General features: G+C 46.3%; 62 protein-coding genes (2 of these 62 running past the window's edge). 58 read left to right on the top strand and 4 right to left on the bottom strand.

Translation table 11 applies throughout. The features are described from left to right. The 20 genes from hypE to hslO all read left to right on the top strand — a co-directional run. Nucleotides 1–902: the 3' portion of a hydrogenase expression/formation protein HypE gene (gene hypE / locus BR63_RS06545; protein WP_034423815.1), read on the top strand. It extends 109 nt beyond the left edge of the window; only the last 902 of its 1,011 coding nucleotides appear in the window; its start codon lies off the left edge, out of view; its stop codon occupies nucleotides 900–902. A gap of 715 nt (nucleotides 903–1,617) precedes the next feature. Further along, nucleotides 1,618–2,496 carry a YicC/YloC family endoribonuclease gene (locus tag BR63_RS06540; protein WP_153802135.1) on the top strand — a complete coding sequence of 293 codons (879 nt, stop codon included), beginning with the start codon at nucleotides 1,618–1,620 and terminating at the stop codon, nucleotides 2,494–2,496. Nucleotides 2,497–2,514: 18 nt separating this feature from the next. Continuing rightward, nucleotides 2,515–2,787, top strand: a complete 273-nt coding sequence (remA, locus tag BR63_RS06535) for an extracellular matrix/biofilm regulator RemA (protein ID WP_034423817.1) — start codon at nucleotides 2,515–2,517, stop codon at nucleotides 2,785–2,787. Between the two features lie 11 nt (nucleotides 2,788–2,798). After that, nucleotides 2,799–3,407: a guanylate kinase gene (gene gmk, locus BR63_RS06530; RefSeq protein WP_034423819.1), complete on the top strand. Its 609-nt coding sequence runs from the start codon at nucleotides 2,799–2,801 to the stop codon at nucleotides 3,405–3,407. Between the two features lie 3 nt (nucleotides 3,408–3,410). Then, nucleotides 3,411–3,626 carry a DNA-directed RNA polymerase subunit omega gene (gene rpoZ, locus BR63_RS06525; protein WP_034423821.1) on the top strand — a complete coding sequence of 72 codons (216 nt, stop codon included), beginning with the start codon at nucleotides 3,411–3,413 and terminating at the stop codon, nucleotides 3,624–3,626. A gap of 12 nt (nucleotides 3,627–3,638) precedes the next feature. Next, nucleotides 3,639–4,844, top strand: coding sequence for a bifunctional phosphopantothenoylcysteine decarboxylase/phosphopantothenate--cysteine ligase CoaBC (gene coaBC, locus BR63_RS06520; RefSeq protein WP_034423823.1), 1,206 nt, complete (start codon nucleotides 3,639–3,641; stop codon nucleotides 4,842–4,844). Between the two features lie 6 nt (nucleotides 4,845–4,850). Continuing rightward, nucleotides 4,851–6,041: a methionine adenosyltransferase gene (metK, locus tag BR63_RS06515; RefSeq protein WP_034423824.1), complete on the top strand. Its 1,191-nt coding sequence runs from the start codon at nucleotides 4,851–4,853 to the stop codon at nucleotides 6,039–6,041. A 160-nt stretch (nucleotides 6,042–6,201) separates the two neighbouring features. After that, a complete protein-coding gene (gene priA / locus BR63_RS06510; RefSeq protein WP_034423825.1) occupies nucleotides 6,202–8,625 on the top strand; it encodes a primosomal protein N' in 2,424 nt (807 codons plus the stop codon). Nucleotides 8,626–8,636: 11 nt separating this feature from the next. After that, nucleotides 8,637–9,095 carry a peptide deformylase gene (gene def, locus BR63_RS06505; RefSeq protein WP_034423827.1) on the top strand — a complete coding sequence of 153 codons (459 nt, stop codon included), beginning with the start codon at nucleotides 8,637–8,639 and terminating at the stop codon, nucleotides 9,093–9,095. 8 nt (nucleotides 9,096–9,103) lie between these two features. Further along, nucleotides 9,104–10,045, top strand: coding sequence for a methionyl-tRNA formyltransferase (gene fmt, locus BR63_RS06500; RefSeq protein ID WP_034423828.1), 942 nt, complete (start codon nucleotides 9,104–9,106; stop codon nucleotides 10,043–10,045). Beyond that, nucleotides 10,026–10,805 (top strand): DUF116 domain-containing protein, encoded by a 780-nt coding sequence (locus BR63_RS06495; RefSeq protein ID WP_034423830.1) that lies wholly within the window; start codon nucleotides 10,026–10,028, stop codon nucleotides 10,803–10,805. Before fmt ends, BR63_RS06495 begins: the two co-directional genes overlap by 20 nt. Nucleotides 10,806–10,808: 3 nt before the next feature. Then, nucleotides 10,809–11,510: a zinc metallopeptidase gene (locus BR63_RS06490; RefSeq protein ID WP_034423832.1), complete on the top strand. Its 702-nt coding sequence runs from the start codon at nucleotides 10,809–10,811 to the stop codon at nucleotides 11,508–11,510. Nucleotides 11,511–11,516: 6 nt separating this feature from the next. Then, entirely contained in the window at nucleotides 11,517–12,872 is a 1,356-nt protein-coding gene (gene rsmB, locus BR63_RS06485) for a 16S rRNA (cytosine(967)-C(5))-methyltransferase RsmB (protein ID WP_034423835.1), read from the top strand. 39 nt (nucleotides 12,873–12,911) lie between these two features. Next, the gene (rlmN, locus tag BR63_RS06480) at nucleotides 12,912–13,991 is read left to right on the top strand and encodes a dual-specificity RNA methyltransferase RlmN (protein WP_051965999.1); all 1,080 of its coding nucleotides are present in this window, start codon (nucleotides 12,912–12,914) and stop codon (nucleotides 13,989–13,991) included. Nucleotides 13,992–14,006: 15 nt separating this feature from the next. Further along, complete coding sequence (locus BR63_RS06475; RefSeq protein ID WP_034423837.1) at nucleotides 14,007–14,717, top strand: Stp1/IreP family PP2C-type Ser/Thr phosphatase; 711 nt, start codon at nucleotides 14,007–14,009, stop codon at nucleotides 14,715–14,717. A gap of 14 nt (nucleotides 14,718–14,731) precedes the next feature. Beyond that, nucleotides 14,732–16,606, top strand: a complete 1,875-nt coding sequence (gene pknB / locus BR63_RS06470) for a Stk1 family PASTA domain-containing Ser/Thr kinase (RefSeq protein WP_081908234.1) — start codon at nucleotides 14,732–14,734, stop codon at nucleotides 16,604–16,606. Between the two features lie 9 nt (nucleotides 16,607–16,615). Further along, the gene (rsgA, locus tag BR63_RS06465) at nucleotides 16,616–17,503 is read left to right on the top strand and encodes a ribosome small subunit-dependent GTPase A (protein WP_034423841.1); all 888 of its coding nucleotides are present in this window, start codon (nucleotides 16,616–16,618) and stop codon (nucleotides 17,501–17,503) included. Between the two features lies 1 nt (nucleotide 17,504). Beyond that, on the top strand, nucleotides 17,505–18,161 hold the full coding sequence (gene rpe, locus BR63_RS06460; RefSeq protein WP_034423843.1) for a ribulose-phosphate 3-epimerase: 657 nt from the start codon (nucleotides 17,505–17,507) through the stop codon (nucleotides 18,159–18,161). A 357-nt stretch (nucleotides 18,162–18,518) separates the two neighbouring features. Next, nucleotides 18,519–19,172: a thiamine diphosphokinase gene (locus BR63_RS06455; protein ID WP_034423845.1), complete on the top strand. Its 654-nt coding sequence runs from the start codon at nucleotides 18,519–18,521 to the stop codon at nucleotides 19,170–19,172. Nucleotides 19,173–19,200: 28 nt separating this feature from the next. Further along, entirely contained in the window at nucleotides 19,201–20,085 is an 885-nt protein-coding gene (hslO, locus tag BR63_RS06450) for an Hsp33 family molecular chaperone HslO (protein WP_034423847.1), read from the top strand. 188 nt (nucleotides 20,086–20,273) lie between these two features. On the opposite strand, the gene rpmB is transcribed toward hslO, so the two are convergent. Continuing rightward, complete coding sequence (gene rpmB / locus BR63_RS06445) at nucleotides 20,274–20,465, bottom strand: 50S ribosomal protein L28 (RefSeq protein ID WP_034423849.1); 192 nt, start codon at nucleotides 20,463–20,465, stop codon at nucleotides 20,274–20,276. Nucleotides 20,466–20,611: 146 nt separating this feature from the next. On the opposite strand from rpmB, the gene BR63_RS06440 reads away from it, so the two are divergent. From BR63_RS06440 to BR63_RS06345, 20 genes are all read left to right on the top strand, one after another. Then, a complete protein-coding gene (locus BR63_RS06440) occupies nucleotides 20,612–21,601 on the top strand; it encodes a biotin--[acetyl-CoA-carboxylase] ligase (protein ID WP_034423851.1) in 990 nt (329 codons plus the stop codon). Between the two features lie 606 nt (nucleotides 21,602–22,207). Then, nucleotides 22,208–23,488: an SLC13 family permease gene (locus BR63_RS06435; RefSeq protein WP_034423853.1), complete on the top strand. Its 1,281-nt coding sequence runs from the start codon at nucleotides 22,208–22,210 to the stop codon at nucleotides 23,486–23,488. 83 nt (nucleotides 23,489–23,571) lie between these two features. Then, complete coding sequence (locus BR63_RS06430; protein WP_051966001.1) at nucleotides 23,572–23,922, top strand: OadG family protein; 351 nt, start codon at nucleotides 23,572–23,574, stop codon at nucleotides 23,920–23,922. A gap of 233 nt (nucleotides 23,923–24,155) precedes the next feature. Continuing rightward, entirely contained in the window at nucleotides 24,156–24,530 is a 375-nt protein-coding gene (locus tag BR63_RS06425; protein ID WP_051966003.1) for a DUF3870 domain-containing protein, read from the top strand. Between the two features lie 291 nt (nucleotides 24,531–24,821). Next, the gene (locus tag BR63_RS06420; RefSeq protein ID WP_034423856.1) at nucleotides 24,822–25,151 is read left to right on the top strand and encodes a DUF3870 domain-containing protein; all 330 of its coding nucleotides are present in this window, start codon (nucleotides 24,822–24,824) and stop codon (nucleotides 25,149–25,151) included. Nucleotides 25,152–25,194: 43 nt separating this feature from the next. Next, complete coding sequence (locus tag BR63_RS06415; protein ID WP_034423858.1) at nucleotides 25,195–26,706, top strand: acetyl-CoA hydrolase/transferase family protein; 1,512 nt, start codon at nucleotides 25,195–25,197, stop codon at nucleotides 26,704–26,706. A gap of 247 nt (nucleotides 26,707–26,953) precedes the next feature. Continuing rightward, a complete protein-coding gene (locus BR63_RS06410; RefSeq protein WP_207724770.1) occupies nucleotides 26,954–27,181 on the top strand; it encodes an anion permease in 228 nt (75 codons plus the stop codon). Nucleotides 27,182–27,393: 212 nt separating this feature from the next. Continuing rightward, nucleotides 27,394–29,073 carry an acyl-CoA mutase large subunit family protein gene (locus BR63_RS06405; RefSeq protein WP_034423860.1) on the top strand — a complete coding sequence of 560 codons (1,680 nt, stop codon included), beginning with the start codon at nucleotides 27,394–27,396 and terminating at the stop codon, nucleotides 29,071–29,073. A 35-nt stretch (nucleotides 29,074–29,108) separates the two neighbouring features. After that, nucleotides 29,109–29,507 (top strand): coenzyme B12-dependent isobutyryl CoA mutase small subunit, encoded by a 399-nt coding sequence (locus BR63_RS06400; RefSeq protein WP_034423862.1) that lies wholly within the window; start codon nucleotides 29,109–29,111, stop codon nucleotides 29,505–29,507. A gap of 33 nt (nucleotides 29,508–29,540) precedes the next feature. Then, nucleotides 29,541–30,479: a methylmalonyl Co-A mutase-associated GTPase MeaB gene (gene meaB / locus BR63_RS06395; RefSeq protein ID WP_034423864.1), complete on the top strand. Its 939-nt coding sequence runs from the start codon at nucleotides 29,541–29,543 to the stop codon at nucleotides 30,477–30,479. A gap of 76 nt (nucleotides 30,480–30,555) precedes the next feature. Further along, a complete protein-coding gene (mce, locus tag BR63_RS06390) occupies nucleotides 30,556–30,960 on the top strand; it encodes a methylmalonyl-CoA epimerase (RefSeq protein ID WP_034423865.1) in 405 nt (134 codons plus the stop codon). Between the two features lie 33 nt (nucleotides 30,961–30,993). Then, on the top strand, nucleotides 30,994–32,544 hold the full coding sequence (gene mmdA, locus BR63_RS06385; protein WP_187142847.1) for a methylmalonyl-CoA decarboxylase subunit alpha: 1,551 nt from the start codon (nucleotides 30,994–30,996) through the stop codon (nucleotides 32,542–32,544). Between the two features lie 28 nt (nucleotides 32,545–32,572). Then, nucleotides 32,573–32,917, top strand: a complete 345-nt coding sequence (locus BR63_RS06380) for an OadG family protein (RefSeq protein WP_034423867.1) — start codon at nucleotides 32,573–32,575, stop codon at nucleotides 32,915–32,917. Nucleotides 32,918–32,947: 30 nt separating this feature from the next. Then, nucleotides 32,948–33,337 (top strand): biotin/lipoyl-containing protein, encoded by a 390-nt coding sequence (locus BR63_RS06375; RefSeq protein ID WP_034423870.1) that lies wholly within the window; start codon nucleotides 32,948–32,950, stop codon nucleotides 33,335–33,337. A gap of 40 nt (nucleotides 33,338–33,377) precedes the next feature. Next, a complete protein-coding gene (locus BR63_RS06370; protein ID WP_187142742.1) occupies nucleotides 33,378–34,556 on the top strand; it encodes a sodium ion-translocating decarboxylase subunit beta in 1,179 nt (392 codons plus the stop codon). A 187-nt stretch (nucleotides 34,557–34,743) separates the two neighbouring features. Continuing rightward, nucleotides 34,744–34,938: a DUF1858 domain-containing protein gene (locus tag BR63_RS06365; RefSeq protein ID WP_338056025.1), complete on the top strand. Its 195-nt coding sequence runs from the start codon at nucleotides 34,744–34,746 to the stop codon at nucleotides 34,936–34,938. 17 nt (nucleotides 34,939–34,955) lie between these two features. After that, nucleotides 34,956–37,004 carry an ATP-dependent DNA helicase RecG gene (gene recG / locus BR63_RS06360; RefSeq protein ID WP_051965830.1) on the top strand — a complete coding sequence of 683 codons (2,049 nt, stop codon included), beginning with the start codon at nucleotides 34,956–34,958 and terminating at the stop codon, nucleotides 37,002–37,004. A gap of 154 nt (nucleotides 37,005–37,158) precedes the next feature. Beyond that, nucleotides 37,159–37,302 (top strand): small, acid-soluble spore protein, alpha/beta type, encoded by a 144-nt coding sequence (locus tag BR63_RS06355; RefSeq protein ID WP_161781886.1) that lies wholly within the window; start codon nucleotides 37,159–37,161, stop codon nucleotides 37,300–37,302. A gap of 104 nt (nucleotides 37,303–37,406) precedes the next feature. Continuing rightward, entirely contained in the window at nucleotides 37,407–37,622 is a 216-nt protein-coding gene (locus tag BR63_RS06350; RefSeq protein WP_034422874.1) for an alpha/beta-type small acid-soluble spore protein, read from the top strand. A 37-nt stretch (nucleotides 37,623–37,659) separates the two neighbouring features. Continuing rightward, complete coding sequence (locus BR63_RS06345) at nucleotides 37,660–37,875, top strand: alpha/beta-type small acid-soluble spore protein (protein WP_034422872.1); 216 nt, start codon at nucleotides 37,660–37,662, stop codon at nucleotides 37,873–37,875. 125 nt (nucleotides 37,876–38,000) lie between these two features. Here BR63_RS06345 and gpr read toward each other — a convergent pair whose 3' ends face one another. Further along, a complete protein-coding gene (gpr, locus tag BR63_RS06340) occupies nucleotides 38,001–38,987 on the bottom strand; it encodes a GPR endopeptidase (protein ID WP_034422871.1) in 987 nt (328 codons plus the stop codon). A 124-nt stretch (nucleotides 38,988–39,111) separates the two neighbouring features. On the opposite strand from gpr, the gene BR63_RS06335 reads away from it, so the two are divergent. The 3 genes from BR63_RS06335 to BR63_RS06325 all read left to right on the top strand — a co-directional run bounded on the left by BR63_RS06335 (nucleotide 39,112) and on the right by BR63_RS06325 (nucleotide 40,573). Beyond that, nucleotides 39,112–39,288, top strand: a complete 177-nt coding sequence (locus BR63_RS06335; protein ID WP_153802097.1) for a hypothetical protein — start codon at nucleotides 39,112–39,114, stop codon at nucleotides 39,286–39,288. 247 nt (nucleotides 39,289–39,535) lie between these two features. Next, complete coding sequence (gene rsmD / locus BR63_RS06330; RefSeq protein WP_034422869.1) at nucleotides 39,536–40,090, top strand: 16S rRNA (guanine(966)-N(2))-methyltransferase RsmD; 555 nt, start codon at nucleotides 39,536–39,538, stop codon at nucleotides 40,088–40,090. Between the two features lie 21 nt (nucleotides 40,091–40,111). After that, nucleotides 40,112–40,573 carry a hypothetical protein gene (locus BR63_RS06325; RefSeq protein ID WP_034422868.1) on the top strand — a complete coding sequence of 154 codons (462 nt, stop codon included), beginning with the start codon at nucleotides 40,112–40,114 and terminating at the stop codon, nucleotides 40,571–40,573. 162 nt (nucleotides 40,574–40,735) lie between these two features. Here the strand turns inward: BR63_RS06325 and BR63_RS06320 are convergent, their stop codons facing one another. After that, nucleotides 40,736–41,965: a nucleoside recognition domain-containing protein gene (locus BR63_RS06320; RefSeq protein ID WP_034422866.1), complete on the bottom strand. Its 1,230-nt coding sequence runs from the start codon at nucleotides 41,963–41,965 to the stop codon at nucleotides 40,736–40,738. A gap of 128 nt (nucleotides 41,966–42,093) precedes the next feature. Between BR63_RS06320 and BR63_RS06315 the strand changes: the two genes are divergently transcribed. Continuing rightward, nucleotides 42,094–42,885 carry a patatin-like phospholipase family protein gene (locus tag BR63_RS06315; RefSeq protein ID WP_207724769.1) on the top strand — a complete coding sequence of 264 codons (792 nt, stop codon included), beginning with the start codon at nucleotides 42,094–42,096 and terminating at the stop codon, nucleotides 42,883–42,885. A 179-nt stretch (nucleotides 42,886–43,064) separates the two neighbouring features. On the opposite strand, the gene BR63_RS06310 is transcribed toward BR63_RS06315, so the two are convergent. Continuing rightward, nucleotides 43,065–44,336 carry a nucleotidyltransferase gene (locus tag BR63_RS06310; protein WP_034422862.1) on the bottom strand — a complete coding sequence of 424 codons (1,272 nt, stop codon included), beginning with the start codon at nucleotides 44,334–44,336 and terminating at the stop codon, nucleotides 43,065–43,067. Between the two features lie 174 nt (nucleotides 44,337–44,510). Between BR63_RS06310 and pta the strand changes: the two genes are divergently transcribed. The 14 genes from pta to BR63_RS06240 all read left to right on the top strand — a co-directional run. Then, on the top strand, nucleotides 44,511–45,506 hold the full coding sequence (gene pta / locus BR63_RS06305) for a phosphate acetyltransferase (protein ID WP_034422861.1): 996 nt from the start codon (nucleotides 44,511–44,513) through the stop codon (nucleotides 45,504–45,506). A 103-nt stretch (nucleotides 45,507–45,609) separates the two neighbouring features. Further along, nucleotides 45,610–46,113 carry a YceD family protein gene (locus BR63_RS06300; RefSeq protein ID WP_051965828.1) on the top strand — a complete coding sequence of 168 codons (504 nt, stop codon included), beginning with the start codon at nucleotides 45,610–45,612 and terminating at the stop codon, nucleotides 46,111–46,113. A 46-nt stretch (nucleotides 46,114–46,159) separates the two neighbouring features. Further along, complete coding sequence (gene rpmF / locus BR63_RS06295; RefSeq protein ID WP_034422860.1) at nucleotides 46,160–46,342, top strand: 50S ribosomal protein L32; 183 nt, start codon at nucleotides 46,160–46,162, stop codon at nucleotides 46,340–46,342. Between the two features lie 157 nt (nucleotides 46,343–46,499). Further along, a complete protein-coding gene (gene fapR, locus BR63_RS06290) occupies nucleotides 46,500–47,054 on the top strand; it encodes a transcription factor FapR (protein WP_034422859.1) in 555 nt (184 codons plus the stop codon). An 11-nt stretch (nucleotides 47,055–47,065) separates the two neighbouring features. Next, nucleotides 47,066–48,070: a phosphate acyltransferase PlsX gene (plsX, locus tag BR63_RS06285; RefSeq protein WP_034422857.1), complete on the top strand. Its 1,005-nt coding sequence runs from the start codon at nucleotides 47,066–47,068 to the stop codon at nucleotides 48,068–48,070. A 1-nt stretch (nucleotide 48,071) separates the two neighbouring features. Then, nucleotides 48,072–49,070 (top strand): beta-ketoacyl-ACP synthase III, encoded by a 999-nt coding sequence (locus BR63_RS06280; protein WP_034422855.1) that lies wholly within the window; start codon nucleotides 48,072–48,074, stop codon nucleotides 49,068–49,070. 14 nt (nucleotides 49,071–49,084) lie between these two features. Further along, nucleotides 49,085–50,020: an enoyl-[acyl-carrier-protein] reductase FabK gene (gene fabK, locus BR63_RS06275; RefSeq protein WP_034422852.1), complete on the top strand. Its 936-nt coding sequence runs from the start codon at nucleotides 49,085–49,087 to the stop codon at nucleotides 50,018–50,020. A 15-nt stretch (nucleotides 50,021–50,035) separates the two neighbouring features. Then, nucleotides 50,036–50,977, top strand: coding sequence for an ACP S-malonyltransferase (fabD, locus tag BR63_RS06270; RefSeq protein WP_034422850.1), 942 nt, complete (start codon nucleotides 50,036–50,038; stop codon nucleotides 50,975–50,977). After that, complete coding sequence (fabG, locus tag BR63_RS06265; RefSeq protein ID WP_034422849.1) at nucleotides 50,978–51,718, top strand: 3-oxoacyl-[acyl-carrier-protein] reductase; 741 nt, start codon at nucleotides 50,978–50,980, stop codon at nucleotides 51,716–51,718. Nucleotides 51,719–51,749: 31 nt separating this feature from the next. Next, entirely contained in the window at nucleotides 51,750–51,977 is a 228-nt protein-coding gene (gene acpP / locus BR63_RS06260; RefSeq protein WP_034422847.1) for an acyl carrier protein, read from the top strand. Nucleotides 51,978–52,066: 89 nt separating this feature from the next. After that, nucleotides 52,067–53,014: an NAD(P)H-dependent flavin oxidoreductase gene (locus tag BR63_RS06255; protein ID WP_034422845.1), complete on the top strand. Its 948-nt coding sequence runs from the start codon at nucleotides 52,067–52,069 to the stop codon at nucleotides 53,012–53,014. 35 nt (nucleotides 53,015–53,049) lie between these two features. Continuing rightward, nucleotides 53,050–54,291 (top strand): beta-ketoacyl-ACP synthase II, encoded by a 1,242-nt coding sequence (gene fabF / locus BR63_RS06250; RefSeq protein WP_034422843.1) that lies wholly within the window; start codon nucleotides 53,050–53,052, stop codon nucleotides 54,289–54,291. 266 nt (nucleotides 54,292–54,557) lie between these two features. Then, nucleotides 54,558–55,268: a ribonuclease III gene (rnc, locus tag BR63_RS06245; RefSeq protein ID WP_034422842.1), complete on the top strand. Its 711-nt coding sequence runs from the start codon at nucleotides 54,558–54,560 to the stop codon at nucleotides 55,266–55,268. Next, nucleotides 55,268–56,121, top strand: the 5' portion of a protein-coding gene (locus BR63_RS06240; protein ID WP_051965826.1) for an elongator complex protein 3. Its footprint extends 229 nt past the window's final position; only the first 854 of its 1,083 coding nucleotides appear in the window; it begins with the start codon at nucleotides 55,268–55,270; its stop codon lies off the right edge, out of view. The genes rnc and BR63_RS06240 overlap by 1 nt, the downstream gene beginning before the upstream one ends.

Below are 56,121 nucleotides of genomic sequence, written 5' to 3'. Positions count from 1 at the left end.
TTTTGGATTCGGCGTTTCTAGCGCTTGAAGGCGGCAGAATTGCAATGACAACAGACAGTTATGTTATCTCTCCCTTGTTTTTTCCTGGCGGAGATATCGGGAAGCTGGCTGCCTGCGGTACCATTAATGACCTGGCGGTTTGCGGGGCGATACCGAAATTTTTAAGCGTTGGCTTGATTATAGAGGAAGGATTTCCGGTAGAAGACTTAAAAAAAATCCTCCGTTCCCTTTCGGATACTGCAGCAAATGCCGGTGTTCTTGTCGTCACGGGAGACACCAAGGTAGTGGAACGTGGTAGTGCCGATAAAATATTCATAAATACAACTGGTATTGGAATAGTTCCTGAAGGGGTTTCCCTGGGGCCAACGGAAATCTCGGTGGGAGACTTGATAATAATAAGTGGAACGGTTGGCGACCACGGGATGGCCGTTTTATGCCAGCGGGAAGGTTTATCACTCGGCGGGCAGATTGCTAGCGATTGTGCGCCATTAAGTGATTTGGCGGAACTTTTGGTTTCCACGGGAGGAGTATCCTGTATGCGGGACCCTACTCGCGGGGGAGTTGCTTCAGTCCTCTACGAACTTGCGAGGCAATCTAAAATGACCATGGAAATTTTAAATGAAGCAGTTCCTATACACCATGCAGTGGCTGCAGGGTGCAGCATGCTGGGTTTGGATCCCATATACCTGGCAAACGAAGGCAAGTTATTAATTTTTGCCAGGCCGGAAAAGGAAAGTGAAATAATGAATGTGTTGAGGAACCACCCGCTGGGCAGAGCCGGACGCGTAATTGGCAGAGTTACTTCCAGGGATGATTCCGGTAAAGTTTTAGTGGAAACTGAATTAGGGGCTAAAAGGATATTACCGGTGCTTGAGGGAGAACACTTGCCGCGGATTTGTTAAAGAGGTCATCATATTACATCTGTAGCGGGATAATGAATGATGATTCCCTAAAAACCGGAAGTTGAGGTTAGTAGTGCATATTTAACCCATAAAGGGCATTATTTTTAAGCTGTTCAATTGGTAATTCTATTTGTTGGAACTAAAGCACCGCCATATTAAGTAGCGTGATCTATATTAAACGTATACCCGCCCTTTATTCCAGTCCCTGGTTTGGCGCCGGACGCCAGCAGTTGATGAATGAGCGCCTGTCCTATTACGGGTAAAAAGGAAAGGGGACATACCTGTTTATTTAGTTACTAGTTATTAGTTACTAGTTATTAGTTACTGTTACTAGTGATTTTTGTCGGACTTCGGAAGTCGGAAAACGGAAAGCGGTAAAAGGGACAGGAATGTCCCCATCGGTATTGGACACACCTGCTGAAGTATGGGTCATTCTCTGGAGAGGAGACAGGAATGTCCCTAGATTAATGATAATTTATGCTAGATAGCTGCAGTTATGCAGCTATTTTTTCTGCTTATCTCGCTTTTCTTTGAGATAAGGAAGGAATATACTTTAAAAAGTAGAATAGAAACTTTTATACCAATATGAAAGTAAAACTTTGGGTCGGCACAAGTGCAACTAAGGCTTCTGCCTTCACTATGTTCGGCACAAGCCAAGTTTGCTTTGTACCAAAATGGTTAATAATAGTAAGGATATAAAGCGAGGGTGAACTGATTGATTAAGAGTATGACAGGTTTCGGCCGCGGTGAACATGGGGGAAAATTAAAGCATGTGGTTGTAGAAATTAAATCAGTGAATCACCGGTATAATGAAGTGCTGGTAAAAATGCCGCGGCAGTATAATTTGTTAGAGGACGCCGTTCGAAGGTACATTTTGAGCCGGGTTTCCCGGGGACGTATTGAAGTATTTATGAAAGTAGATGAGGCCGTTACCAAACCCCGGGATGTTCAGGTTGACAAAGAATTAGCCTTAGCGTATTATAAAGCATTGAAGGAATTGGCAGGAATTACTGAAACCTTCCTGGATGTGGGTGTTATTCAACTGGCCCAGCTTCCTAACGTCTTAAAAGTTGAAGAGGAAGAAGAGGATTTGGAAATTATCTGGCAGGATATGTTGCCTGCTTTGAGTCAGGCTGCCGATGCTTTAATGAGCATGCGGGAAAAGGAAGGGGAAAAACTTCACCTTGACCTGCTCGAGCGCTTAAAGGATATCAAGGCCCTCCATGGAAAATTGTGCGAAAAAAGTCCCAAGGTTGTGATCCTGTACCGGGAAAAACTGCAGAGCCGGTTAAAGGAACTACTGGATGACGTTAAGATAGATGAGAACCGTCTAACCATGGAAGTAGCCCTTTTTGCCGATAGAAGCAGTATTAACGAAGAACTGGTAAGAATGGAAAGTCATCTTTCCCAATTTGCCGGCATTTTACAGGAAAACAACCCCGTTGGTCGAAAGCTGGATTTCCTGCTCCAGGAATTAAACAGGGAAATCAATACCATCGGCTCTAAGGCCAATGACCTGGAGATAACCCAGTATGTGGTGGAAGTTAAAAGTGAACTGGAGAAGATGCGTGAACAGGTACAAAATATTGAGTAAGAGCGGGAGGGTATCATCATGGATATTAAGTTGATTAATATTGGGTTTGGTAATATTGTTTCGGCTAACCGGATAGTTGCTATCGTTAGCCCAGAATCAGCTCCCATCAAAAGAATAATTCAAGAAGCAAGAGACAGGGGTATGCTCATCGATGCCACATACGGGCGCCGGACCAGAGCTGTTGTAATCACTGACAGTGACCACGTGGTACTCTCGGCTGTGCAGCCGGAAACGGTAGCTCACCGGCTAAATGCTAAAGATACAACTCATGGTGAGGAAGCTTCATTATAAGGGGAAAAATTATGCATGACCCTGAAAAAGGTTTATTGATTGTCATCTCTGGTCCCTCAGGAGTGGGCAAAGGTACCATTTGTCGCGAGCTTTTTAACAAATATGATGATATTATTTATTCTGTTTCTACCACCACCCGCAAACCCCGGCCAGGTGAGGTAGAAGGCAAACATTATTTTTTTACCACAGAAGAGGAATTTCAGAAACTTATTGCCCAGGATGCTTTTTTAGAATGGGCCCAAGTCTATGGTAACTATTACGGCACACCCCGCCAGTATGTGGAGGAAATTCTTCAGGCGGGCAAAGACTGTATTTTGGAGATTGATATCCAGGGGGCTCTTCAGGTTAAGCAAAAGATGCCTGAGGGAATCTTTATCTTTGTGGTGCCGCCCTCCCTGCAAGAACTCATTAGGCGCATAACTTGCCGTGGTACAGAGGATCCTTCAGAAATAGAAAAACGTATGAGTCAAGTCTCTGAGGAAATGTCCCACCTGCAGGACTACGATTATATTGTGGTAAATGATGAAGTACCCAGCGCAGTAGAACAAGTCCGCGCTATTATCGTAGCGGAAAGATGCCGCTCATCAAGAATGTGTAAACTAATTAATATGGAGGTGTAGACGATGCGCCAACCCTCGCTGGATATATTAATGGGAAAAATGGAATCCAAGTATGCTCTTGTGGTGGCTGCCGCCAAAAGGGCCAGGTTATTAACAGACGGTGCTGAAACACTAATCAATGTTACACCTAATGAAGCAAACAAGCCGGTCTCTATTGCTCTGGAGGAAATTGCTGCCGGTAAAATAAATGTGGAATCTCCCAAAGGTGGTATCAAGTAGGGAGGTTTTGTTGTGTTTCAAGATAAAGTGATTATTGTGGGTATTACGGGAGGGATCGCAGCTTATAAAGCGGCGGATTTGGTAAGCCGTCTCTGTAAAAAAGGGGCCCAGGTCTACTGTATTATGACCAGGTCGGCCCGGGAATTTATCACGCCCCTCACTTTACAAACCCTTTCCCGTAATCCAGTGTATACTGATATGTTTGCAGAACCCCGTCAGTGGAATGTGGAGCACATTTCCCTCGCTGACAGGGCAGATTTGTTTATGATTGTTCCCGCTTCCGCCAATACGATCGGGAAAATCAGCCACGGCATAGCCGATGACTTTTTGAGTACAACTGTCATGGCCACCAGGGCTCCCGTGTTAATTGCCCCGGCCATGAATGTGAATATGTATTTAAATCCTATTACCCAGGAAAATATTAAAAAATTAAAGGAATTAAACTATCATTTTGTCGAGCCGGGGTTTGGTGATTTAGCCTGCGGCTATCAGGGACAGGGACGCTTGGCTGAACTGGAGGACATCCTGGCTAAGGCCGAGGAACTCCTGGTCCGGGACAAACCTTTAAAAGGGAAGAAAGTACTAATCACGGCGGGGCCTACCCGGGAAACCCTGGATCCCGTACGTTATATTACTAACCGGAGTTCGGGCAAGATGGGCTATTCCCTGGCCAAACAGGCTTATCTTTTGGGAGCTGAAGTAACATTAATCAGCGGTCCTACTACTCTCCGGCCTTTTCCGGGGGTAAAACGGATTAATATTGAATCGGCCCGGGAGATGCATGATATTGTGCTAAAAACTTATGAAAATCAGGATATCGTCATCAAGGCGGCGGCCGTAGCCGATTACCGGCCGAAAAATTCAGCAGAACACAAAATTAAAAAGCAGCCAGGCGAAATGGTGCTGGAACTGGAACGGAATCCTGATATCCTGGCTGAGTTGGGTCAAAATAAGGGAAGTCGTATTTTAATCGGATTTGCCGCGGAAACTAATAATGTTTTAGCCTATGCGGCAGAGAAAGCCAAACGGAAAAACCTGGACTTTATAGTGGCCAACGACCTGACTCAACCTGGCGCAGGGTTTGGTGTGGACACCAATATTATTTCCCTGGTCTTCCCTGATGGGCAAATAAAGAGTTTCCCGCAAATGGATAAAGAAGAGGCAGCCCGTGAGATTCTTCTGGTAGCTGCAAAACATTTAAACAAAACCAAGGAGTGAGTAAGTTTGGTGAAAAAATTATTTACCTCTGAATCTGTTACGGAAGGCCATCCCGATAAAATTGCCGACCAGATATCAGATGCTGTGCTTGATGCCATCATTGCCGAAGACCCTATGGCCAGGGTCGCCTGTGAAACTTCTGTTACTACCGGTCTTGTCCTGGTCATGGGCGAAATAACCACCAAGTGTTATGTGGATATTCCCAAGCTGGTACGCCAGACCATCAAGGATATCGGGTATACCAGAGCTAAATATGGGTTTGATGGCGATACTTGTGCTGTCCTAACCTCTATTGATGAACAATCTCCGGACATTGCCATGGGAGTGGATAAAGCTCTGGAAGCTAAAACAGGGGAAATGAGCGATGCCCAGATCGAAGCCATCGGTGCCGGCGACCAGGGTATGATGTTTGGTTATGCTACCAACGAAACACCGGAATACATGCCCCTGACCATTTCCCTGGCCCATAAATTAACTCGCCGCCTGGCCGAGGTCAGAAAGAAAGCAATTATACCTTACCTGCGTCCTGATGGAAAGTCCCAGGTTACCGTAGAATACGCGGACGGGAAACCCGTTAGAGTTGATACCATCGTCATCTCTACCCAGCACAGCCCTAATGTGGAAACTGAGGAAATAAGGGACGATATCATGGAGGAAGTCATTCTCCCCATAGTACCAGGTGAACTCATTGACCGGAAGACCCGCTACTTTATTAACCCCACAGGAAGATTTGTGATTGGCGGGCCCCAGGGCGATGCAGGCTTAACCGGGAGAAAAATTATTGTGGATACATACGGCGGTATGGCCCGTCACGGCGGTGGAGCTTTTTCCGGGAAAGACCCCACCAAGGTGGACCGTTCTGCTGCTTATGCCGCGCGGCACGTAGCTAAAAATATTGTCGCCGCCGGTCTTGCCGATAAATGTGAAATTCAGTTGGCTTACGCCATCGGTGTGGCCCATCCTGTCAGCATTATGGTGGATACCCAGGGGACAGGCAAGGTAGATGAAGAAAAAATTGTGGCTGCCATCAAAGAAATATTTGATCTTCGTCCTGCCGGAATCATTAAGGAATTAGACCTGCGCAGGCCCATTTATAAGCAGACTGCCGCTTACGGGCACTTTGGCCGCCTTGATCTGGACCTCCCCTGGGAACGCTTAGACAAAGTGGAAGCCTTGAAGAATTACTTTAATCTTTAAAAAAAAAAAGCATGGCCAATAGCCATGCTTTTTTAGTCGAACCCATGACGATATCCACAATCAGGTTTATCTAATAACTAATAACTAGTAACTAGTAACTAATAACTAGCAACTATGTTATAATTAACTAAGAATTAATCTCAATAAAGGGAGAAAAGGTATGTTCTGCGATGTCTTAATCTTACAACCGGAAAGCAACCATGATCAGATTTACACCTACCTTCTCCCGGAAAAAGCGGAAGCTCAAGTAGGTTCTCTTGTTTCCGTACCCGTGCGCCAGCACTTGCTGCAGGGCCTTATCCTGAAGATTTACGAAGAAAAACCCCAGCTCAAGATGATAAAGCCCCTTAAAGAAGTATTGAGTGACGAACCTACCCTCAGTTCTTCTGGGCTTAAGCTGGCTTCCTGGCTTTCAGATTATTATGTATGTTCCTTAAATAAAGCGGTGCAAGTTTTTTTGCCCCCCCCTGTCCGGCAGAAAGAAAAGGAGATTTTGCTGCCCGGGCCGGCTAAACCGGAGGCGCATTTGTTTTTTAGCGAAATAGAGAAAGCTATCTTTCAAGAAGTAATGGATAATGAGGCTCGGGGAATTACCCGCCGGCAGATCGTGGAGAAGTACGGGATAGAGGCTAAAGCTGCCCTGGAAAGCCTTAAGAAAGCCGGCTGTTTGCAGGTAAACAAAGTCTTTGCTCCAAGGGTTCTTGCCAAAAAGATAAGGGCTGTCCGTTTAACTGGCCAGTGTAAGGATGGGGAGACCATCAGGAGAAAGGCGCCGCGCCAGGCTGAAATTATAGAAATGCTAAAGGCAGGCCCGAAACTTATTTCCGAACTGCAAAAGGACGGTAAAAGTGTAAGCCCTGTATTAAAAGCTTTAAAAGAAAAAGGATGGGTTGAAACATTTGAGGTAGAAGCTGGACGGGATCCCAAAAGCGTGATCCTGGAGACAAAAAGACCGCTCATGCTTAACGGGTACCAGCAGGCCGCCTGCCAGGCCATCTGTGAGTCTATCAGAAAGCAGGATGCTCAAACCTTTTATCTATTTGGGGTTACGGGCAGTGGGAAGACAGAGGTCTATCTCAAAGCAGTGGAGGAGGCCCTGAGTCTGGGCAAGCAAACCTTATATCTTGTCCCTGAAATAGCCCTGACGCCGCAGATAACCTCAATCTTGCTAGACGCCTTTGGGCCCGAGGTAGCTGTGCTACATAGTGCCTTATCGGCCGGGGAAAGATATGATGAATGGATGAGGATTCGCCGGGGAGAGGCCCGGGTGATTTTAGGTCCCCGATCTGCTGTGTTCGCGCCTTTTTCCGACTTAGGCCTGATTATTATAGATGAAGAACATGAGAATACCTACAAACAGAATGAACCAGATCCCCGCTATGATGCCAGGCAGGTTGCCTTAGAGTTGGCAAAGTATTATCAGGCTACACTGGTTTTCGGATCGGCCACGCCTTCCCTGCAGGGCTTTTATAAAGCCACCGAAGGACAATACCGGCTGCTGGAACTTCCCCAAAGAGCGGGCCAACATCCCTTACCGGATATCACAATTATTGATATGAAAAAAGAAATTAAGGAGGGAAATACGAGCCTTTTCAGCAGCGTCCTGATTGGTTCTCTGAAAAGGGTCTTGGCTTCCGGGGAACAGGCCATACTTTTTATCAATAGGCGGGGATATCATACTTTTGTTTTATGCCGGGAGTGCGGGCATCCCCTGATGTGTCCTCACTGCAGCATTACCTTAACCTATCATGCTACCGGACAAGTGTTAACCTGCCACTACTGCGGCTTTAAGCGGGCGGTGCCGCGCAGTTGTCCTGCCTGTGGCAGCGGCTTTATCCGTTTTTTTGGTACAGGAACGGAAAGGGTAGAGCGGGAGTGCAGTAAACTCTTCCCCCAGACCCGTTATGTGCGGATGGACACGGATACTACCCAAAACAAGGGGAGTCATGCTGCCATTCTCAAAGAGTTTGCCGAGGGGAAAGCCCAGATTCTTATAGGCACCCAGATGGTAGCGAAAGGTTTTGATTTTCCCGCTGTGACCCTGGTGGGAGTGATCAATGCCGATACACTCCTCAATATGCCGGATTTCCAGGCGGCAGAGAGAACTTTCCAGCTTCTGACCCAGGTAGCGGGCAGGGCCGGGCGGGGCGAGAAAAAGGGAGAAGTCCTGGTGCAAACCCATTACCCGGAACATTTCCTTTTTCCAACGATTGTGCAAAATGATTACAGGCTGTTCTTTCAACAGGAAATGCAGAATCGCCTAATTCTCCAATATCCCCCTTATCATTACCTGACACGCGTCTTAATAAGTGGATTTGTTGAGAAAAAAGTAGTAGAAAGGGTGGAATTTTTTGCGAAAATGCTTAAAATAGAGATAAATAGCTCCCGGTATAAAACTGAATTGTTAGGGCCTACGCCTGCTCCCATTGCTATCATTAGGGGGCGCTACCGCTATCATCTCCTGCTCAAAAGCGAAAACCTCACCTTTCTACAAAAGCTTGCCCGGCTAATTAAGGATAAAGCCGGGGAGTTACCCCTGGAACCCAGGACAATTATCGATATTGAACCCCAAAGTATACTGTAAGGAGTGTAAGAATGGCCGTCTATCAGATTGTAAAAAAAGGTGATCCCATTCTGAGGGAAAAAGCCAAAGAAGTGAAAGAGATCAATGACAGCATCCTAAAATTATTAGACAATATGAAAGAGACCATGTATGCCGCTAACGGTGTGGGTTTGGCTGCACCCCAGATAGGTGTTTCCAAATGTGTCATCGTTGTGGATATCGGAGATGAAGAATTATTCGAGCTGATTAACCCGCAAATTGTCTTTAGCGAGGGCCTGGAAACGGATACAGAAGGGTGTCTCAGTGTACCTGGTATAGTGGGAGAGGTAGCCAGGGCAAAAAAGATTAAAATAAAGGGTCTCAACCGTCAAGGAAAAACCGTAGAAATTGAAGCCGAAGACTTATTGGCCAGGGCCTTTCAGCATGAGATGGATCATTTGGATGGTATTCTCTTTATTGATAAAGCGCAAAATTTACGAACTGTGGAGTAGGAGGCACAATGCGCATAGTTTTCATGGGAACACCGGAGTTTGCCGTGCCTTCCCTTAAAGCCTTATATGAGGCGGGACATGAGATTATTGCGGTAATCACTCAGCCGGATCGTCCCAGAGGGAGGGGGCAAAAACTAAGTTTACCACCGGTAAAAGAGGCTGCTTTAGCCTTGGGATTAAACATTTATCAACCCCATAAAATCAGAGAACAAGGGTTTGTGGAGATACTGGAGGATCTTTCACCGGATTTAATCGTTGTGGTGGCTTTTGGACAGATTTTACCCCCAAATATTTTAAGTATGCCGCCTTACGGCTGTATTAATGTTCATGCTTCACTTTTGCCTGCTTATCGTGGTCCTGCTCCCATTCATTGGGCGATTATGAACGGTGAAAAGGTTACCGGGATTACGACTATGCTGATGGATACGGGTCTGGATACAGGAGATATGCTCTTAAAGGAAGAGGTTCCTATTTCTCCGGACATGACCACAGGGGAACTCCATGACCTTTTAGCCCAGGTTGGTGCCGGTCTTCTGGTAAAAACCATTGAACTCTGGCAGGATAAAAAGATTTCACCTATCTCGCAAAATGGGTTAGCCTTTAGCTATGCTCCTCTTTTAAAAAGGGAGCATGAATTAATACAGTGGGAAAAGACGGCTGAGACCATCTTTAACCAGATTAGGGGTCTGGAACCTTGGCCGGGGGCATATACCATGCATAAAGGCAGTATTCTGAAAATAAGGGGAGCCCAAATTTATCACCAGACGGAACAAAAAGCCCAGCCTGGTACAGTTCTTAAGATTGTGAAGGATCGGGGGTTCGTTGTGCAAACAGGGGAAGGGAGTATTTTAGTTACAAAAGTACAGCCCTTTGGCAAACAGACTATGGCTGCCACAAGTTTTTGTAATGGTTATCATCTCGAGGTAGGCTATGTTTTCGGAACATCTTAAAATTGACCAGCATATCAAGAAAAGACTATATATTGGTCTTTTGGGTCTTAGCCTTACCACTTTATTATTCATTCTATTTCTGGCCTGGTGGATTGTGTCACGCCAGGGGCTATTGCTGAACAAAGTCATTCTTACTGTGGTCGTGGCGGTTATTATCTGTTTTTTCCTGGTGCTGGGCCTGGGACTGGTTGCCCTGGTCTGGAGCATTTGGCACGCCAAAACCATTCCCTCTTTGGAAAATGTCATGTACACAGCCACCAATGTCCTATTCCCCTTTGCCCTCCAGTTTGGCAAATGGCTGGGTGTGGATGAGGATAAAATTAAAAATTCCTATATCCAGGTATCCAACCAGCTTGTCAAGACAACCGTAAAATCTCAACCGAAAAAGCGCATTCTGATCCTGGCTCCCCACTGTTTACAATGGGTGGAGTGCCCGCATAAAATTACTATTGACGTCAATAACTGCAGAGAATGTGGTAAATGCCCGGTGGAGAGTCTCTTAAAGATTGCCCGACAGTATCAGGTGAACCTGGTGGTAGCCACAGGCGGCACCTTTGCCCGCAAGTTTATTAAAGAATACAGGCCGGAAGCTGTAGTGGCCATTGCCTGTGAACGGGATTTGACCAGTGGTCTCCAGGATACAGTGGGTTTACCTGTCATGGGTGTGGTCAATCAACGTCCCGAAGGGCCTTGTTGTAATACCCTGGTTGATCTTGGTAAAGTAGAGGAAGCCATCAAGTTCTTTCAAGAAGGAGGTTAGAGTATGTTTTACGGTCCATTTTTTGATCCTACCATGATTATTTTGATCCCGGGTATCCTTTTGGCCATGTATGCCCAGTACAAAGTATCGTCCACCTTTGATTATTTCGCTCGTGTGGCCTCAGCCTGTGGTATGACGGGCGCTCAAGTGGCCAGGGAAATTTTAAGACAGCAGGGCTTGGACCATGTGGAAGTGGAGATGACCGAGGGGCATCTCAGTGACCACTATGATCCCCGAACGAAAGTAGTAAGACTGTCACCCCAGGTCTACCGTGGTACTTCCCTGGCCGCCTTAGGTGTGGCTGCCCACGAAACGGGTCATGCCATCCAGCATGATGTGGGCTATTTGCCCCTGAATATCAGGCACAGCCTGTTGCCTGTAGCCTCTTTCGGCTCTAACCTGGCCCTGCCCCTTTTCATCCTGGGACTGATCCTGGCCAGTCCTACTCTGGTTAAGTTTGGGGTGTATCTCTTTTCTGCCGTAGTTCTTTTCCAGTTAATTACTCTCCCTGTAGAATTTAATGCTTCCAGCCGGGCCCTGGCTGTCCTGGAGGGACGCGGTTTTATTTCCCGTGGGGAAGTGCCGGGGACTAAGGCTGTACTGGATGCCGCCGCCCTTACCTATGTGGCAGCAGCTTTAGTAGCCGTCTTGAATTTGGTTAGACTATTACTGTTATCGGGATTATTAGGACGAAGGGACGAATAGTAGAGGATGAAAGCTAGAGAACTAGCTTATAGGGTTCTTTTAAAAGTCGAGGAGGGTGGCTATGCCAACATCCTCCTCGATGATTATTTAAACAGGTATGAACTTTCCTCCCTGGACCGGGCTTTTGTTACCGAACTGGTGTATGGTACCATCAAATACCAGGCCAGGCTGGATTGGTTCATTGATCAACTGGTAAAAAAAGCGGGTAAACTGGAAACAGGCCCCCGCCTTTTACTGCGCTTGGCTTTTTATCAATTGAACCACATGGACAGAGTGCCGCAGGCCGCCGTCACCGATGAGGCCGTTAAACTGGCCAAAAAGTTGTTTCATACGGGGGTAGCCGGTTTAATCAATGGTGTTTTACGTAACTATCTGCGTAATCCTAAAAAGATCAAACTCCCCCGCCAAGAGGACGACCCTCTTTTATATTTGGAAGTGGTTTATTCTCATCCCCGCTGGATGGTACGGCGCTGGTTAGATCGTTACGGGCTGGAGAACACCATTAAGCTTTGTGAATTTAACAACGCTCCGGCCGATTTATGGATCAGGACAAATACTCTGCGGACAATCAGAGAGTCACTACAGGAACGTTTGATCGCGGAAGGGTGTGAGGTGGCTGTAAGCCATAAAGTTCCGGAAGGGCTTCTTTTAAAATCAGCGCCCCCCTTAAGTAAATTGTCCTCCTTTCAAGCAGGATTGTTTACAGTACAAGACGAAAGTTCTATGTTAGTGGCCCACATGTTAAAACCCCAGCCTCATCAGACGGTTTTGGACGTGTGCGCAGGCCCAGGCGGCAAGACTACCCATTTGGCTCAGCTCATGGAGGATAAAGGACTCATTGTGGCCTGTGATGTCCATGAGCACCGTCTTAATTTGATAAACGAAAATGCCAGGCGGTTAGGAATTACGATCATTAGGACACAACTGCAAGATGCCACCAAAATCGGTGAAATAGCAAAAGCCCATTATCCGCTGATTTTGGTTGACGCCCCCTGTTCCGGTCTGGGTGTCATCCGCCGGCGCCCCGATGCCCGCTGGCGGAAGAAGCCTGAGGATATTGCGACACTTGTGAGCCTGCAGAAGGCAATTTTAGAGAGTGTATTAAAGGTATTGGCACCGGGGGGACGCCTTATCTACAGCACCTGTACTATAGAACCGGAAGAAAATTTTGGCGTCATTGAAGCCATTAAAGCCTCTCATCCTGAACTCAAAAGCATCAATCTTAAACCGTACCTTCCCTATGAACCTGCCGGCAGTGAGGAAACAGCTCAATTGGAACAGGGAATGAGGCAGTTTTTACCCTTTGAGGATGGGATGGACGGTTTCTTTATCGCAGGTTTAGAAAAGCCTTTACCAAGTTGATAATATTAGTAAACCCGAGTAAAGATAATGGAGAGGGCCATGAAGGAAGCTAAAGCTGACATCCGGGGACTGACATTAGAGGAAATGAAAGAGTTATTAACTTCTTTGGGGGAAAAATCTTTTCGAGGTCAGCAAATATTTCAGTGGGTCCAGGATAAAGCAGTCCAGAACTGGACGGAAATGCGCAATATCGGTCAAGAAACAAAAACAAAGCTGGAACAATATGCTGAATTTACACCTCATAAACTGCTTACAGAACGGATAAGCCATGATGGCACACGAAAATTTCTGTGGGAGTTAAAAGATGGACGGAATATCGAAAGCGTGTTGCTACACCATACGGGCGATATCACGAAGACACGCTATACAGTTTGCCTTTCCACACAAGTGGGTTGTCCCATGGGATGCGGTTTCTGTGCCACGGGTAAACTAAAGTTTACCAGGAATCTCACGGCCGGTGAAATTGCTGGGCAGGTCCTGGATATTACTTATCACAGGCGCAAAGTCGAGAATGACTTTAAAATCAATAACGTGGTCTATATGGGGATGGGAGAACCACTCCTTAACTTAGCGGCTGTATTAAAAAGCATCCGTATTTTAAATCATGAACAAGGACAAAATATCGGCATCCGCCGCTTTACCATATCTACTTGTGGTTTGGTACCCCAGATTAGAGAATTAGCCCGGGAGAAACTGGATATTGTCCTGGCTGTCTCCCTCCATGCACCCACCAATGAGCTGCGCAATCAGATCATGCCCGTTAATCAAAAATATCCTTTAGAGGAACTAATTAAGGCCTGCCGTGAATACATAGAACTCACGGGGCGAAGAATCACCTTTGAATATGCTTTGGTAAAAGGATTTAATGACGGGCTTAAGGAAGTCCATGCTCTGGTGAAACTTCTCCGGGGCCTGGAAGCCAATGTCAATATTATTCCTGTGAATACTACAGACAATAATGTTTACCAGCGCCCGGCCTTAACGGAAGTGTACAGGTTTGTAAAAGCTCTGGAGGATAACGGTATCAAAGCTGTCATCCGTGAAGAAAAAGGTAGCGATATCCAGGCTGCGTGTGGACAATTGGCAGGGACTTATCCCGTCAATGTTGCACCTCGGTAGGTGTGAGGTGAGAGTATGCATGTGAATGCTTTAACAGATGTAGGACTTGTCCGTAAAGATAATGAGGATAACTATCTGGTCTCTGCTGACAGAGGCCTCTTTGTTGTGGCCGACGGTATGGGCGGCCATTTGGGAGGGGCTGTGGCCAGCAGTATGGCGATTAAAGTGATAGATGAAGAAATACGGGAACCCCATCTGGAGGAGAACCCCAGCCGTTTACTCCACACGGCGCTGTTAAAAGCCAATTCCTTAATTTTGCAGCAAGGTCAGAGTGAGAATCTTTGCGGAATGGGAACTACCGTCACGGCGGCTTTGTTTCAAAAAGGCTCAATTTACATCGCCCATATCGGTGATAGTCGAGCTTATTTATACCGTGACCAGGCTCTTACTCTCTTGACCCAGGACCATTCCCTGGTGAACGAACTCCTGCAAAAAGGAGGTATCACCGTGGAAGAAGCCCAGTATCATCCGCAGCGTAATATCTTAACGAGAGCTTTGGGAACCCAGGTGCTGCCCCAGATTGACTTTACCACAACACCGGCTTTACCGGGGGATATGTTGCTTTTATGCACAGACGGACTGTCCAACCACGTGACGGACCAGGAAATTAAGACGGTCCTTAGTGAGGAAAGCAATTTAAAACAAAAAGTCAAGCATTTGGTGAACCTGGCCTTGGAACGCGGTGGAAACGATAATATTACAGTTGTGCTTGTCCAGTATGAATAAAACCCTGTGGAACAATGAACTGTCAGACAGAAAGGGGTGAGATGGTGATTGGTCGGCTGTTGGGTAACCGTTATGAAATATTAGAACAAATCGGTGGCGGGGGTATGTCCCTGGTTTACCGGGCAAGAGATATTTATCTGAATAGGTTGGTAGCTGTTAAAGTTTTGCGGGAGCAATTTACCAGTGATGAAGAATTTGTGGCTCGTTTTAGGCGGGAAGCCCAGGCTGTCGCCAGTCTCTCTCATGCCAATATCGTCAGCATATATGATGTAGGGCAAGAAAAAGAAACCTATTACCTGGTGATGGAATTCATTCAGGGGCGAAATCTTAAAGAGATTATTAAAGAAGAAGGGTCTCTTTCACCTAAAGATGCTGTTGATATTGCTAAGCAGATTTGTGATGCTTTGGAACACGCCCATGACAACCAGATTATTCATCGTGATATAAAACCCCATAACATTATCATTACTGCCCAGGGAAAAGTGAAGGTCACGGATTTTGGTATTGCGCGGGCCATGACCACGGCGACGGTGACCCATACCGGCAGTATCATGGGCTCTGTTCATTACTTTTCCCCGGAACAGGCCAAGGGAGAAATTGCCGATGAAAAATCCGATATTTATTCCCTGGGAGTTGTGCTTTATGAGATGCTGACAGGTGTACTGCCTTTCGAAGGCGAGTCCCCTATCAGTATTGCCTTGAAGAAGTTGCAATCTGACCCTGTCCCTCCCCGTAAGATAAACCCGGCTATCGGTGAGGCCATAGAACAGGTGATCCTGAGAGCCATGGACAAGGAGCCCCTTCACCGTTACCCTTCCGTGAGGGAACTGCGCCAGGATCTTATATCCGCGCTTCTTTACAACCGGCTGGAGCATAAACCGGTGGACAAAACCGTAACCGAGGATACCATTACCATACCCAGGTTGAATAGGGAGCAGCCCAGGAAAGATGACCTGGCCGCCCCCTTGAAGCTGTGGACCTGGGTCATGATTGTCCTCCTTATTTTGGGTTTTGCCATTGGCATGTATTTATCGGCTACCGTCTTGGCCAGAGGCGACGTGACTGTTCCTAACATAGTGGAATTGAGTGTAGAGGAAGGGAGAGAAAAGCTGGAAAAAGCGGGTTTAAGCCTTGGTGAGGTACAATCCGTTAACCATCCCACCATTGCCAAAGGACTAATTACTTCCCAATCCCCCGGTGCCAGTGAAATTGTGAAAAAAAACCGAACCGTCGATGTGCTGGTCAGTGAAGGACCTACCATGGTCACTGTTCCCAACGTCGTGAACAGTTCTTTTGCCGTAGCTCAAGTTACCCTGGACAATCAAAAACTAGTAGTAGGGGAAGTGACCAGGGTCTATCATAAACAGATTCCCGCCGGTGAAGTGATTCACCAGGATCCTGCCAAAGATAAACAGGTAGTGGAAGGCACAGCCGTGAACCTTGTTGTCAGTAAAGGGCCGGAGCCCATCTGGATTAAGATGCCGAATCTCACTGGCCTGCCCCTTTACCAGGCCAAGGTTATCCTGGAAACTAACAAATTGATTCCTGGCTTTATCCAACCGGAAACCAACTATAAATACCCCAAAGACCAGGTTATTCGCCAGGATCCCGGGCCGGAAAGCGAAATATTGCAGGGTTCCACTGTCAACCTGGTGGTCAGTGCAGGACCGGGTCCCGCAGGAGAACAGGCCAATGTTACGGTGACGCTCCCCAGCGATGGTCTTGTGCGAATTGTTGTCAACGATGACCGGGGAGTTAATGTAGCTTATGAGAAATCCCACAGCGGGGGGGAAGTTGTAAAGCGGCGTATCAGTTATTTCGGCTCCGGCTTTATCGAAGTTTATGTGAATAACAGACTGGTGGAACGAAAACCGGTCCCGGTAAGCTAGGTGATGGTGATGACCAGAGAAGGAATTATAACTAAAGGTTACAGCGGTTTTTACTATGTGTGGGATGGGAACAGCCTCTGGGAATGTTCCTTACGGGGTAAATTCCGGGTAAAGAAGCAGACGTTTCTTCCAGGGGACCGTGTCATCATTAACGTCCTCGATGAAGACCGGAAAAAGGCAGTCATAGAACAGGTATTACCCCGGAAGACGGAACTGGTGCGTCCAACTGTTGCCAATGTGGACCAGGCTGTGATTGTTACTGCCCTGGCCAATCCGAACCCGGATTTCCGGCTTCTGGACAGACTGCTGGTGATGGTCCAGTTCAGTTTAGTTGTTCCTGTACTGTGTTTTAATAAATGTGATATGGTATCTCCCGCTGAGTCCCAAAGGGTAAAAGAAGTATATGAAAAAGCTGGGTTCCCCTCTATTTTGGCCAGTGCCAAAAAAGGCTGGGGGCTGGACCAGCTAAAAGAGGTTCTCAAAGATAAAATCTCAGTTTTTGCCGGGTCCTCGGGAGTGGGCAAGTCAAGTTTGCTCAATGCTTTAGAACCCGGTCTTTCTTTAAAAACAGGAGAAATCAGCGAAAAAATGGGACGGGGAAAACATACTACCCGGCATGTGGAATTGATTCATTTGTCTTCAGGCGGCTTCATTGCTGATACTCCCGGTTTTAGCAGTATTTACCTGCCTAAAGAATTAAAGCGGGAAGAGTTGATCAAATATTATCCCGATTTTCTTGAGTATCAACAACTGTGCCGTTTTACGACCTGTTTGCACCGTGATGAACCCCAATGTGCCGTCAAAGAAGCAGTAGCCTTGGGGAATCTGGATAAAATGAGATACGAGAGGTATATAGGTATTTTAGAAGAGGTTATTGAACAGGAGAGGAGGTACTAACATGGTTTTACTGGCCCCATCTATCCTATCCGCTGATTTCAGCCGTTTAGGTGAGGCTGTGGCCTATGTAGAAAAGGCTGGTGCCCACTGGCTCCATATCGATGTGATGGACGGTCACTTTGTCCCCAATATCACCATCGGCCCCGGAGTGGTAAAAGCCTTAAGACCCAAAAGCCAGCTTTTATTTGATGTGCATTTGATGGTGGAGCGCCCTGAACTGTACCTCCGGGATTTCCGGGCTGCAGGTGCGGACTTGTTAACCGTACACGCCGAGGTTTGCCCTCATTTGCACCGGGTTATCCAGGCCATAAAAGAAACAGGAGCTAAAGCCGGCGTAGCGCTAAATCCTCATACACCTCTTGATATTATCAAGTACGTATTGGAGGACCTGGATATGGTGCTGTTAATGAGTGTCAATCCCGGTTTCGGCGGCCAGAGTTTCATTCCCAATGTTTTGCCAAAGATTAGCCTGCTCAAGGAATGGGCTAAGGAGAGAAATCCGGAACTGTATATACAGGTGGACGGTGGTATCAATAAAGAAACTGCTCCCCTGGTGGTAGAAGCGGGAGCCAATGTTTTGGTCGCTGGTTCTTTTGTGTTTAATCATCCTAATCCTGCTCAGGCCGTGGCCCAGCTCATGGAATCCGCCCAGACGTAAATAAGCCGCCTTGTGCGGCTTTTTTCGACTATACGATTTCCGACATCCGCTTTCCGAAAATACCCTGAAATTATCAATCAGAATGAAGGTTTTGCCACCTAAGCATAATCGTTAACCGTAAACCGTGAACCGTTAACCGATTTCTGACAACCAACCGCCGATAATGATAGTTCTACTTCAAAGATACATAATATTAATTCTTGGGACGTCGGAAGTCGGATATCGGGAGGCGAAGCCGTATTCGTCAAAAAAGACATCGGATATCGGAAAGCGGATATTGATTTACTAGCAAATAGCAACTAATAAATAGTAACTAGTAACTTACTTAACAACTATCAACTAAAACGGGGTGAAAACATGTCTGAAAAAAAATGTGTAATCATAGCCGGCGGCTCACTTAACGATGTGGAGTTTCATAAAGAAATTGTGGCCGAGGCTGACTTCCTGATCTGTGCCGATGGGGGGGCCAGACACGCTAAAAGAATGGGTATTTTACCCGATTTGGTAGTGGGAGACTTTGATACCCTAACCGAGCTAGAACTGGAGGAATTACGGGTAGCCGGTGTTAAAACCGAGCAATATCCCCGGGAGAAAGATTTTACCGATACTCACCTGGCCCTTCTAAAAGCTATGGAAATGGGATACACACAGGTGGATTTGTTGGGCTGCCTGGGTGGGCGTTTTGACCATGCTTATGCCAATGTCATATTACTGGCTTTACCCCAAGCCAGACACGCTAAAATCCGGATTTTGGATGAAACCCAGGAAATTATGCTGGTTTCCCGGAGCATGGTTTTAGAGGGGGAGCGGGGGAGTCAGGTATCACTTTTACCTCTCAGTGAGGTTGTCAAAGGCATTCGCACTGAAGGCCTTCTCTACCAGGTACCGGGAGGAACTTTTACCATGGGGGTCCCTAACGGGATCAGTAATGTCTTTGCGGAAAATCGCGTGAGTATTGAAATCGGAGAGGGGTTACTGCTAATAATCAGGCTGAGGGAGGAAAAGATTTAAAATTATTTTGTACTAAGGAGGGTCTATTTTGCATAACAGGTTGATCCGGGCCGCTACCCGGGACGGTTCCATAAGAGCAGCGGCCTGTATAGCCACAGAACTGGTAGAAACGGCAAGACGATGCCATGAGACCTCGCCAACGGCTACCGCGGCCTTGGGAAGGGCACTGATTGGGACAATGTTTTTGGGACTGAATCTTAAAGGTGAGGATACCCTTACAGTCCGCATTTTCGGCGATGGTCCCCTGGGAGGCATTATTACCCAGGCCGATGCCAATTACTCCGTACGTGGATATGTGCAGGAACCCCATGTCCATCTGCCGCCTACATCCCAGGGCAAACTGGATGTGGGAAGAGCTGTGGGCAAGGATGGATTTATCTATGTTACCAAAGACTTAGGTCTTAAAGAACCTTATACAGGGAGCAGCCCACTGGTCAGTGGGGAAATTGCCGAAGACTTTGCCTATTTTCTTCACCAGTCGGAACAAACTCCTGCTGTCGTTGCTCTGGGAGTGTTAATTGACCGGGACCATACTTGCATTGCAGCAGGGGGATATTTTATCCAGGCCTTTCCCGGAGCCCAAGAAGACACCCTCGCTCAGCTCGAAAAAAACATTGGGGAGGTACCACCTGTTACCAATCTCATTGCCGATGGGTTCCAGGAAGTTGAGATTTTACAGAAGGTTTTTGGCAACATCCCTTTTGAAGTACTGGCGGAAGAAGACTGGCGTTTCTTGTGTCGCTGCGGGAAAGAACGCCTGGAAAAAATCTTAATCAGCCTGGGGCCCGAAGAATTGAAAGATATGCTGGAGAAAGAGCAGGGCGCCGAGCTGCGCTGCCATTTTTGCAACAAGCAGTATCACTTTTCCCGGGAGGAGATTGAGGCTTTGCTGGAGGAAATTAGAAGCTATTAGCGATATCCGACGTCCGCTTTCCGAATTCCGACGTGTTAGTAGCGTGAATGGGAGAACAAATAAAAGAAGCGGGACAATCCCGCTTCTTTATTTAGAAGTAATAAAAATACTTAAATTTAATTTCACTAGAAACTAATAACTAGTAACTAGTAACTCACAAATCACTGCCTACTGCCAACTAACAACTATTAGATGGCCCTTTGTATCTTACCGGAACGGAGGCAGCGAGTGCACACTCTTAATTTTTTAGGAGTACCGTTAACGATAGCCCGCACAGGTTGAAGGTTAGGTGACCAGGTCTTTTTTGTTCTGATGTGGGAGTGACTAACCTGCATACCGGTAGCTTTACCTTTGCCGCAAACGTCGCATTTGAATGACATAGAATCCACCTCCTTTAAGCCTGTGGAAATACCTAGAAATACGCATCACTCTTGTTATTTTATCAGAAACACTACGCTATTGCAACAATTTCTCTCTTAGGATAAGCTGGTTTTAGGAAATAAGTACAAGACAAGGGGAAAAAGACATGAAACAAGCCATATTACAAATGCTCATCGAGAACCAGGGGGAATATGTTTCCGGGGAACAAATCAGTAAAACGCTTCATGTAACAAGAACGGCTATCTGGAAGCAAATAAAAAATTTAAAACAAGAAGGATATGAGATTGATTCTTCGCCCCGCTTGGGCTACCGCCTGCTCTCCCGTCCCGATATTCTTAAGCCGGAAGAGATAAAAATCGGCTTAGCGACGGAAATTTTAGGCCGGGAACTTTATGTTTTTGAACAGGTTAATTCTACGAATGATTTAGCGAAAAAAAAGGCTGCCGAAGGAGCATCTCACGGTACGGTGGTAGTAGCTGATCAGCAGCTCAGCGGCAGGGGCCGTTTAGGCCGTCCCTGGGCTTCTCCTCCGGGCACTGGTCTTTGGTTTTCCGTGGTATTGCGCCCTCCTCTTAAACCATTTCTTGCCCCACAGCTAATCTTTGTCTCAGCTGTGGCTGTTTGCCATGCTATCCGGGATTATACGGGGCTTCCGGTCACCATAAAATGGCCTAATGATATCCTCTTCTCGGGTAAAAAAGTTTGTGGTATATTGACTGAGCTAAGTGCCGAAATAGACATCATTAATTATGTCGTTATAGGTATTGGCATTAATGTGAACCAGGAGATGGCTGACTTTCCCCCTGAATTACAGGAAAAAGCCATTTCCCTGGCTGTAGCCGGAAACACCAAATATAACAGGGTTGGGCTCTTGAAGGCCATCTTAAAAGAATTGGAAAAGGAATACGAAATATATCTCACCGAGGGTTTTCCGGCGGTACTAAAGCACTGGCGAAGCTTAACTTCCACCCTTGGACAAGAGGTAATGGTGTCATCTACAGATGAAACCTTTACCGGAGTGGCGGAAGATATCAACGGAGAAGGCTGCCTCCTGGTAAGAACAGAGGATGGAAATGTGCGCTCTGTCATGGTGGGAGATGTTTCCCTCCGTGGCAAAGAGGGACATTACCTCTAATTTATGTCTTGATTCTAGTACAAAAACCATATTTTTAAAGCACAGACACTATATATCGATTTACAAAAGAAAGGTTTATCTATATATAGCACAAGACTTCGTAAATCTCGACTTTTTGCAGCAGAATCATGTCTTGTAAAAAGGTTAAAAAATAATGTAGATTATAGTATGGATAGAGAAGGATTTCACAAAAAGATGACGAATAATTATTCTAAATTCCATACACCCCTTGCGAGGTAGACGAGTTCTGCCCCAAGCGACCCTGTGCGGCGCCTAAGGAGCAAGACCCGGCTAAGTAACATGGGAGTGCTTATTTTAATAAGTGCTTGTATGTTTAAATAGCTTGGCTCGGGTCAACAGTAGGCCCCACAGGTTACATTTGTTGTGTGCACCTGTTTTGTAAAAATCCCGACCAGCTACTTAAACAAGTAGTCAGTCGGTTTTTTTTATAATATCAGAAAGTATAACTTTCTGATATTAGGGGTGTTAGGGGACGGAGTCCCCTAAATTAGATAAGGAGGTGATGATGAAAAGACAGGTTACCCCAACTTAAGAAAAGAGAAGTAGAAGAACAGAAAACAACAATATTTTTGGAGGGTGATTTAAATGACAGCTGCAACTATTACTTTGCTCATTCTGGCTGCTGCCGCAGTGCTCTTTGTTACTGAGGTGATTCCTCTGGCTGTTACAGCCATGTCCGTGGCGGTAGTTTTAACCCTTACAGGTGTGCTGGATGCCAAAGCAGCTTTCAGCGGACTTATGGACAGTAACGTTATTCTTTTTGCCGGTATGTTTGTTGTTGGTCAGGCGCTATTTGAAACAGGGGTGGCTACCAAACTTGGTAATAGTGTTGTAAAGATAGCGGGGAAGAGCGAAAAGGCTTTGCTCGCTGCAGTGATGATCGTAGCTGCTGGTCTTTCTTCTGTACTTTCCAATACAGGTACCACGGCTGTCTTAATGCCTGTGACCATCAGTATTGCTGCTGCCGCCGGTTTCAGCCGCGGTAAACTATTAATGCCTTTGGCCCTGGCTGCAGGTCTGGGTGGTATGATTACCCTGGTAGGTACTCCACCAAACCTGGTAGTTAAAGGTGCCATTGAGAAAGCCGGGTTAGGAACTTTCGGTTTCTTTGAATTTGGTCTTATTGGTATTCCTCTTACTATTGCGGGCATTATTTATATGCTTACTATCGGTTATAAGCTTATCCCCGATCGGGGTGTAGACCAGGAGGAAGTGGCCGCAGCTGTTAAAGCGGAAGCGGGAAATAAGACGGCTAATTCTACTAAGCAGATGATTTCTATCCTTGTTATGATTGGTACTGTGTTAGCCATGATATTCGAGAAACAACTGGGTGTAGGACTTCACGTTTCCGCTACGATCGGTGCACTGGTTCTGGTCATCACCGGTGTAATGACTGACAAGCAGGCTTACAGAGCCATTGACTGGACCACTATCTTCCTCTTCGCTGGTATGTTGCCTTTGGCCCAGGCTCTGGATAAAACCGGTGCCGGTAAAATGATTGCCGATGTAGTTATTGGCCTGATTGGCAAAAACGCCAGTCCTTATGTCATTACTGCCGGCCTGTTCTTACTGGCTTGCAGTTTAACTCAGTTTATGTCAAATACTGCCAGCACAGCGCTTCTGGCACCTATTGGTATTGCTATTGCCAAAGGCCTTGGCGCCGATCCCAGAGCGGTATTAATGGCCATTGCCATTGCTGCGTCATGCGCCTTTGCCACTCCTGTAGGAACACCGCCTAACACCCTTGTCCTAGGACCTGGCAATTACAAGTTCATGGATTATGTTAAAGTAGGTACTCCGCTCATCGTCGTTATGTTTGTGGTTTCTGTAGCTCTGATTCCTATGATCTGGCCATTCTTTAAATAAAAAATACTCTTAAGAAATTGTCTTGACTCTTAAACTCTACATTTTAAATACAAAAGATGTAAAATAATGGAGGCGCATTACAAGTGGATAAACTACTGTTCGGGTTACAAGTTTCAATCATCGGCATGGGAGTAGTATTTGTAGCCCTGTATTTTCTGACTTTTGTCATCAGAGCCATCGAACTGGCGGTTGGGAAACCAGCAGGAAAAAAACCTGAAGCCCAGGCCCCTGTAGTTGAGACCGTGGAGCCTGTGGCTGTTAAAGCACAAGATGATGAAGATGAGATTTCCGCTGTCATCGCAGCTGCCCTGGCTGCCTTTATGGGATCAGGTTACACCATTACCTCTATTCGCCGTTTGCCTGTGCAGCCCGCAGCGGCCTGGAGTTCCGCCGGAAGAAACCAGGTTATCCAGGAACGTTTAAGTATGTATTAACTTAGAAAGGGGGATTTCCCCCCTTTTCTAATTTTTATATGAATGTTTACCGGATAGATATTTTATAAAAAATTTTTTATAAGAGGATTTTGTCGTTAAATAGCGAATATGTACAATTGGCAAACGATGAGTTAACATTGAGATAATAATAGCAATTTTGTACCATTGAACATTATTTCACACTACTATATAATGTTATTGAAGAATAGGACTATGGGGAGGAGGGGGGATAGGTGAAAAGTCCAGAAAGCTCTGGGCAGGCTGAAGTTGTAGAAACTTTATTTTTTACAGGCTATGCCAAACTACCTTCCTCGATTACTGCTGAGAAACTATATGAAGTGATAGCGGTGGGTGTGGAAGTAAATCCCTATGATGGAACAATTATCGATGCTGATTGTACCCTTGCTACGAACGTGGGGAAGAATTTCTTCCGAAAGCTGGTCATAGGGTACCGCTTAACTGATGGGATTGAAAATCTGGTGGAACGTTTTGAAAAGAGGTATTATGGCAGTGCACGAAAAGCCATTGTCACAGGTCTTAAGATTATGTACGAAAAATGGCTTACTTACTATGAAAACAGGTCCCAGGTTTCATGTGTAAATAAATAATAAAAGAGTATGATCGACGCCCCTCTAGAGGCGGGTCGCTACTTGATTGGAACTACCATTTTGCTTATGGCAGGGTGAATACCATCACCGGCAGAAAGTAAGTAAAACCTGGCTGGTTATGCTGCTTAGTTCTATTTTAGCCGCATATCTTGCCAGGTTTTTTTATTGCAATTTTAAAGCAATAATAATATATAACTATCTAAATTTGCCGTGTTTTTCGTGAAATCATTTTCAATCCCCTTTCCGTTTAAGGATAGAAGTGGTGGTAACCGTTCCTACGGAGGTGACAAAATGGCGGATACCTTGTTTTTTAGCGCCCAAACCAAACCCGCCGCAGGGCTAACGGTGGAAAAACTCTATGGTGTTTTAACCATTGCCATGGAGATTGACCCAGAAGATTCACGTATACTAGATGCAGAATGCACTTTCAGTACTGCTGTGGCCAGGACTTTTTTTAGCAAACTTGTTGTACAGAAAAACCTGCTGGATGATATACAGAATATCCTGGAAAGTATTGAAAAAAGATATAAAGGTGAAGTGAGAAAGGCCCTGGTCGTGGGAATTAAGAAAATATACCGGGATTACCTTGCTTGGCGTAATGCCCACCCCAGTGTCACTTAAGCCTCAGGTTTAAGATATATAAAAATTACAGGGAGGGAAAAAGATGTATCAAGAGCGTATTAGAAACAAAAAGCTTCTTGACAAAATCATGTCTGCAGAGCAGGCGGCCGCCATGATCAAAGACGGTATGAATATCGGTACAAGCGGTTTTACCCCGTCTGGTTATCCTAAAGCCGTACCTTTGGCCCTGGCCAAGCGTGTTCAGGAGACAGGTGAAAAACTGAAAATTAATTTGTTAACCGGTGCCTCAGTTGGTGATGAATTAGACGGAGCACTGGCCCGTGCCGGTGTGGTGCATAAGCGCCTGCCCTATCAGACCAGTAATGAGATGCGTAAAGCCTTAAATGATCCTAATGGGGTCCAGTATCAGGACCAGCACTTGAGCCATACTCCCCAGCAGGTGCGCTACGGATACTTTGGTGATATTGACTTTGCTATTGTTGAAGCCTGTGCGATTACTGAGGATGGACATATTGTTCCTACGACTTCTTTAGGCAACTCTCCTACTTTTGTAAAAGTAGCCAAAAAAGTTATTGTTGAATTGAATACCAGTCAGCCCCTTGAGCTAGAGGGAATGCATGATGTTTATATTCCCCATGATCCCCCCAACCGGGAACCTATTCCCATTACCAAAGCGGGACAGAGAATAGGTACTCCTTACATTGAGTGTAACCCTGAAAAGATCGCTGCCATTGTCGTCACAGATATTCCTGACAATGTTCGTCCCCTGGCCCCCCTTGATGATGAATCCCGGGCTATGGCGAAGAACCTTATCGGTTTTCTAAAGAAAGAAGTAGAAGCCGGCCGTCTCCCCCAAAACCTTCTTCCCTTACAGTCGGGGGTAGGCAGTGTAGCCAACGCTGTACTGGCAGGTCTTTTAGAATCCGATTTCACCGACCTGGAATTCTACTCTGAAGTTATCCAGGATTCTGCCCTCGACTTGATTGATGCCGGAAAATTCAAAGTCTGCTCCGGTACCTCCTTGACACCCTCGGCTGAAGGCTTAAAGAGATTCTACGCCAATATTGAGAATTATAAGAAGACTATCATTCTTCGTCCCCAGGAAATCAGCAACAACCCCGAAGTTGCCCGCCGTCTCGGCGTCATTAGTATGAATACTGCAATAGAAGTGGATATTTATGGGCATGTTAATTCCACACACATTATGGGAACCCGGATGATGAACGGTATAGGCGGTTCCGGAGACTTCACCAGAAATGCTTACCTCTCCATCTTCACTACCGCCTCTACAGCGAAAAATGGAGAAATCTCCAGCATTGTGCCCATGTGCTCCCACATTGACCATACAGAACATGATGTTAACGTCATTGTCACAGAAATCGGCGTGGCTGACCTGCGGAACAAGTCTCCCAGAGAAAGGGCCCTGGAAATCATCAACAACTGTGCCCATCCCGATTTCAGACCAATGCTTTTAGATTACTATGAAAGAGCCCTTAAAACTTTAGGCAAGCAAGCCCATACACCCCATCTTTTAAAAGAAGCTCTCTCCTGGCATCAGCGTTTTATCGAAACCGGCTCCATGAAAATCAAATAGCTTAGAGGTTGCGGCAGATTTTAGAAAAATGGACAGGACGCAAGACATGGTGCAGTACTGATAGTAATAATACTGTCGACTGCCAACTGCGGACTGCCAACTAATTGAGGGGTACCCAATAAAAGATAAGCAGCATAACCGGGTCCCCCTGTAGGAGATTTAAACTGGTTTAACAGCCGGTTTAAATAGAGCAGGTTGCTCAGTGTCGCTTCTCTTTGAAGACTTTTAGCGCCTATTGGTATTGCCATTGCCAAAGGACTTGGTGCAGACCCCCGGGGCCATCGCAGTAGCAGCATCCTGTGCCTTTGCTACACCTGTTGGTACATCTCCTAACACCCTGGTTTTTGGTCCTGGTAATTACCGCTTTATGGATTATGTCCAGGTAGGAATTCCATTAATCATAATTTGTTTTATCCTAGTCTATAGTGATTATTCCTATCGTATGACCATTCTTCTAAAATTATACGGAAATTAGAGTTATTCATTGGAGGGTCAGTTTTACAGTCATTTGGTGTTTTTGGTCAAACACCTGTTTAAAGGTAAAATTCAACAGTTTTTTCCAAACCTGCGGAGCTGAGCAGTTAAGATTTGGAGTTCCCTGGGCAGGAATGCCTACTCCTGCCTAGGAACCCTCTAAACCTTACAGCTTCAAAAAATATATAAAAAGATGGAAGGAGAGTAGAAAGAATGTTTGACAAAGAAAAGCTTCAACAACTGGCAAGGGCAAAAGAAGCCTGGGAAAACGGTCCCATTGCCAAAACCCTGGCCAAGAACCCTGAGCGTAAAGAACAATTTGTAACCGGTTCCGGTGTACCCGTGGAACGGCTCTACACTCCCCTTGATCTGGCAGATTTTGACTACGAAAAAGACCTGGGCTTCCCCGGCAAGTATCCATTTACCCGTGGGGTACAACCTACCATGTACCGTGGCCGTTTCTGGACTATGCGCCAGTACGCCGGTTTCGCCACTGCTGAGGAATCCAACGCCCGTTACAGATACCTGTTAGACCAGGGTCAGACTGGCTTATCCGTAGCCTTTGACCTGCCCACTCAGATTGGTTATGACTCTGATGACCCCATTGCCCAGGGTGAAATCGGTAAAGTAGGGGTTGCTATCGACTCCTTAGCCGATATGGAAATCCTGTTCAAAGGTATTCCTCTGGACAAAGTAAGTACGTCTATGACCATCAATGCTCCTGCCTCTGTTCTTCTGGCTATGTATATTGCCGTGGCAGAGAAACAAGGTATTTCTTCCGATAAACTTAACGGTACGATCCAAAACGATATTCTCAAAGAGTATGCGGCTCGTGGTACCTACATTTTCCCGCCCGGCCCGTCCATGAGATTGATCACTAATATCTTCGAATTCTGCTCTCAGCATGTTCCTAACTGGAACACCATCTCCATTTCCGGTTACCATATTCGGGAAGCCGGTGCCACCGCCGTCCAGGAAGTTGCCTTTACCTTAGCTGATGGGATTGCTTATGTAGATGCTGCTATCAAAGCCGGTATGGACGTTGATACCTTTGCTGGCCGTCTGTCCTTCTTCTTTAATGCTCACAATGACCTCCTGGAGGAAGTGGCCAAGTTCCGCGCTGCCCGTAAGCTCTGGGCCAGAATTATGAAGGAGCGTTTCGGCGCCAAAGATCCTCGCTCCTGGATGTTGCGTTTCCATACCCAAACCGGTGGTTCTACCTTAACTGCCCAGCAGCCTGACAATAACATCGTACGTGTTGCTATTCAGACCTTAGCAGCCGTATTAGGTGGAACTCAGTCTCTCCATACTAACTCCAAAGACGAGGCTCTGGCTCTGCCTACTGAAGATTCTGTACGTATTGCCCTTAGAACCCAGCAAATCGTGGCATATGAATCTGGCGTTTGTGAAACTATCGATCCTTTAGCTGGTTCTTACTATGTAGAAGCCCTCACTAAGAAGATTGAAGATGAAGCCATGAAGTATATTGAAAAGATTGATGCTATGGGTGGCGCTGCTAAAGCTATTGAGCAAGGCTACATCCAGAAGGAAATTGCTGATAGCTCCTATGCTTACCAGAAGGAAGTTGAGTCAGGCAAGCGCATCGTCGTTGGTATGAACAAATTCCAAATCAAAGAGAAGCCTGTGGAAGGCCTCTTAAGGGTTGACCCAGCCGTAGGAGAAGCCCAGGTTAAGAAACTGCAAGCTATGAAGGCTTCCCGTGACAACGTGGCTGTAAAGACCAAACTGGACGCCCTGCGTGAAGCTGCCAAAACTGATGCCAACCTCATGCCTTACATCTTAGATGCTGTTCGGGTATATAGTACCGAGGGTGAAATCTGCAACGTACTGAGAGAAGTATTCGGTGAGTACAGACCCGTGGAAATTCTCTAATATGAAGTAGAAATACTTACGAGGAGGTTAGTGAAATGACTGAGAAACGGATTAGGGTTTTAGTTGCTAAGCCTGGCCTGGACGGGCATGACCGCGGGGCCAAAGTTGTTGCCCGTGCCTTACGGGATGCTGGTATGGAAGTAATTTATACAGGGCTGCGTCAAACCCCTGAACAAATAGTCGCTGCTGCCATTCAGGAAGACGTTGATGTTGTGGCTATGAGTATCTTGTCTGGTGCTCACAATCACCTGTTCCCCAGAGTAGTAGAACTCTTAAAGGAAAAAGGTGCTGACGACGTCCTGGTAGTAGGGGGCGGCGTAATTCCTGATGCCGACATTCCTTTCTTGAAGGAAAAGGGCGTTGCAGAAATCTTCACTCCCGGAACTCCCACCAGTGTATCTATAGAGTTCATTAAGAATAACGTAAAACGGTAAATTTACAAAGAATTATAAAAGGCGGTGGTAAGCATGGAATTAGTTCAGCGTGCTCGCCAGGGCGATCGCCGTGCCATTGCCCGGCTCATCAGCCTGGCGGAAAATGAAGCACCTGAAGCCACTGCGGCCTTACAAGAACTTTACCAATATACAGGAGGGGCCCATATCATTGGTATAACGGGTCCCCCTGGTTCTGGTAAAAGTACATTAACGGACAAATTGGTGAAGGAACTACGTAAGCGCGGTAAAACAGTAGGGGTTATTGCAGTCGACCCTACCAGCCCTTTCACAGGTGGGGCTATCCTGGGCGACCGGGTGCGGATGGCGGATTTAGCCCTTGATGAGGGCGTATATATCCGCAGTATGGGTACACGGGGCAGCTTAGGTGGCCTATCCAAAGCAACCCATTATACCATCAAGATTCTGGATGCCTGTGGCTTTGATTATATCCTTATCGAGACTGTTGGTGTTGGCCAGTCTGAAGTGGATATCGTAAAAACTGCTGATACCGTACTGGTCATTACGGTTCCGGGGTTAGGGGATGATATCCAGGCCATTAAGGCGGGAATTCTGGAAATAGGCGACATCTTCGCGGTCAACAAGGCCGACCGTGATGGTGCCAACAGGGTTGTGGTTGAGCTGGAAATGATGTTAGACCTTGACCCGGAAAAGTCGAACTGGCGTCCGCCTATACTTTTGACCGTTGCTGCTCAAAGTAAAGGCATCACAGAATTATTAGATACAATCATGAACCATAAAGAGTTTCTGGAAAAATCCGGCCTTTTGGAAAAACGCCGCCGGGAAAGACTGGAAAACGAAGTGTTAGACCTGGTGGTACAAAAAATATCGAACTATATCACGGAAAAAGTGGGCCAAGAGGGAAGGCTGAATAAAGAATTAGATCGCATTATGCGGAGGGAAGTAGATCCCTACACAGTAGTGAATAAAATTTTCCAAGAAACTTTAAAATAATTTAATAATACCAAAATCGGGACATGTGTGGTATTATATTCCACATGAGCACAAGGTAAAAGGGGGGTTTATAAGAATGAAAGTTTTAAAAGTAGACCATATTGGTATTGCTGTCAGCAACCTGGAAGAATCCTTAAAGTTCTATACGGAAGTTTTAGGCTTAAAGGCAGAAGGTACAGAAGTCGTGGAAGAGCAAAAGGTTAAAGTTGCCTTCCTGCCCTGTGGCGACAGTGAGCTTGAACTGTTAGAGTCCACTTCTCCTGATGGCCCCATTGCTAAATTTATCGAAAAGAACGGTGAAGGGATCCAGCACATTGCCCTCAGAGTAGAGAACATTGAAGAAGCCCTGGCTGAACTAAAAGAGAAAGGTGTCCGTCTCATCGATGAAAAGCCCCGTTATGGTGCTGGCGGCGCTTCCATCGCCTTCGTGCATCCTAAAGCCACAAAGGGAGTTTTACTGGAGCTCTCTGAGCGGAAGTAGTGATATAACCAACAGAAAGAGGGGAGTTACAAAATGAGTACCAGAGCTAAAATTGATGATCTTCTGGCCCGTAGTAAAAAGATTGAATTAGGCGGCGGTCAAAAAGCCATCGATAAGCAGCACCAGAGCGGTAAATTCACTGCCCGTGAGCGCATCGAGAAACTCCTGGATCCGGGGACCTTTACTGAACTGGACAAGTTTGTTGCCCATCGCTGCGTAAACTTTGACATGGCCGGCAAAGAAGCCCCCGGTGAAGGCGTAGTAACGGGATATGGCACCATTGATGGCCGTCTGGTTTATGTCTTTGCCCAAGACTTTACAGTACTGGGCGGTTCTCTGGGGGAAATGCATGCCGCCAAGATCTGTAAAGTAATGGACCTGGCGGTAAAAATGGGTGCACCCTGTATAGGGCTTAACGACTCCGGAGGGGCCCGTATCCAGGAAGCGGTAGATGCCCTTTCCGGTTACGGTCAGATTTTCTACCGCAATACCCTGGCTTCAGGGGTTATTCCCCAAATTTCCGTCATTATGGGACCTTGTGCCGGCGGAGCCGTTTATTCTCCTGCTCTAACCGACTTTATCTTCATGGTGAAGAACAATTCCCAGATGTTTATTACCGGTCCCCAGGTTATTAAAGCTGTAACCGGTGAAGAAGTATCTGCAGAACAACTTGGTGGTGCCATTACCCATAACCGTACCAGTGGTGTTGCCCATTTTGCCGCTGAAAATGAAGACGACTGCTTTGCCCAAATCAAGAAATTATTAAGCTTCCTCCCGTCCAACAACTTAGAAGATGCTCCCATCTATGATACCGGTGATGATCCCGGCCGCATGGATGAATCATTAAACGATATCATTCCCGATAACCCCAATGCTGCTTATGACATGGTTGAACTTATCCAAAAAGTCGTGGATAATGGCGAATTCTTCCAGACTCAACCTTTATATGCACCAAACATTCTTACCGGTTTTGCGCGGATTAACGGTCGCGTTATTGGTATTATTGCTAACCAGCCCAAAGTCATGGCCGGCTGCCTGGATATCAATGCTTCCGATAAAGCCGCACGTTTTATTCGTTTCTGTGATGCCTTCAACATTCCTATCGTCAACTTCGTTGACGTTCCCGGCTTCTTACCCGGAACCAACCAGGAGTACGGCGGTATTATCCGTCACGGCGCCAAGATGCTGTATGCATATTCTGAAGCCACTGTTCCCAAAATCACTATCGTAACCCGTAAAGCTTACGGTGGAGCATATCTCGCTATGTGCTCCCGTGATTTAGGTGCTGATCAGGTTATTGCCTGGCCTACAGCAGAAATTGCCGTTATGGGTGCCGAAGGTGCCGCTAACATCATCTTCCGTAAAGAGATCGAAAGTGCGGCCAACCCCGCCGAAAAGCGTGCTGAAAAGATTCAAGAATACCGTGATCGTTTTGCTACCCCTTATGTGGCTGCTGAGAGAGGTTTCGTGGATATGGTTATCGAACCTAAAGAAACCAGACCTCGTCTGGCCAATGCCTTAGAGATGCTGGCTACCAAGCGTGAAAGTCGTCCCGCTAAGAAACACGGCAACATTCCGCTCTAAGGATAACGAGACCAAAGGAGGAACATAAATGTTACTAACATTTGGTTTACAGGTGGCACTCATTGGCCTGGGTATCGTTTTTGTAGCCTTAACTTTCCTGATTGGTGTTATTAAGGTAATGGCAGTAGCCACAGGAAATAGAGAGGTAAAAAAAACTCCTAAGGTAGCTGCGCCTGTAACAAAAGGAGCAGACCCGGCAGCGGCTGTGAAAAAGGAAGACGACAGTGACGTCATAGCTGTTATCGCTGCCACTGTGGCTTTCTTAACCCAGGGCCGGATGAGCATAAAGACCATAACCCGTGTGCCTGGCGGCCATGCTCCCTCCTGGAGCCTGGCTGGTCGTCAGGAAACAATGAACTTAAGACAATTTTAATTGGTTGATGTGGGAAAGGAGAGACAAAAAATGAAAAAATTTAATATCACAGTGAATGGTAAGACCTATGAAGTGGAAGTAGAAGAAATTGGCGGTAGTGCAGCCCCTGCGCAAAGGCCTGCCGCTCCTGCAGCAGCATCTGTTCCTGCACCTCAAGCTGCACCTGCCCCGGCTCCCAAGGCTGCCCCTGCTCCTGTAGCTGCCGGCGCTGAAGTCATTACTGCTCCCATGCCCGGTAAAATTATGTCCATTAAAGTGAAGGTAGGCCAAGCCGTGAAAGAGGGTGATCTCGTTTTAACCCTTGAAGCCATGAAAATGGAAAACGAAATCTTCTCCGGCGCAACTGGTAGCGTTAAAGAAATCAGAGTATCCGAAGGTGCGGCTGTTAACCCAGGGGACGTACTTGTAGTGATCGGCTAAGCGTGAGTGTTTAAAAATACGAGAGGGGTTGAACTCACCAATGGAACTTAATCTGACCCAGGCCCTTTACGATTTGGCCATGAGTACCGGCTTTGTCACCATAACCTGGCAGCAAATTGTTATGCTCTTCATTTCCTTTACTCTGCTGTACCTGGCCATCGTCAAAGGCTTTGAACCGCTTCTTTTATTACCAATTGCCTTTGGTATGCTTTTAGCGAACCTGCCTGATACCGGCATTATGGCACCCCAGGGAACTGCCATTGATCCCATTACCGGTAAAGAAAAGATCGTGCCCGGCGGCCTTTTATGGTACCTCTATCAAGGGGTAAAAATGGGAATCTATCCACCCCTGATCTTCCTGGGAATAGGAGCCATGACCGACTTCGGTCCCCTCATTGCCAACCCTAAGACCCTGCTTTTAGGTGCTGCTGCCCAGTTAGGTATCTTCACCACCTTTATCGGGGCCCTCTTCTTAGGGTTTAATCCCCAGGAAGCTGCTTCTATCGGTATTATCGGCGGTGCTGACGGTCCTACCGCTATCTTTTTAACCTCGAAGCTAGCGCCCCACCTCTTAGGCGCCATTGCTGTGGCTGCATATTCCTACATGGCTCTGGTACCCATTATCCAGCCGCCTATTATGCGGGCATTAACCACCAAGAAGGCCCGGATGACAGTGATGGAACAGCTTCGTCCCGTTTCCCAGACGGAAAAAATCATTTTCCCCATTGTGGTAACGGTTATTGTAACCCTGTTATTACCCGATGCGGCTCCGCTCATTGGTATGCTCATGCTGGGTAACCTCTTTAGAGAATCAGGTGTGGTGGGACGTTTGAATGATACAGCGCAAAACGCCCTCATCAACATCGTCACCATCTTCTTAGGTACAACCGTTGGTGCCACAGCCAGTGCCGAAAACTTCCTCAACTTTCAAACTATCTCGATTATTCTCCTGGGTTTAGCAGCATTTGCAATGGGTACGGCCGGTGGCGTGCTCCTTGGCAACCTGATGTATGTTCTCTCCGGGGGTAAGGTTAACCCCCTCATCGGTTCTGCCGGTGTATCGGCTGTGCCTATGGCGGCCCGGGTATCCCAGGTAGTGGGCCAGAAAGATAACCCCAGGAACTTCCTCCTGATGCATGCTATGGGTCCCAACGTGGCCGGTGTTATCGGTTCTGCCGTTGCTGCCGGTGTTCTGCTGTCACTCTTTGGAACCCATTAAAAAAGAGCCTTCGGGCTCTTTTTTTAGTTACTAGTTATTAGTTCCTAGTTACTAGTGTTTTTTAAACGTATTCTTTGGGGTCAGAAGACCTTAAACCACTAATAACTAATAACTAGTAACTAGTAACTCACTCTGCAGGAACAACTCCTCTAACGTAGAATATTGTAAGGTAAGGAGTGTGATGACCATGATTACGAAAGATATGTCCATCATGGAAATAGTACAAAATTATCCCCGTGCCCGGGAGATCCTGGTGCGCTATGGCATGGGTTGTGGAGCTTGTCTAGGAGCCTCTTTGGAGTCATTGGAAAAGGGTGCAAAAATCCATAAGGTAGATTTGACCAAACTATTGGCTGAATTGAATGAGGTGGAGAATAAATAGGAGCTGAATTTGCCAAAATGGAAACAAAGTCTCCTTTACAATATCTGAAAGGCGTAGGTCCCCGGCGGGTTAAGATACTGGCAAAGTTAGGAATAGAAACTGAGGAAGATTTGTTATATCATTTGCCGCGCAGATACGAGGACCGTTCAAACCTAAAGACCATCAGCCAATTGCGGGTAGGAGAAACAGAAACAACCATAGCTTATATTCGGCGCATAGAAGAATTAAATCCTCGCAAAGGGCTTTTGATTACTAAGGTCTATATTCAGGATAATACCGGATCAGCCATAGCCCTCTGGTATAACCAGTCTTATCTCAAAAAGCAGTTGGCATTGGGCGCTCAGTTGATCATAACCGGTAAGGTAGATTATAGATTTGGACAGAAAGAAATTGCTGTTAACGAATATGAGCTGGTATCTGGTAAAACGTCGTTACATACCGGTCGCATTGTACCCTTTTATCCCAGTACAGAGGGTTTAAACCAGCGTTTTTGGAGGGAAATTCAACACCAGGCCTTAGCGAGGAATGCGGAGGAGTTCAGGGAGATTTTTACGCCTGAGGAACTCCAACAACTGGATCTTCTTCCTGTTAAAGAAGCTTTACGGGAAATTCACTTTCCTTCCAGCTATACCCAGATGGAAAAAGCCCGTTATCGCCTGGTCTTTGAGGAGTTCTATCTCCTCCAGCTGGCCCTTCTGGTGCTAAGAGGTAATTCTCAGAAAAGTGCGAAAGGGATAGCCCATCAAAAAGAAAATAAGCTGCCGGAACGTTTTGTACAAAACCTGCCCTTTCCCCTAACCGGGGCACAAAGACGGGTCCTTGCGGAAATCAATGGTGATATGGAATCTTCGTATCCCATGCAGCGCCTCATTCAGGGGGATGTAGGTTCCGGTAAAACAGTTATTGCCGCCTGGGGCTTATTAAAAGCTGTAGAGGGGGGATATCAGGGAGCATTGATGGCCCCCACCGAAATATTGGCTCAACAGCATTATCATACCTTAACCGGCTGGTTTGCGCCGCTAGGGGTAAAGACTGCCCTGTTAAAAGGCAGTCTAAATCGCAGGGAAAAGGATTTACTCATAGAGCGGGTGATGAATCGGGAAATTGATGTACTTGTGGGTACACATGCGCTTATTCAGGAAAATGTGGAATTTGCCGATCTCGGACTGGTCGTGATTGATGAGCAGCACCGTTTTGGTGTAAAACAAAGGTCCTTGTTAGAAGAGAAGGGGCAGCAGCCCGATGTACTGGTAATGTCGGCTACCCCAATCCCCAGGACTCTGGCTTTGACTGTATACGGGGATCTGGACATCTCTCTTCTGGACGAGCTTCCCCCTGGTAGGAAACCCGTGGAAACTTATTGTATTAGGGAAGAATCGCGCGGTAAATTGAAAATGTTTTTAGCAAAGCAGCTTAGTTTAGGCTCTCAAGCCTATATTGTCTGCCCTTTGGTGGAAGAGTCGGAAACGCTGGATATTAAGAATGCGACGACTCTGGCGGAAAACATAAAAAGGGAGTTTCCTTCCTACAATATTGGGCTTTTACACGGCCAGATGAAGGCAAAAGAAAAGGAAAAAATTATGCAGGACTTTCAGCATGGCAGAGTGCATATTCTAGTAAGTACTACTGTCATTGAAGTTGGTGTTAATGTTCCCAATGCCACGGTGATGATTGTTGAAGATGCAGAAAGGTTTGGTCTGGCTCAGTTGCATCAGCTGCGGGGCCGGGTAGGCAGAGGGAATGCCCAGTCTTATTGTATCCTTATTTCTTCAAGTCGAAATCCTGCTGTCCTGGAACGGCTCCGTATCTTAAGCAAAACCCAGGATGGTTTTAAACTGGCTGAAGAAGATTTAAAACTGCGGGGGCCGGGAGAATTCTTTGGTATGCGGCAGCACGGGTTACCTGAGTTTAAAGTGGGGGATCTGGCGCGAGACGGCGAAATTTTACTGAGAGCCCGCCATATGGCATTAAAGGTTTTACAAAAGGATCCTTACTTGCGAGAACTCTCTTACAAAAATCTGCACGATAAAGTGTGGTCTTTAATCAAAAAAATGGTTAAATATTAAAAAAGCATTTAAGTTTCCTATTCGTAATAAAAGTGGGGCAGCCCACTTTTTTGATTTTGCTTAAAAGCTTACTAAAGATATTTGGCTTTATTGCCAGGCAAATCCTAGTATCCTTTTTTTATGCCTGCTCACACTACTAACAGGAGGTGAAATCTTGAAAAAGAACGGAAAAACCTCTACAAAACAGGTAAATCCCAATTTAGAACATTTTAAATATGAAGTTGCCCAAGAATTTGGTTTACACAATGAGAGAAAATGGACAAAATTTGCAACAGAAAATGAAAAAAACGACAAATAAAAATATGGGAAAACTTTCATAATAACAAGGTTTGTATGAATGTATAAAAAATTTTTCCCCTGCTTATACTAAGACTAGTCAAAGAGAAGGAGGTGACACCAGCAATGCCACGTAATAGAAATAAACCCGCTGTGCAAGGTGCCGCTCCCGGATTAGACAGATTAAAGTATGAAATTGCCAGTGAATTAGGACTCGCCAACTATGCCGAAATTGATAAAGGTCAACTCACTTCCCGTCAAAACGGTTATGTTGGTGGCTATATGACCAGAAAGATGGTTCAGTTCGCCGAAGAGGCTCTGGCTAAGGGTCAGCAATTTTAATTGGTGTGTTTTACGCTTGAAAGGAGGTGAATAATCAATGCCAAGAAACACCAATACTCCTGCTGTTCAAGGCGCTGCTCAAGGTCTGGACAGACTAAAGTTTGAAATTGCCAGTGAATTAGGTTTGACCAACTATGCACAAATCGACAAAGGCCAGCTCACTTCCCGTCAAAACGGTTATGTGGGAGGTTATATGACCAGAAAGATGGTCCAGTTCGCCGAAGAGGCTCTGGCTAAAGGTCAACAATTCTAAGTAAATAAAAAAACAAGCAGGGGACATTCCTCTGCTTGTTTTTTTGTTAAGACCGTTAAAACTGGAGTTACCCTTCTTTTACTGTAAGGAAATTTTGTTACTGGTCACGGGTCACGGTGATCGGTTCAGTGCAAGTAATGTTCTACCTCATCTTCAGGCATTCCCGGGTGTAAGGCCATCGCCAAGGCCATGGCAATAATTCTTGCCGTGTTGCTGATTTGTTCATCGATCTCTTTAGGTGTAACCATGAGTTGGCCGCCGAAAGGTTCCAAAACATCATTAATCATTTCATTAACAGCTACTGGTCTCAGGGCATGATAGACATCTTGTAAGGCAGGCGTGGTTTGTAAATGATTAAATAATTTCTCCATTGCCTGGTGGGCGATAATACCGGCATGAACTACCGTCGGTACACCAATAGCCACCACAGGTACACCCATGGTTTCCTGATTAATACCTATGCGTTTATTGCCTACGCCCGACCCAGGGTTGATACCGGTAGTAGCTACCTGGAGAGAAGAATTTATTCGCTCCACACTTCCTGCTGCCAGGGCGTCTATGCAAATCACAAGGTCAGGCTGGACGCGGTCCACGGTACCTTTGATAATTTCTGCCGTTTCAATACCCGTTAAGCCTAAAACTCCGGGAGCTAACACGCATACGGAACGCAAGCCCTGCCGCAGTTCTTCCGGGGCATAATGGAATAGATGACGTGTGGCCATAGACAATTCTACTACTTTTGGCCCCAAAGCATCGGGTGTGGCGTTCCAGTTACCCAAGCCTACAATTAATACGGTAGAATCTTCTCTTAAAGGAAGGATTTCTTTTAGTTTATTAGCGAGAATTTCACCTATCTGTTTATGTACCATTTTATTGTTGTCACGAATTTCCCTTGACTCCAGAGTTACATAAGTACCGGGAGCCCGGCCCATAATCTGGGCGCCTTGCTCGTCTAAAATGGTAATGGTCTTGACCACAGCATTTTCATAACGCTCTTCGTCCATTTTTACGCCGGGGATTTCCCTGCCCACTTCACCCCTAAGGATTTCATGGGCTTCCACGGCAAGGTCCAGTTTAATACCCATTAATTTATAAAGTTCGCTTTTTTGCATGCTTTTTAACCTCCTTCACAAACTTCACTTAAAGTTTTCCCCGCTCTCGAGAATTTATGTTTCATACATTAACAGTGCTGTTTAAGGGCACAATAAAATATAAAAATAAAGGGGGAATAAATTAGTGATGAACAATAAATCCTCAAGATTAATGGGAAAGATTAATAAGAGAACCGCTAGTACCGAGTTTGCCTCAGAGATGGTCACCAGGAAAACTGAAAAACAATTCTTCAAAATTTCAGGTGTTAAAGGTAACCTCACTGAACGGCCTGGCACCTATGAAGTATATCCTGGCGAATGAATTCTTTAGGCCCTTTTTGGGCTTTTTTTATGCTTAAAAAAAATGCTCACTTAGCGTGAGCATTCATGAGTGGGATAGATGAGGAAGGAAGAATTTGTCCGGGAATAGTCTCCTTTTATAGTATGAACAAAAAGGAGTATCAATATGTTTGACGAAAGTAGGTAATATGAGGTTTAGCATGAAAGATATCGTGAATAATGTATATATGTGTTATAATTTGTTATTATAAGGGAAGTGAATTTTACATATGCGGATTATTGCCGGGGAGGCCAAAGGCCATAAACTCAAGTGCCTGAAAGGCTTAACCACCAGGCCCACCCTGGACAGGGTCCGGGAAGCGATTTTTAACGTCCTGGGTGCGAAAACGATTGATGCGGTTGTTCTCGATTTGTTCGCGGGGACGGGTGCTTTAGGTATTGAAGCGCTAAGCCGGGGCAGCAAATTTTGTTTGTTTAACGACATTAATAACAAGGCCTGCTCTATCATTAAAGAAAATTTAATGCATTGCCGTTTAGCGGAAAAGGCCAGGGTCTTTAATATGAATGCTGGTTCTTTGCTAGGTATGTTAGAAGAGGAACCTGCTTTCAGCCTTGATATTATCTTTCTGGACCCCCCGTATGACAAAGGTTTGTATGAACCGGTATTAAGCAAGCTGGGAATTTCTACTCTTCTGAAAACAAACACTGCTGTGGTCGTTGAAAGTGACCGTAATACACCCCTTGAGAAGAGTTATGGTAAGTTAGAACTTGTCAAAAAAAGCAGTTATGGAGATACCCTTGTCTGGTATTATCAACCTAACTGATGTGGGTAGGAGGAATAAGGTATGGAGATTGTACGTTTATTAGAAGAATTTGAGGTAGTTGTGGAAGAATGCTCTCGTATTCCCATGACAGGGAAGGTCATCATCCATGAAGATACGCTTTATAACTTTTTGGATAAATTCCGGGCCATGCTGCCGGAAGCGGTACGTGAGGCGGAGTGGATTATCAGGGAGAGAGAGCGTATCCTGAAGGATGCGGAAAAAGAAGGGGAAGCCATTATTGAAACTGCCAAAAATAAACTCCAGAGAATTGCCGGGGAAAGTGAAATTGTGAAGCTGGCCAAAGCCCAGGGGGATGAAATCATAGACAGTGCTAAGAATGTGGCCCGGGAAGTTACCCAGGGGGCATTCTCCTATGCTGACGAGGTTATGGCTCAATTACAGATGGAACTGGAAAAAACCCTGCAGGTCGTTAAAAAAGGGCGGGAAGAATTAAGGCATAATATCAGAGAGAAGAAAAGCTGACAACTCCGTTCTCCGATCACCGTGTCCCGATCACCGAACATATAACATATATTAATGTTCTTTGCTGTAACATACTATAGAGTCGTTATATTTTGCAATAAGAAAAGCCTGGTCACATTGGAGTGATTGGGCTTTTTTCTGAATGTAGTACAATGCAGAAATTTATGAAAAGACCAGACGGCGGATTAGGTCCCAAATGATTACGAGAAGCGAAAGAATAAACAAGGCAGAGAGTACAAATACCAGCATATATACTGCGCCGGTAAAATGATGAAAAGCTGTAAACACAAGATTGCTTTGCCCCACTTCCCAGGAAAAAGCCGGTACGGATACTTGCGATAATAAGAGAGGTGTAGCAGCCAGGAAATAGGCCAGGACTCCTCCTAAGAGGCTTTGGAAGATTCGCCCCCAGTAATAAAGGTAAGGGAGAATACCCGAGCCTGACAGGATACTGGTAACCTGCGCTTGAATGGAAAGACCGCTCCACCCCAGGAGCATACCGGCTACCGCCGCTTTTTCCTGTATAGATGAGGCCAGCAGGGAGCTTTCCTTGAGACCAAGAGTCATTTCAAAGAAGCCTGTAGCTAAGGCTAATCCAGCTGAGGGATCAAATCCTACCATCTTCAAGGGCAGGATCAAAATCGACGTCAAATACCGGATGAGCATGGAAACAGTCAAAACCTTGATGATGACGGCGAAGATGATGACAAAGCCACCAATTAAAGCCATGGTATTAATACTGTTTCTGATAGAATCCCCCAACAGTTGTCCCCAGGGTTTTCGGGTTCTTTGCACGTGAAGGAGTGCCCGGATGCTCTTAAGCATGATGTTCCCGCTTCCTGTGCTTTGTACACGGGTTCTGGGGGATAAGAATCCTAAAATAATTCCTAAAATAATATTGGCGGTGTAATGGGAAACGGCCAATACCAGTCCTAAACCTGGATTATTGAACATTCCCACGGCTACTGCCACAAGAATAAAAAGGGGACTCGAATTATTGGTGAAAGCTACCAGGCGTTCACCTTCAGCCAGTGTACAGCACTTTTCTTCACATAAACGTTTGGTCATTACCGCTCCCATAGGAAAACCGGAAGTAAAACCCATGGCGATGACGAAGGAAGCAGTGCCGGGAAGATTAAACAAGGGACGCATAACAGGTTCCAATAAAACACCCAAAAAATTGACCACTCCCAGATTTAAAAGGATCTCGGCAATGATAAAAAAAGGAAAAAGGGAAGGGACCAAAATGGTTAGCCAGATATTTAAACCAAAACGTGCACCCTCATAAGTCTGCTGGGGCCAGATCATCATGGCGCTTACCAAGACCACGGCGCCTAAAGCATAGAGAAGAGAGAGAATATTTCTTTTTATTTTTAACCAAAGGGTGAGCATATCTTTCCTCCCTGACAGTCACTCTCTATAGAGTATATTGGTCAAGAGAGGCAGCTAGACCATGAGATTGACGAAACAACCTTAAAAGAAGTAAAATCTTACCAGACTAAAAGTAACAGGTGATGCCCATGCGTCCAAAAATCGGGCTGGCTTTGGGGGCTGGTGGAGCCAAGGGATTAGCCCATATAGGGGTTTTACAGGTTTTAACCAATGAGAATATTCCTATCGATATGATTGCAGGTTCCAGTATGGGCGCCATCATCGGTGCCGCCTATGCAGCCGGGGCAGATTTGCAATTAATGGAGAAACTGGCTCTTAACCTCAACCAGGCACTTTTTCTTGATGTAAACTTGCCCAGGCTCGGTCTCTTAAAAGGGGATAATGCTATGGCCATTATTCGTTTACTCACCCACAACAAAAAATTTTCCGAACTGAATATACCCTTGGCCATCGTGGCTACAGATATCGAAAGAGGTGAAAAGGTCATTTTCCGTGAAGGGGATGTGGCCTCCGCTGTACGGGCCAGCATGTCAGTACCCGGTGTTTTCAACCCTGTTTGTATCAATGATAGACTATTGGTAGACGGCGCCGTGACGGAAAGGCTTCCTGTGGGTATTTTGAAAGAAATGGGAGCGGATATTATTATCGGCGTTGATGTAAAGCTCTGGTCACCTCAAAAAATAGAAATTAATAATATCTATGCCGTCATTATGCAGTCCATTGAAATTATGGAGAGAGAAGCCTGTAAACCCTGTCTTGAGTTGTGTGATGTTATCATCAACCCTGATGTTAGCGATATTTCTACTGCTGATTTTTCCAAAGCCGGGGAATGTATAAAAAGAGGCAGGCTTGCTGCGGAAAATAAAATAGAGTTAATCAAAAGAGTAATTGAAGGTTTTGCCCCAAAGCATAATTGTTAACCGTTAACCGTGAACAGTGAACTGTTAACCGACTTCCGCTCTCCGACTGCCGACTTCCGATAATGTTTTGCTAGAGCATGAACTAGGAAGCAATTAAACTCGGACGTCGGATGCGGGAGGCGAAGTCGTATTCGTCAAAAAAAGACATCGGATAACGAAAACGGATATCGGAAATCGTATTAAGATATCGGATGGCGGTTGTCGGGGATATAAACGGGGCCTTTCAGATAATCTAAATTTCCCAATCTTTGTTTGGGCTCTGAATAGAGTAGAGTGTAGAGATTGGTGGCCTTTATCTCCATTTCCCAGAAGGTGCTGAAATTTTTACAGTTTGTAAGATATTTTTGGGCATGGCCCCCTTTGGTGATAACGGGTAGCGGGGAGTTCCCTTTTATTATTTTTAAAAGCTTACGTCCCTGGGAGGTAAAACCTAGTACACGGAGATAAGGGGGCCCTTCTGCCAGGTATGCTTCTTTATCCATGGTGTAATTCAATAGAAGATGGATGAGAAAACGCTGTAAACGGGTATAGGTATACCTTTTGGTTTTAAGTTTAGTTAAAAAATCCCGGATACTTGTAGCAGTATTAGCTGCTGACCGGATACGGTTCTCCAATCCTTCTTTGATATCAATAATCCTTTGTAGTTCCAGTAATTCACTTCGCCTCAAAAGGGTCAGCAGTTGAGGAGCAAAATCTTCCAGGGAAAGGGGGCCCCGGCCTGCAGCGAATTCCCTGTGGAGAATTGTGATTGCGGCCTGGGGTAAAAATTCCTCCACTTTTTTAAGGGAAACCTCCTTAGGCTCTGGGGCCTTAAACAGCTCTTCCCGTATAGCTGAAGCACTGGCATATTTTCCGGGGATTAAGTTTTTATCATGGTAACCTGCCCCCTGACGCTCAATGATCACTGGTTTGATGGCCAGTTTTTTTTCTTTGATGGTTCGTAAATAGGAGAGGGCTAAGATGATGTTGGGCTGATGCCAAATTCCTTCTCCCTCGGGTATTTTTAAGGACAAAGCCTGGGCTCTGGCTTTCGGAAAGGACAGGCCTTCGTCTAGAAAGTTCTTTAAGTTCGCCTGGAAGTCGGAAGTTTCCTGGGCTAACAACCCGGCGGCCTTTTCCAGAACTTCCGGTTCTAATGCTTCTACCCCGAAGGAGAGGTGGGTCACTATGCCGGTATGGGCCAGGGTTTCCACCCCGCCCCTGGCAAACCAGTAGGCGCTCCTCGTGGCATAAAGGGCGGGTAATTCCAGGACCAGATCTGCGCCGTGGGCCAGGGCCATTTCGGCTCTGGCCCATTTATTGACAAGAGAAGGTTCACCACGCTGCACAAAATGACCGCTCATTACACAAATAATCCCTTCGGCGGCCGTCTTTTTTCTTGTTTCTTGCAGGTGATACAAATGACCCAGGTGGAAGGGGTTGTATTCGGCAATAATACCGGCAATATTCATGATTTTATTGTGACCTCCTTATTATGAAAAGCTGACTCAGGTGAAATATTTAATCCGGGGATTTACATAAAGATGTTATTTTTATAAAAAAATACTGCTAAAGGAATAGGAATTCTGCGATTTTTGGAGAATCATTTTCTAGTTATGTAAATTATACCAGAGGGGGATATACTAATGAATCTCATTGAACAAATTAAAGCCAAGGCTAAACAGAATAACAGGACCATCGTTCTGGCGGAAGGAACAGAAGAACGTACTGTAAAAGCTGCCGGGATTATCACAAAAGAAGGCCTGGCCAAAATAATTTTACTGGGGGAGGAAAATGAAGTACGGCAGGTAGCTGCCAGGGTAGGAGCTGACCTAACCGGCGTAACCGTCATAGATCCTATAAAATCACCGAAATATAAAGCCTACAGTGAAGAATTTTGTGAACTGCGTAAGAAAAAAGGCCTTTCTTTAGAAGAAGCCCAAACCCAAATGAAAAACACCTTATATTTTGGTTCCATGATGGTCTACAAAGGTGACGCCGATGGTATGGTGGCGGGGGCGCAAAATACTACGGGTGATGTTTTACGTCCTGCTCTACAAATCATTAAAACCGCGCCGGGTATTTCTGTGGTTTCTGGTGCCTTTATCATGATTACGCCCAAGACAGAATACGGTGAAAACGGTATTATGGTTTTTGCCGACTGTGCCGTAAACCCCAATCCTACTGCGGAACAGCTGGCGGAAATTGCCTATGCATCGGCCAAAACGGCTAAGGCCCTGGTGGGTTTTGAACCAAGAGTGGGTATGTTATCTTTCTCGACCAAGGGAAGTGCCTCCCACGAACTGGTCGATAAGGTAGTAAAAGCCACTGCCATTGCTAAAGAAAAATATCCTGACTTGATGGTCGATGGTGAACTGCAGGCTGATGCCGCCATCGTGCCTAAAGTAGGCCAGTCTAAAGCACCGGGAAGCCCTGTGGCCGGTAAAGTCAATGTCCTGGTTTTCCCCGACCTGCAAGCGGGCAATATCGGGTATAAACTGGTACAGCGCCTGGCCGGGGCAGAAGCTGTAGGACCGGTCTTGCAAGGAATGGCCAAACCTGTCAACGATTTGTCCAGGGGCTGCAGTGTCGACGATATAGTAAATACCACAGCCATCACGGCATGTCAGGACTTAGCTTAAACTCTGTGTTTTCTTGACAAGGAATATTTATCTTTGTATAATGAAATGCAGGTTTTTATTCAAGGCATTCTTTGGTCAGCCTTAAATGGCAAGGTGATTTCTCATGAAAATAAATGTCGGTGATTTAAGAAAACATCCAGGTGCCGAGGAACAGTTTGAGTTTGTCTTGCAAGAGGTTCCCGCTATTAGTGAATTCTCCTTTGTAGAGCCCATCAAGGTAAAAGGTAAAATCACCAATACAGGAAATGTCCTGGAACTGAATGTTAACCTTAAGACATCTGCTCTCACCACATGTAGTCGTTGTTTGGATGAAGTAAAAGTACCGGTAGAAATCACTTTTGCTGAAGAGTACTGCCATGCCAGTGATTGTTTGCAAAAACAAGGCCTTGACGATTCTGCTGTTATTGTTTTTGACAGTGATTTCATTGATATTACCGAGGCAGTACAGGAAAATCTCATACTCTCTTTACCGATGCGCACCCTTTGTGAGCCGGACTGCCCTGGGTTTTGTCCTCAATGTGGCCGGAATCTAAAAGAAGGAACCTGTGAATGCCACAAGGATAACGTTGATCCGCGTTTAGCAGTACTGGCCAAATTAAAAAAATAACCCGGGTGGAAATAAAGTTAGAAAGAATAAGGAGGAGGTGGTACCAGTGGGAGTACAACAACACCGCCGTTCCAAAGCGAGAAATCGTAGAAGAAGAGCTGAAATCATGAAACTTGAAGCACCTAAATTCATGGAGTGTCCTCAGTGCCATGAGCTTAAAAAGCCCCATGCCGTATGCCCTGCATGTGGTTATTATAAGAACCGGGTAGTTATTGCTAAAGCTGAATAAGTTTAGCCGCGAAAAGAAAGCTGTTTTCAGCTTTCTTTTTTTGTGATTTTAACTCTATATGAAAATTAAACCAGATTTTTACTTGCCAAAATAATGATGGGACTTTATACTAGGTTATGAGACCTGGTATTAATTTTGCAAGGGGTTGAAGAGTGCCATGGTACGCCAGTTGAGTAAAGCTCAGCGCCAGGCCCGTTTAGTGGAATTACTTCAGGAAAATCCTTTTACTACTGATGAAGAACTGGCTAAGTATTTTAATGTGAGTATCCAGACTATCCGCTTAGACCGTATGGAAATGGCCATTCCTGAATTGCGCCAGAGGCTCAAACAAGTGGCTGAGCAAACTTTTGCCAAAGTCCGCTCCATTAGCGGCGGGGAATTGGTTGGGGAACTCCTGGAGTTGGAATTAGGTCAGCATGCTACTTCGGTCATGGAAGTAACTTCTGATATGGTGGCGGAAAAAAGTAAAGTTTGCCGGGGAGACTATATTTTTTCTCAGGCTAATACGCTGGCTGTGGCCCTCATCGATGCTGATGTGGTTTTAACCGGCAGTGCCCGGATTCGTTATCGCAGACCTGTATATTTAAATGAAAAAATTGTGGCTAGGGCGGTGCTGGCTAGAAAAAAAACGAATAAATACCTGGTTAAGGTTGTTTCCAAGGTGGGGGCAGAAGAAGTTTTTGTAGCCAAGTTCGTGGTGGTTGCAAGATAGGAGGAGATACCATGAGGATTGCCCTGGATGCTATGGGTGGCGATTATGCACCGGAAGAGATCGTTAAAGGTGCGCTAGCTGCATTAAACCTTAATAAAGACTTACATATTGTCCTGGTGGGCAAAGAAGATATCATCAAAAAATGTTTGGCTGAGCATGGTAAGGAAGGTAGAATTTCCATCTGCCATTGTGAAGAAGTTATAGCCATGGATGAACATCCCGCTATTGCCTATCGCAAGAAAAAAGATGCCTCCATCAGCGTGGCTACACGCCTGGTGAAAGAACAAAAAGCCGATGCCGTTGTCTCAGCGGGCAGTACAGGGGCCCAGATGGTAGCAGCCCTTTTTGGTTTGGGGAGGATTCCCGGTATTGACAGACCGGCTATTGGCACGGTGATTCCTACCCTGGCAGGCCCTAAACTGTTACTTGATGCAGGGGCTAATGCTGACTGTAAACCTGACCATCTGGTCCAGTTTGCCCTAATGGGCAGTATTTATGCAGAAAAAATTCTGGAATATACCCGGCCGCGCGTGGGATTAGTCAATATTGGAGAAGAACCTAGCAAAGGTAATGAGTTGACCCTTCAGGCTTATGACTTATTAAGTAAAGTCACTGAACTTAATTTTATAGGAAATATTGAGGGACGGGATATCCCTGCTGGTAAAGCAGATGTGATGGTTTGTGACGGTTTTGTTGGCAATACTATCCTTAAGGTCATAGAAGGAACGGCGGGGGCCATTTTCAGCCTGCTGAAACAGGAGTTTAGTAAAAATTTAACCAGTAAAATGGGAGCGGCCCTTCTGGCTCCTGGTTTAAGAGCTCTGAAATCACGCCTGGATTATGCCGAATATGGCGGTGCACCTCTTTTAGGTGTTAAGGGCATAAGTATTATCTGTCACGGCAGTTCCAAGGCACCTGCCATCAAGAATGCCATCCGTGTGGCTATGGAGTGTGTGCAGAATAACATTGTAGAAACCCTTAAAACCTGTGTGAAAACTGAGAAAGTTGGTGAATAGCATGACCATAACACTTCGACCCGTGGGTATAGTAGGGTTAGGTTCCTACTTACCGGAGGAGAGAGTTACCAATGCCGATTTAACCAAGATTGTTGATACTACTGAAGAATGGATTTTACAGAGAACAGGAATTGGGGAAAGACGCAGGGCCTCGGTTGCTGAAGCAGCTTCCGATTTAGGTACCCAGGCGGCTTTAAAAGCCCTGGAAGACGCTAAAACGAAGCATGAGGAAGTTGACCTGATTATTGTGGCTACGGTTACGCCTGACATGTTTTTCCCCTCTACCGCCTGTATAATCCAAAACAACATCGGGGCAGTGAACGCGGCAGCTTTTGATGCTTCGGCAGCCTGTTCCGGTTTCTTATATGGGCTGGCCATGGGAAGCCAGTTTGTCGCTACAGGTATGTATGATACGGTTCTGGTGATTGCCTCAGAAACACTGACGAAAATCATGAACATGGAAGATAGAACCACCTGTATTCTCTTTGGGGATGGTGCGGGTGCGGCAGTCCTGAAACCCGTAGAGGAAGGTGAAGGGTTCTTATCTTTTTACCTGGGTGCCGACGGTTCAGGGGGAGAACTTTTGAAATTGCCGGCCGGAGGTTCCCGTAAACCTGCTACAAAAGAAACTGTGGAGAATAAAGAGCATTTTATCCAGATGAGCGGAAACGAAGTCTTCAAATTTGCTGTGAAGGTGATGGGGGATGCAGCCTTAAAGGCATTGGAAAAGGCAGGCCTCAGTAAGGAGGATGTGGATTATCTTGTTCCCCATCAGGCCAATACCCGTATCATCGATTCGGCAGTAAAAAGACTGGGGTTATCACCGGATAAGGTTTATGTAAACCTGCACAAGTACGGTAACATGTCTGGTGCCTCTATCCCCGTGGCTCTTGATGAAGCCGTCAAGGAAGGAAAAATTAAAAAAGGTGATCATGTGGTACTGGTGGGATTTGGCGCCGGTCTCACCTGGGGTTCCTGCGTTATGAAGTGGTCTAAATAAAGGGGGTAATTGGGATGCATACGGTTTTATGTGAGCTTTTAGGTATCAAATATCCTGTGATACAGGGTGGTATGGCCTGGGTAGCCACGGCAGAGCTGGCTGCTGCCGTATCCAATGCCGGTGGTTTAGGGATTATCGGTGCCGGTAATGCTCCCGGTGAGGTAGTACGGGAACAGATCAGAAAGGCCAAAACCTTAACCGACAAGCCTTTTGGCGTCAATGTTTATTATTTATCCCCTTTTGTGGAAGATGTGATCCAGGTAATCTTAGAAGAAAAAGTAAGTGTGATCACAACGGGGGCGGGTAACCCTGGGAAGCATATTCCCAAGCTAAAAGAGATTGGAATCAAGGTCATCCCTGTGGTTTCCGCCGTCGCCCTGGCTAAACGCCTGGAACGGACCGGGGTAGATGCCATGATTGCAGAAGGCATGGAATGCGGCGGTCATACCGGTGATTTAACCACCATGGCCCTGGTACCCCAAATTGTAGATGCAGTAAAGGTACCGGTGATTGCGGCCGGGGGCATCGCCGACGGCAGGCAGCTGGCAGCGGCCCTCTGCCTGGGGGCCCAGGGCGTGCAGATGGGCACCAGGTTTATCTGTGCAGAAGAATGCCAGGTACATATGAACTATAAAAATGCGGTCCTCAGGGCCAAAGACCGGGATACTACGCTGACCGGTTATCATGGGCATTTTGTCCGGGTTATTCAGAATAAGCTCACCAAAGAGTTCGAACGGCTCACCAGAGAGGGGGCACCCGCTGAGGAGTTTGATAAACTGGGGGCAGGACGCCTGCGGGCGGCGGTCATAGATGGAGACGACCAGATGGGGTCCCTCATGGCCGGACAGGTGGCAGCGATGGTGAACAAAATCCAGCCCGCCCGGGAGATAATCGAGGAGATTATTGCTGAGGCAGAACAAGTCCTGAAAGAAAAAATGAAATTATTTTAAGGTAAGGGGAATAACATGAAGAAAACAGCCTTTGTATTTCCTGGACAGGGTTCTCAATATGTAGGTATGGGAAAAGAGTTTTATAATCATTTCCCCCTTTCCCGGGAGGTATTTGAACAAGTCGATGAAAGACTAGGGGTATCCCTCAGTGAAATTTGCTTTAGCGGTCCGGAGGAAGAATTAAAGCTGACCATCAATACCCAGCCGGCTATCTTAACGACCAGTGTGGCCATTCTCAAAGTGGTGGAGAAGGAAGGAATTAAGCCTGATTTTGTGGCCGGTCACAGTCTGGGGGAATATTCAGCCTTGGTAGCTGCAGGATCTCTCTCCTATACAGACGCAGCCTGGTTAGTAAGACAGAGGGGAGTTTTTATGCAGGAAGCCGTTCCCCCTGGAGAAGGCACTATGGCTGCCATCATGGGGTTGGACCAGGATAAGGTAGAAGCTCTTTGCCGGGAAGTGTCAGATGTAGGCGTTGTGGAGCCAGCTAACTATAATTGCCCAGGACAGATTGCTATTGCCGGAGCCACTCCAGCCGTACAAAAAGCTTTGATACTTGCTAAAACCTATGGGGCGAAAAGAGCCGTTCTGCTCCCGGTAAGCGGTCCTTTTCATTCTAGCCTCTTGAGACCGGCTTCTGTAAAATTAAAAGAAGTATTAGAAAAAGTACAAATATCACCTGCGCGGATACCTGTGGTAGCCAATATCACCGCTGAAATCACAACCGATCCGGCGGAAATTCGCCAGAATTTAATAGACCAGGTCAGCGGGTCTGTGCGTTGGGAGCAGTCTATCCTTAAGTTGATAGATTTAGGTGCATCAGTCTTTGTGGAGATAGGGCCTGGAAAAGTACTCAGCGGTTTGATCAAGAAGATTGCCAAAGAGGCAGAAATATATAATATTGAAGATATGGCTTCCTTGGGCGAGACTATACTTAAGCTTAAGGAGGGGATGTAGGTGTTAAAAGAAAAGGTGGCTGTGGTAACCGGGGCCTCTAGGGGTATCGGCAGGGCGGTGGCTATAGCCTTGGCCAAGGAAGGGGCCACAGTTATCGTCAATTATGCCGGTAACGAACAGGCGGCCCAGGAGACACTGGACTTTATTTTACAAAATGGCGGTTCAGGTGAAATAAAAAAAGCTGACGTCTCCTCTTCTCAACAAGTCGATGTTATGATAAAAGAGATAGTAGACAAGTATGGGCGCATTGATATTCTTGTGAATAATGCAGGTATCACACAAGACGGTCTGATTATGCGTATGAAGGATGAAGAATGGGAAAAGGTTCTCAAAGTCAATCTTACCGGTGTCTTCAACTGTGTGAGAGCTGTCACCCGTCCCATGATGAAACAGCGCGGGGGAAAAATTATTAATATCACTTCCGTTGTGGGAATCATGGGCAATGCGGGGCAGATCAATTATGCTTCAGCTAAAGCGGGCGTCATCGGCTTGACTAAGTCTGCCGCCAGGGAACTTGCTTCTCGGGGGATCACCGTGAATGCTGTTGCTCCTGGTTATATCACTACAGATATGACAGATAAACTATCAGACGAGGTAAAAGAAAAGATTGCTGCGGGAATACCATTAGAACGCTTGGGTAATCCTGAGGATGTAGCACACATTGTGGTTTTCTTGGCCGGACCAGGGGCTGATTACATAACAGGACAGGTTATTGCCGTGGATGGCGGTATGTCTATGTAATTTTTAGTATCTTGTGGAAGGAGGTGAAACTATGAACATATTTGAAAAGGTAAAATCTATCGTCGCTGAACAATTAGGAGTTGATGCGGCTGAAATAACTCTGGAGACAAGTTTTGATGATCTGAATGCCGATTCCTTAGATGTGGTGGAACTCATTATGGCCTTAGAAGAGGAATTTGATATTGAAATTCCCGATGAGGATGCTGAGAAGATTAGAACTGTTGGTGATGCTGTTGATTACATAAAAGAGAGACAGTAATCGACACAAAATTTTTCAAGGTCCCGTAGTCATCTCTGCGGGACCTTCTTAAGAAACCTGTTAGCTGGTCAAATACTGGAGGAATGAACGTGAAGTTGCCTACACTACGTATTGGAAATTTAGCTCCCCAAATACCTATTATTCAGGGCGGAATGGCCGTCCGTATATCAACAGCGCGTTTAGCGGCGGCTGTGGCCAATGAAGGCGGTATTGGCCTGATCGCTGCCAGCGGCATGTCTCCTGACGAACTGAGACAGGAGATACGTACTGCCCGTTCACTTTCCTCCGGGATAATTGGTATTAATATTATGTTTGCAGTATCCGCCTTTACCCAAATGGTAAAAACGGCTATCTCCGAAGGTATTGACCTGATTGTCTCAGGAGCAGGTTTTTCCCGGGATATGTTTGTACTGGGAAAAGAGGCCAACATTCCTGTAGTTCCCATTGTCTCTACAGCAAAATTGGCTAAGATTTCGGAAAAGCTTGGGGCTGCCGCCGTCATCGTGGAGGGAAAAGAAGCGGGCGGACACCTGGGAACTGATGAATCCATGCGGAAACTGGTGCCGGAGGTTAAGAGTACCGTCAATATACCGGTGATTGCTGCAGGCGGTATTGTAGACGGTAAAGATATGGCGGAAGCTTTTAGATTAGGCGCTGATGGCGTGCAGCTTGGTATTCGGTTTGCAGCCAGTGAAGAATCAAATGCCGCAGATAGTTTAAAGGAATTATATGTGAAGGCTACCGACGAAGATATTGTTTTGATCAACAGCCCCGTAGGCTTACCCGGGAGGGCCATTCGTAATGAATTTACTGAAAAAATTGCCGGTGATAAGGTTATTCCCCCCAGTAACTGTGTGAACTGCTTAAAAGAATGCGCCCGTAATTTCTGTATTATGGAAGCTCTTGTCAATGCCCAGCAAGGAAACCTGGAAGACGGTTTAGCTTTTTCCGGTGAATTTATAGGAAAAATAAAAGAGATTTTACCTGTGAAAGAGATCATTCGCACTCTGCTTAAAGAAGTAGAGGCTTTACCATAAGGATTAAGAGGAGTAAGTCAAAAGAGGGGTGTAATATGACAAGAAGAGTAGTGATTACTGGCCTTGCCGCCATTTCCCCCCTGGGGACAGGTGTGGAGAAATTTTGGCAGGGTCTCCTGGAAGGAAAGTCTGGTATTGACTTGGTGACGCGTTTCGATGTTACGGAATTTCCTACTAAGATTGCTGGTGAAGTAAAAGACTTTGATCCCGGACTTTACATGGATAAAAAAGAGGCTAAACGCATGGACCGCTTTACCCAATTTGCGGTAGCCGGGGCCAAGGTGGCTTTAGAAGACGCAAAAATGGACATGGAAGGTCTCGACAAAGAAAAAGTCGGCGTTATCCTGGGTTCCGGAATTGGCGGGATGGAGACCTTAGAGGAACAGGCGAGAATCCTCAGGGAAAAAGGACCGGGACGGGTGAGTCCCTTCTTTGTCCCCATGATGATTGGGAACATGGCCGCCGGGCAAGTAGCCATCGCTTTAGGTGTTACTGGTCCCAATATTACGGTGGTAACGGCCTGTGCTTCGGCCACCAATGCCATTGGCGATGCCTTTAAGTTAATCCAAAGGGGAGGGGCGGAAGTCGTTATAACCGGTGGTACGGAAGCTTCTATTACCCCCTTGGCCTTTGCCGGATTCTGTTCCATGAAAGCCATGTCCACCCATAACGATGAACCGCAAAAAGCCAGCCGTCCCTTTGACGCCAACCGTGACGGTTTTGTCATGGGTGAAGGAAGCGGTATACTTATCCTGGAGAGTTTTGAACATGCCCAAAAAAGAGGGGCCAGGATATATGCAGAGGTCCTGGGTTATGGCACTACCGCTGATGCCCATCATATCACAGCTCCTGCTCCTGGCGGTGCCGGTGCAGCCAAAGCCATGGCCGAAGCTATCAGGGATGCAGGGCTCAAACCCGAGAACATCGACTATATTAATGCCCACGGTACATCTACCGACCTTAACGATAAGTACGAAACTATGGCCATCAAACAAGTTTTTGGTGAGCATGCCTATAAGCTGGCTATCAGTTCTACCAAATCCATGACCGGGCACCTCCTGGGCGCTGCCGGTGGTATCGAAATGGTGGCAACAGCTCTGGCGGTTTATAACGATATCGTACCACCCACCATAAACTACGAAACCCCAGACCCCGAATGTGATCTGGACTATGTACCCAACCAAGCCCGGAAGATGACCGTGGATTATGCCCTCAGTAATTCTTTGGGCTTTGGTGGACATAATGCTACTGTTGTAATTGGAAAATTTAAGGCATAATAAGAGGGAGGCGATAAGCCTCCTTCTTAGTTGGTAGTTACTAGTTCTTAGTTATTAGTAGAATTGAGTTCGCAGTTGGTAGTTGGCAGATATCAGTGACCGGTGACCCGTGACCAGTAAATTAACCGGACACTGGACACTGGGCTCTGGTCACTCATACAGGAGCCGGACTCCGGACACTGGTCTCTGGTCACCCAAATCTGATGCTCGGAAGTCGGATATCGGATATCGGATGTCGGTCTTCACATGTCAGGAGGATGTAAGCAATGAACGGAAATCGCAAAAAACAGTTAGAACAGTTGCTGGAAGAGGTGGGTATAAAAGATAAGGTTGACCTTACCCTGGTGCACCAGGCTTTAATTCACCCCTCTTATGTTTATGAAGGAGGAGCCGCAGCGGGTGAGCATAATCAGCGCCTGGAGTTTCTGGGTGATGCCGTGGTGGGTCTGGTCATCGGCCAGTTTCTTTTTGAAAAGTATCCTCACAAAACTGAGGGAGAACTGACAAAAATGAGGGCAGCCGTAGTATGTGAACCGGCTTTGGCTCGGGCGGCCCAGCAGCTCAATTTAGGCCAGTATCTTCTTTTGGGTCGGGGAGAAGAAATGATGGGCGGTGCAAAACGTCCCTCCAATCTGGCCGATTGTTTTGAGGCCTTTGCCGGGGCTCTTTATCTTACAGTGGGGTTGGATTTTGTGCGGAACCTTATTCTCAGGGTGTTACATCATGATATCATACAGGCGGCCCAGGGCAATTATGGTGATTTTAAGACCCAGTTGCAAGAATATATCCAGAGGGCGCCGGAAAGCCGCGTGAGTTACCAGATCCTGGCGGAGACAGGGCCGGATCACGACAAGCTGTTCCTGGCAGCGGTCTACTGCAATGATGAAGAAATGGCCCGTGGCCAGGGACGTACGAAAAAAGAAGCGGAACAGCAGGCCGCAAGGCTAGCACTCCTCAAACTGGGGGTCCTCCAGTAGTGGGAAAAACAATGATTATCCCCTTTTTTATACCCCATGGGGGATGTCCTTTCACCTGTGTATTTTGTAATCAGTGGGAGATCAGCGGGCAAAGTGAAGAACTGCAGCCTGAAGCATTCAGCAGGCGGGTACAAAGTTTTTTGGCTACGGCCCAGGTTACTGAAGATACCAGGGTAGAGGCAGCTTTTTTCGGGGGGAGTTTTACCGGGCTGCCGGTGGAAGTCCAGCTCAAGTGGTTAAAAGAAGGGTTAAACGCCATCCAAAAGGGGAAGATAGCGGGCTTACGCCTTTCTACGCGCCCCGATTATGTTGATGACGGGATATTGCGGAGGCTCTTGGCTCACGGTGTTACCACCATTGAACTGGGGGTACAGTCCCTGGTTAATGAAGTCTTGTTGGAAACCAGGAGAGGGCATACCTATGAAGACATTTTGCGAGCCACAGAAATCATCAGGAAATACCCGGTCCAACTGGGTTACCAGCTCATGCTGGGATTGCCGGGAGATAAGGAAGAGTATATTTTTCTTACGGCCAGGAGAGCAGTGGAAGCCAGGCCTGATTTTATCCGCATCTATCCCACTGTGGTTCTTAAAGGTACGCTTTTGGCCCAGTGGTATGAACAAGGGATCTATCATCCCTTAAGTCTTTCCGCAGCGGTAACTTATGCTGCCCACTGGTTAGCAACTTTTTCCCTGTATGACATCCCCGTTATTCGCATAGGTCTCCAGGCCGCGGAAAACCTTTCCTTTACACGGGATTTGCTGGCCGGGCCTTATCATCCTGCCTTTGGTGAACTGGTAGAAGGTTATTTGATGCGGGAGCAGATTCTTTGTTTTTTAAAAAAGATAAACTT

It is taken from the genome of Thermanaerosceptrum fracticalcis (assembly GCF_000746025.2).
GTDB classification, from domain to species: Bacteria; Bacillota; Peptococcia; order DRI-13; family DRI-13; genus Thermanaerosceptrum; species Thermanaerosceptrum fracticalcis.
The sequence above is the reverse complement of the archived record's forward strand: the minus strand, read 5'-3'. Positions and strand labels throughout refer to the sequence as shown.

What these genes read in the sequence shown, in the direction of transcription:
- mce (WP_034423865.1), top strand. Translation starts at nt 30,556, where the DNA reads ATGAAAGTTTTAAAAGTAGACCATATTGGTATTGCTGTCAGCAACCTG.
- BR63_RS06370 (WP_187142742.1), top strand. Translation starts at nt 33,378, where the DNA reads ATGGAACTTAATCTGACCCAGGCCCTTTACGATTTGGCCATGAGTACC.
- BR63_RS06310 (WP_034422862.1), bottom strand. Translation starts at nt 44,336, where the DNA reads ATGAATATTGCCGGTATTATTGCCGAATACAACCCCTTCCACCTGGGT.
- fabK (WP_034422852.1), top strand. Translation starts at nt 49,085, where the DNA reads ATGCATACGGTTTTATGTGAGCTTTTAGGTATCAAATATCCTGTGATA.
- plsX (WP_034422857.1), top strand. Translation starts at nt 47,066, where the DNA reads ATGAGGATTGCCCTGGATGCTATGGGTGGCGATTATGCACCGGAAGAG.
- BR63_RS06345 (WP_034422872.1), top strand. Translation starts at nt 37,660, where the DNA reads ATGCCAAGAAACACCAATACTCCTGCTGTTCAAGGCGCTGCTCAAGGT.
- BR63_RS06380 (WP_034423867.1), top strand. Translation starts at nt 32,573, where the DNA reads ATGTTACTAACATTTGGTTTACAGGTGGCACTCATTGGCCTGGGTATC.
- gmk (WP_034423819.1), top strand. Translation starts at nt 2,799, where the DNA reads ATGCATGACCCTGAAAAAGGTTTATTGATTGTCATCTCTGGTCCCTCA.
- BR63_RS06350 (WP_034422874.1), top strand. Translation starts at nt 37,407, where the DNA reads ATGCCACGTAATAGAAATAAACCCGCTGTGCAAGGTGCCGCTCCCGGA.
- BR63_RS06280 (WP_034422855.1), top strand. Translation starts at nt 48,072, where the DNA reads ATGACCATAACACTTCGACCCGTGGGTATAGTAGGGTTAGGTTCCTAC.
- pta (WP_034422861.1), top strand. Translation starts at nt 44,511, where the DNA reads ATGAATCTCATTGAACAAATTAAAGCCAAGGCTAAACAGAATAACAGG.
- remA (WP_034423817.1), top strand. Translation starts at nt 2,515, where the DNA reads ATGGATATTAAGTTGATTAATATTGGGTTTGGTAATATTGTTTCGGCT.
- recG (WP_051965830.1), top strand. Translation starts at nt 34,956, where the DNA reads ATGGAAACAAAGTCTCCTTTACAATATCTGAAAGGCGTAGGTCCCCGG.
- rnc (WP_034422842.1), top strand. Translation starts at nt 54,558, where the DNA reads ATGAACGGAAATCGCAAAAAACAGTTAGAACAGTTGCTGGAAGAGGTG.
- BR63_RS06440 (WP_034423851.1), top strand. Translation starts at nt 20,612, where the DNA reads ATGAAACAAGCCATATTACAAATGCTCATCGAGAACCAGGGGGAATAT.
- rsgA (WP_034423841.1), top strand. Translation starts at nt 16,616, where the DNA reads ATGACCAGAGAAGGAATTATAACTAAAGGTTACAGCGGTTTTTACTAT.
- BR63_RS06455 (WP_034423845.1), top strand. Translation starts at nt 18,519, where the DNA reads ATGTCTGAAAAAAAATGTGTAATCATAGCCGGCGGCTCACTTAACGAT.
- rpe (WP_034423843.1), top strand. Translation starts at nt 17,505, where the DNA reads ATGGTTTTACTGGCCCCATCTATCCTATCCGCTGATTTCAGCCGTTTA.
- fabD (WP_034422850.1), top strand. Translation starts at nt 50,036, where the DNA reads ATGAAGAAAACAGCCTTTGTATTTCCTGGACAGGGTTCTCAATATGTA.
- BR63_RS06415 (WP_034423858.1), top strand. Translation starts at nt 25,195, where the DNA reads ATGTATCAAGAGCGTATTAGAAACAAAAAGCTTCTTGACAAAATCATG.
- rsmD (WP_034422869.1), top strand. Translation starts at nt 39,536, where the DNA reads ATGCGGATTATTGCCGGGGAGGCCAAAGGCCATAAACTCAAGTGCCTG.
- rlmN (WP_051965999.1), top strand. Translation starts at nt 12,912, where the DNA reads ATGAAGGAAGCTAAAGCTGACATCCGGGGACTGACATTAGAGGAAATG.
- BR63_RS06315 (WP_207724769.1), top strand. Translation starts at nt 42,094, where the DNA reads ATGCGTCCAAAAATCGGGCTGGCTTTGGGGGCTGGTGGAGCCAAGGGA.
- def (WP_034423827.1), top strand. Translation starts at nt 8,637, where the DNA reads ATGGCCGTCTATCAGATTGTAAAAAAAGGTGATCCCATTCTGAGGGAA.
- BR63_RS06325 (WP_034422868.1), top strand. Translation starts at nt 40,112, where the DNA reads ATGGAGATTGTACGTTTATTAGAAGAATTTGAGGTAGTTGTGGAAGAA.
- BR63_RS06400 (WP_034423862.1), top strand. Translation starts at nt 29,109, where the DNA reads ATGACTGAGAAACGGATTAGGGTTTTAGTTGCTAAGCCTGGCCTGGAC.
- priA (WP_034423825.1), top strand. Translation starts at nt 6,202, where the DNA reads ATGTTCTGCGATGTCTTAATCTTACAACCGGAAAGCAACCATGATCAG.
- pknB (WP_081908234.1), top strand. Translation starts at nt 14,732, where the DNA reads ATGAACTGTCAGACAGAAAGGGGTGAGATGGTGATTGGTCGGCTGTTG.
- mmdA (WP_187142847.1), top strand. Translation starts at nt 30,994, where the DNA reads ATGAGTACCAGAGCTAAAATTGATGATCTTCTGGCCCGTAGTAAAAAG.
- rsmB (WP_034423835.1), top strand. Translation starts at nt 11,517, where the DNA reads ATGAAAGCTAGAGAACTAGCTTATAGGGTTCTTTTAAAAGTCGAGGAG.
- meaB (WP_034423864.1), top strand. Translation starts at nt 29,541, where the DNA reads ATGGAATTAGTTCAGCGTGCTCGCCAGGGCGATCGCCGTGCCATTGCC.
- BR63_RS06475 (WP_034423837.1), top strand. Translation starts at nt 14,007, where the DNA reads ATGCATGTGAATGCTTTAACAGATGTAGGACTTGTCCGTAAAGATAAT.
- BR63_RS06320 (WP_034422866.1), bottom strand. Translation starts at nt 41,965, where the DNA reads ATGCTCACCCTTTGGTTAAAAATAAAAAGAAATATTCTCTCTCTTCTC.
- BR63_RS06365 (WP_338056025.1), top strand. Translation starts at nt 34,744, where the DNA reads ATGATTACGAAAGATATGTCCATCATGGAAATAGTACAAAATTATCCC.
- BR63_RS06405 (WP_034423860.1), top strand. Translation starts at nt 27,394, where the DNA reads ATGTTTGACAAAGAAAAGCTTCAACAACTGGCAAGGGCAAAAGAAGCC.
- rpmB (WP_034423849.1), bottom strand. Translation starts at nt 20,465, where the DNA reads ATGTCATTCAAATGCGACGTTTGCGGCAAAGGTAAAGCTACCGGTATG.
- BR63_RS06495 (WP_034423830.1), top strand. Translation starts at nt 10,026, where the DNA reads ATGTTTTCGGAACATCTTAAAATTGACCAGCATATCAAGAAAAGACTA.
- fabF (WP_034422843.1), top strand. Translation starts at nt 53,050, where the DNA reads ATGACAAGAAGAGTAGTGATTACTGGCCTTGCCGCCATTTCCCCCCTG.
- BR63_RS06375 (WP_034423870.1), top strand. Translation starts at nt 32,948, where the DNA reads ATGAAAAAATTTAATATCACAGTGAATGGTAAGACCTATGAAGTGGAA.
- acpP (WP_034422847.1), top strand. Translation starts at nt 51,750, where the DNA reads ATGAACATATTTGAAAAGGTAAAATCTATCGTCGCTGAACAATTAGGA.
- BR63_RS06435 (WP_034423853.1), top strand. Translation starts at nt 22,208, where the DNA reads ATGACAGCTGCAACTATTACTTTGCTCATTCTGGCTGCTGCCGCAGTG.
- fmt (WP_034423828.1), top strand. Translation starts at nt 9,104, where the DNA reads ATGCGCATAGTTTTCATGGGAACACCGGAGTTTGCCGTGCCTTCCCTT.
- fapR (WP_034422859.1), top strand. Translation starts at nt 46,500, where the DNA reads ATGGTACGCCAGTTGAGTAAAGCTCAGCGCCAGGCCCGTTTAGTGGAA.
- BR63_RS06300 (WP_051965828.1), top strand. Translation starts at nt 45,610, where the DNA reads ATGAAAATAAATGTCGGTGATTTAAGAAAACATCCAGGTGCCGAGGAA.
- gpr (WP_034422871.1), bottom strand. Translation starts at nt 38,987, where the DNA reads ATGCAAAAAAGCGAACTTTATAAATTAATGGGTATTAAACTGGACCTT.
- rpoZ (WP_034423821.1), top strand. Translation starts at nt 3,411, where the DNA reads ATGCGCCAACCCTCGCTGGATATATTAATGGGAAAAATGGAATCCAAG.
- BR63_RS06420 (WP_034423856.1), top strand. Translation starts at nt 24,822, where the DNA reads ATGGCGGATACCTTGTTTTTTAGCGCCCAAACCAAACCCGCCGCAGGG.
- BR63_RS06490 (WP_034423832.1), top strand. Translation starts at nt 10,809, where the DNA reads ATGTTTTACGGTCCATTTTTTGATCCTACCATGATTATTTTGATCCCG.